This window comes from Micromonospora sp. LOL_023 (assembly GCF_048060115.1).
Lineage (GTDB): Bacteria > Actinomycetota > Actinomycetes > Mycobacteriales > Micromonosporaceae > Micromonospora_E.
This window is the reverse complement of sequence record NZ_JBHMIM010000057.1, coordinates 1-44,207: the sequence shown is the minus strand read 5'-3', so window position 1 is coordinate 44,207 and position 44,207 is coordinate 1. Positions and strand designations below refer to the sequence as shown.

General features: G+C 70.0%; 35 protein-coding genes and 1 pseudogene. 12 read left to right on the top strand and 24 right to left on the bottom strand.

Annotation, left to right across the window (positions count from 1 at the left end; translation table 11 throughout):
* The 4 genes and pseudogenes from ACFHVL_RS25395 to ACFHVL_RS25380 all read left to right on the top strand — a co-directional run.
* Window positions 1-1,023 (top strand): annotated as a pseudogene (locus tag ACFHVL_RS25395) (hypothetical protein); the annotation flags it as partial.
* 53 nt (window positions 1,024-1,076) lie between these two features.
* Window positions 1,077-2,537 (top strand): hypothetical protein, encoded by a 1,461-nt coding sequence (locus tag ACFHVL_RS25390; RefSeq protein WP_416630948.1) that lies wholly within the window; start codon window positions 1,077-1,079, stop codon window positions 2,535-2,537.
* Entirely contained in the window at window positions 2,534-3,316 is a 783-nt protein-coding gene (locus tag ACFHVL_RS25385; RefSeq protein WP_416630947.1) for a 3-ketoacyl-ACP reductase, read from the top strand. Before ACFHVL_RS25390 ends, ACFHVL_RS25385 begins: the two co-directional genes overlap by 4 nt.
* A 159-nt stretch (window positions 3,317-3,475) precedes the next feature.
* Complete coding sequence (locus ACFHVL_RS25380; RefSeq protein WP_416630946.1) at window positions 3,476-4,072, top strand: hypothetical protein; 597 nt, start codon at window positions 3,476-3,478, stop codon at window positions 4,070-4,072.
* 102 nt (window positions 4,073-4,174) lie between these two features.
* On the opposite strand, the gene ACFHVL_RS25375 is transcribed toward ACFHVL_RS25380, so the two are convergent.
* Window positions 4,175-4,402, bottom strand: a complete 228-nt coding sequence (locus ACFHVL_RS25375; RefSeq protein ID WP_416630945.1) for a DUF397 domain-containing protein — start codon at window positions 4,400-4,402, stop codon at window positions 4,175-4,177.
* Window positions 4,372-5,247 carry a helix-turn-helix domain-containing protein gene (locus tag ACFHVL_RS25370; protein WP_416630944.1) on the bottom strand — a complete coding sequence of 292 codons (876 nt, stop codon included), beginning with the start codon at window positions 5,245-5,247 and terminating at the stop codon, window positions 4,372-4,374. Before ACFHVL_RS25370 ends, ACFHVL_RS25375 begins: the two co-directional genes overlap by 31 nt.
* Before the next feature lie 437 nt (window positions 5,248-5,684).
* Between ACFHVL_RS25370 and ACFHVL_RS25365 the strand changes: the two genes are divergently transcribed.
* On the top strand, window positions 5,685-5,972 hold the full coding sequence (locus ACFHVL_RS25365; protein WP_416630943.1) for a hypothetical protein: 288 nt from the start codon (window positions 5,685-5,687) through the stop codon (window positions 5,970-5,972).
* Between the two features lie 11 nt (window positions 5,973-5,983).
* Here the strand turns inward: ACFHVL_RS25365 and ACFHVL_RS25360 are convergent, their stop codons facing one another.
* Window positions 5,984-6,868 (bottom strand): PASTA domain-containing protein, encoded by an 885-nt coding sequence (locus tag ACFHVL_RS25360; RefSeq protein WP_416630942.1) that lies wholly within the window; start codon window positions 6,866-6,868, stop codon window positions 5,984-5,986.
* A gap of 126 nt (window positions 6,869-6,994) precedes the next feature.
* Here ACFHVL_RS25360 and ACFHVL_RS25355 point away from each other — a divergent pair, with 126 nt between their 5' ends.
* Window positions 6,995-8,128 carry a hypothetical protein gene (locus ACFHVL_RS25355; protein ID WP_416630941.1) on the top strand — a complete coding sequence of 378 codons (1,134 nt, stop codon included), beginning with the start codon at window positions 6,995-6,997 and terminating at the stop codon, window positions 8,126-8,128.
* 46 nt (window positions 8,129-8,174) lie between these two features.
* Here the strand turns inward: ACFHVL_RS25355 and ACFHVL_RS25350 are convergent, their stop codons facing one another.
* Entirely contained in the window at window positions 8,175-9,656 is a 1,482-nt protein-coding gene (locus ACFHVL_RS25350) for a glutamate--cysteine ligase (RefSeq protein WP_416630940.1), read from the bottom strand.
* A gap of 277 nt (window positions 9,657-9,933) precedes the next feature.
* The gene (locus ACFHVL_RS25345; RefSeq protein ID WP_416630939.1) at window positions 9,934-10,509 is read right to left on the bottom strand and encodes a YceI family protein; all 576 of its coding nucleotides are present in this window, start codon (window positions 10,507-10,509) and stop codon (window positions 9,934-9,936) included.
* Between the two features lie 100 nt (window positions 10,510-10,609).
* Here ACFHVL_RS25345 and ACFHVL_RS25340 point away from each other — a divergent pair, with 100 nt between their 5' ends.
* Entirely contained in the window at window positions 10,610-11,101 is a 492-nt protein-coding gene (locus ACFHVL_RS25340; protein ID WP_416630938.1) for a MarR family winged helix-turn-helix transcriptional regulator, read from the top strand.
* Window positions 11,102-11,339: 238 nt separating this feature from the next.
* On the opposite strand, the gene ACFHVL_RS25335 is transcribed toward ACFHVL_RS25340, so the two are convergent.
* The 7 genes from ACFHVL_RS25335 to ACFHVL_RS25305 form a co-directional block, all read right to left on the bottom strand.
* Window positions 11,340-14,036 carry an ATP-binding protein gene (locus ACFHVL_RS25335; protein ID WP_416630937.1) on the bottom strand — a complete coding sequence of 899 codons (2,697 nt, stop codon included), beginning with the start codon at window positions 14,034-14,036 and terminating at the stop codon, window positions 11,340-11,342.
* A 123-nt stretch (window positions 14,037-14,159) separates the two neighbouring features.
* Window positions 14,160-15,320, bottom strand: a complete 1,161-nt coding sequence (locus ACFHVL_RS25330; protein ID WP_416630936.1) for an acyl-CoA dehydrogenase family protein — start codon at window positions 15,318-15,320, stop codon at window positions 14,160-14,162.
* Between the two features lie 46 nt (window positions 15,321-15,366).
* Complete coding sequence (locus tag ACFHVL_RS25325; RefSeq protein ID WP_416630935.1) at window positions 15,367-16,899, bottom strand: acyl-CoA carboxylase subunit beta; 1,533 nt, start codon at window positions 16,897-16,899, stop codon at window positions 15,367-15,369.
* A gap of 162 nt (window positions 16,900-17,061) precedes the next feature.
* On the bottom strand, window positions 17,062-17,967 hold the full coding sequence (locus ACFHVL_RS25320; RefSeq protein WP_416630951.1) for a hydroxymethylglutaryl-CoA lyase: 906 nt from the start codon (window positions 17,965-17,967) through the stop codon (window positions 17,062-17,064).
* A gap of 92 nt (window positions 17,968-18,059) precedes the next feature.
* Window positions 18,060-19,409 (bottom strand): acetyl-CoA carboxylase biotin carboxylase subunit, encoded by a 1,350-nt coding sequence (locus ACFHVL_RS25315; protein WP_416630934.1) that lies wholly within the window; start codon window positions 19,407-19,409, stop codon window positions 18,060-18,062.
* Between the two features lie 67 nt (window positions 19,410-19,476).
* The gene (locus ACFHVL_RS25310) at window positions 19,477-20,052 is read right to left on the bottom strand and encodes a TetR/AcrR family transcriptional regulator (protein WP_416630950.1); all 576 of its coding nucleotides are present in this window, start codon (window positions 20,050-20,052) and stop codon (window positions 19,477-19,479) included.
* Between the two features lie 228 nt (window positions 20,053-20,280).
* Complete coding sequence (locus ACFHVL_RS25305) at window positions 20,281-20,832, bottom strand: YbaK/EbsC family protein (RefSeq protein WP_416630949.1); 552 nt, start codon at window positions 20,830-20,832, stop codon at window positions 20,281-20,283.
* Window positions 20,833-20,978: 146 nt separating this feature from the next.
* On the opposite strand from ACFHVL_RS25305, the gene ACFHVL_RS25300 reads away from it, so the two are divergent.
* On the top strand, window positions 20,979-22,562 hold the full coding sequence (locus tag ACFHVL_RS25300; protein WP_416630933.1) for a glycosyltransferase family 2 protein: 1,584 nt from the start codon (window positions 20,979-20,981) through the stop codon (window positions 22,560-22,562).
* 21 nt (window positions 22,563-22,583) lie between these two features.
* On the opposite strand, the gene ACFHVL_RS25295 is transcribed toward ACFHVL_RS25300, so the two are convergent.
* Together ACFHVL_RS25295 and ACFHVL_RS25290 are read right to left on the bottom strand one after the other, a co-directional pair.
* Complete coding sequence (locus ACFHVL_RS25295) at window positions 22,584-23,297, bottom strand: hypothetical protein (RefSeq protein WP_416630932.1); 714 nt, start codon at window positions 23,295-23,297, stop codon at window positions 22,584-22,586.
* A complete protein-coding gene (locus ACFHVL_RS25290) occupies window positions 23,294-23,899 on the bottom strand; it encodes a SigE family RNA polymerase sigma factor (RefSeq protein ID WP_416630931.1) in 606 nt (201 codons plus the stop codon). Before ACFHVL_RS25290 ends, ACFHVL_RS25295 begins: the two co-directional genes overlap by 4 nt.
* Window positions 23,900-24,137: 238 nt before the next feature.
* Here ACFHVL_RS25290 and ACFHVL_RS25285 point away from each other — a divergent pair, with 238 nt between their 5' ends.
* Window positions 24,138-25,247, top strand: a complete 1,110-nt coding sequence (locus ACFHVL_RS25285; protein WP_416630930.1) for a glycosyltransferase family 2 protein — start codon at window positions 24,138-24,140, stop codon at window positions 25,245-25,247.
* On the top strand, window positions 25,244-27,289 hold the full coding sequence (locus tag ACFHVL_RS25280) for a hypothetical protein (protein WP_416630929.1): 2,046 nt from the start codon (window positions 25,244-25,246) through the stop codon (window positions 27,287-27,289). Before ACFHVL_RS25285 ends, ACFHVL_RS25280 begins: the two co-directional genes overlap by 4 nt.
* Here the strand turns inward: ACFHVL_RS25280 and ACFHVL_RS25275 are convergent.
* From ACFHVL_RS25275 to ACFHVL_RS25260, 4 genes are all read right to left on the bottom strand, one after another.
* Window positions 27,213-27,929, bottom strand: coding sequence for a DUF5825 family protein (locus ACFHVL_RS25275; protein WP_416630928.1), 717 nt, complete (start codon window positions 27,927-27,929; stop codon window positions 27,213-27,215). The genes ACFHVL_RS25280 and ACFHVL_RS25275 overlap by 77 nt on opposite strands.
* 13 nt (window positions 27,930-27,942) lie before the next feature.
* Entirely contained in the window at window positions 27,943-29,916 is a 1,974-nt protein-coding gene (locus tag ACFHVL_RS25270) for a RiPP maturation radical SAM C-methyltransferase (protein ID WP_416630927.1), read from the bottom strand.
* 257 nt (window positions 29,917-30,173) lie between these two features.
* A complete protein-coding gene (locus ACFHVL_RS25265; protein ID WP_416630926.1) occupies window positions 30,174-32,054 on the bottom strand; it encodes an alpha/beta hydrolase family protein in 1,881 nt (626 codons plus the stop codon).
* Entirely contained in the window at window positions 32,051-33,361 is a 1,311-nt protein-coding gene (locus ACFHVL_RS25260) for an MFS transporter (protein WP_416630925.1), read from the bottom strand. Before ACFHVL_RS25260 ends, ACFHVL_RS25265 begins: the two co-directional genes overlap by 4 nt.
* Before the next feature lie 279 nt (window positions 33,362-33,640).
* Between ACFHVL_RS25260 and ACFHVL_RS25255 the strand changes: the two genes are divergently transcribed.
* The gene (locus ACFHVL_RS25255) at window positions 33,641-34,549 is read left to right on the top strand and encodes a GNAT family N-acetyltransferase (RefSeq protein ID WP_416630924.1); all 909 of its coding nucleotides are present in this window, start codon (window positions 33,641-33,643) and stop codon (window positions 34,547-34,549) included.
* A 331-nt stretch (window positions 34,550-34,880) separates the two neighbouring features.
* Here ACFHVL_RS25255 and ACFHVL_RS25250 read toward each other — a convergent pair whose 3' ends face one another.
* Window positions 34,881-35,039, bottom strand: a complete 159-nt coding sequence (locus ACFHVL_RS25250; protein WP_416630923.1) for a hypothetical protein — start codon at window positions 35,037-35,039, stop codon at window positions 34,881-34,883.
* A gap of 261 nt (window positions 35,040-35,300) precedes the next feature.
* Here ACFHVL_RS25250 and ACFHVL_RS25245 point away from each other — a divergent pair, with 261 nt between their 5' ends.
* Entirely contained in the window at window positions 35,301-35,645 is a 345-nt protein-coding gene (locus tag ACFHVL_RS25245; protein WP_416630922.1) for a hypothetical protein, read from the top strand.
* Between the two features lie 147 nt (window positions 35,646-35,792).
* On the opposite strand, the gene ACFHVL_RS25240 is transcribed toward ACFHVL_RS25245, so the two are convergent.
* The 5 genes from ACFHVL_RS25240 to ACFHVL_RS25220 form a co-directional block, all read right to left on the bottom strand.
* Entirely contained in the window at window positions 35,793-37,049 is a 1,257-nt protein-coding gene (locus tag ACFHVL_RS25240; RefSeq protein ID WP_416630921.1) for a Wadjet anti-phage system protein JetD domain-containing protein, read from the bottom strand.
* Window positions 37,046-40,417, bottom strand: a complete 3,372-nt coding sequence (locus tag ACFHVL_RS25235) for an ATP-binding protein (protein ID WP_416630920.1) — start codon at window positions 40,415-40,417, stop codon at window positions 37,046-37,048. The genes ACFHVL_RS25240 and ACFHVL_RS25235 overlap by 4 nt, the downstream gene beginning before the upstream one ends.
* Window positions 40,414-41,073 (bottom strand): DUF4194 domain-containing protein, encoded by a 660-nt coding sequence (locus ACFHVL_RS25230; protein ID WP_416630919.1) that lies wholly within the window; start codon window positions 41,071-41,073, stop codon window positions 40,414-40,416. The genes ACFHVL_RS25235 and ACFHVL_RS25230 overlap by 4 nt, the downstream gene beginning before the upstream one ends.
* Window positions 41,070-42,554 carry a DUF3375 domain-containing protein gene (locus ACFHVL_RS25225; protein WP_416630918.1) on the bottom strand — a complete coding sequence of 495 codons (1,485 nt, stop codon included), beginning with the start codon at window positions 42,552-42,554 and terminating at the stop codon, window positions 41,070-41,072. The genes ACFHVL_RS25230 and ACFHVL_RS25225 overlap by 4 nt, the downstream gene beginning before the upstream one ends.
* 172 nt (window positions 42,555-42,726) lie before the next feature.
* Window positions 42,727-43,740, bottom strand: coding sequence for a trypsin-like serine peptidase (locus tag ACFHVL_RS25220; RefSeq protein WP_416630917.1), 1,014 nt, complete (start codon window positions 43,738-43,740; stop codon window positions 42,727-42,729).
* Window positions 43,741-44,207 lie beyond the last annotated feature (467 nt).

Sequence of the window (44,207 nt, the reverse complement as noted above, 5' to 3'; positions counted from 1 at the left end):
CACCCCGGCGGCCACGACCTCGACCAGCTCGAACGCCGAATGCTCAGTGATGCCGACCAGCACGGCGGCGCACAGGCGATCTGGCGCAACCGGCACTGGTGGCACACCAGCCTGCGACCCGCCGAAACCGCCGGCCGATTCGTGCGCGGCGGGGAACCGCCGACCCCGAAGTACTGGGCCGAGGCGATCCCCACCCACCCGTGCACCCGATGCACCGAGACGGTCGACCCGCCGTACTGCACCGACTGCTACGGCACCCGCCGGGTCCGGCGTGGCGCGGTCGTCACCGTCACCGACCTGCGCGGCCGGACCGTGCACCGCAACTGGCGACCCGACGACGCCCCGCCGACTCTTGTTCACACCGACCGACAGTCCGGCACCACCGTCTGGCAACTGCCCGAGCACTACCAGATCGGCGCGTTCGCGGCGCAGTTCGGCGTACCGCCGATCGACCTGACCGACCTCGACGGCGAGCATGTCATCGACCAGCACCTGCGCCTCGGTGTCAGCCAGATCGCGCCCGGCGGCGGTGATCCGGTGGCCGCGTACCTCGCTGAAATCGCCGCCACCCACGACGGCGCCCGCATCCTGGCCCGCGCCACCGACTGGCCCGGCCCTACCCTCGACGAGGTTGCCCGCCTCGTCACCGGCCTCGGGCTCGCCCTGGACGTCACCGTCGTCGACCACCGCGACAGCGTCGGCCGGCCGGAGCTGCTGCAGGGCCACAGCTGGTCGGTCCAGGTCGCCGAGCCGGCCAGCCCGCCACCCGTCGACCCGTTCCCGACCTGCGCTGCCCTGCCCGAAGCCATCGCGCTCTGCCTCCGCTACCTCTACGGCGCACTTCGCGCCACCATCCCCACCGACCCCGAACGGCCGATGTCCGTCCCACAACGGCCCGCGTCCGCCGGTCCAGCACCCGACACCGCAGCATTCATCACCGAGGTACGCCGCCTCGCCGCCACCCGCCCCGGTCACGCCGCCACCATCCGTATCCAAACCGACGACACCCACACCACCACGTAGTGGAGCGGTCGGGGGACTTCCGCCTAGGCAAGCGCTTTCCTATGCTGGTGCGCATGATGAGGATCGACGACTCGCTGACCGCGGCCAGCCTGCAACCCAAGATCGACCGACTCTGGGAGGCGTCCGCCCAGAAGATCGACTCGATCGAGAAGACCTGCCCGCCCGGCTCGCCGTCGCCGGTCTTCACCGTCGCCGGCCGCTACGCCGCGCGCGGCTGGACCGAGTGGACCCAGGGCTTCCAGTACGGCTCGGCCCTGTTGCAGTTCGACGCCACCGACGAGCAGCGCTACCTGGACACCGCCCGGGAGCTGACCGTCGCCGTCATGGCCAGCCACATCAGCCACATCGGGGTGCACGACCACGGGTTCAACAACGTCAGCACGTACGGCAACCTGTGGCGGCTGATGGCCGAAGGTCGGATCCCACACAACCGGGCGGAACGCGACTTCTACGAGCTGGCTCTCAAGCTCAGCGGCGCGGTGCAGGCCGCCCGCTGGCGGGACACCGCCGACGGCACCGGCTACATCTACTCCTTCAACGGCCCGCAGTCGCTGTTCGTCGACACCATCCGCTCCTGCCGGGCGCTGGCCGTGTCACATCTGCTCGGCCACGTCCTGATGGGGGAACAGGACGAGCGGATCTCGCTGCTCGGCCGGCTCGTCGAGCACGTCACCAACACCGCCCGGTACAACGTCTTCTACGGCGAGGGACGCGACAGCTACGACCTCCGCGGCCGCACCGCCCACGAGTCGATCTTCAACGTGAACGACGGCCGGTTCCGGTGCCCGAGCACCCAACAGGGCTACTCCCCGTTCACCACCTGGACCCGTGGACTGGCCTGGGCCATGGTCGGCTTCCCGGAGCAGTTGGAGTTCCTCACCGTGGTGCCGGACGCCGAGCTGGAGCCGTACGGCGGGCGGGCCGAGGTGACCGCGGCGATGCTCAAGGCCGCGACCGCCACCTGCGACTTCTACCTGGAGCACACCCCGATCGACGGAATCCCGTACTGGGACACCGGAGCACCCGGGCTGGCCGCACTCGGCGACTACCTGGACCGGCCGGCGGATCCGTACAACGATCATGAGCCGGTCGATTCGTCAGCGGCCGGCATCGGCGCCCAGGGGCTGCTGCGGCTCGGCCGCTACCTAACCGGCATCGGCCAGGACGAGGCAGGACGGCGCTACTGGCAGGCCGGGCTGACCGTCGCTGGGACGCTCTTCGACGAGCCGTACCTCAGCACCGACCCCGACCACCAGGGATTGATCCTGCACTCGATCTATCACCGACCCAACGGCTGGGACCACGTGCCGGCCGGCAGTTCGGTGCCACACGGCGAGTCCAGCATGTGGGGCGACTACCACGCCCGGGAACTGGCGCTCTATCTGCAGCGGGTGGCGCGAAACGAGCCGTACTACACGTTCTACGGCCCGTTGGGCACCGCGAGCGGTGCCGCCACTGGTGCGGGCAGCGGCGCGGCAACTGGCGGCGGCGCGGCCAACGGCGGCGGACGATGAGCGCCCCGGCGCCGGTAGCCATCGTCACCGGTGGCTCCCGGGGCATCGGCCGAGGCATCGTGCTGGCTCTCGCCGCCGCCGGACACGACGTCGTCGTCAACTATGCCCGCAACGCCGACGCCGCCAGGCAGGTCGGCCAGGAAGTCGAGTCGCTCGGCCGGCGGGCGCTGCTGGTCGGTGCGGACGTCTCGATCGCTGAGGATCGCCAGAGCCTGGTGGACCGGACCGTCTCGGCGTTCGGCCGGATCGATCTGCTGGTCAGCAACGCCGGGGTGGCCCCGGACGTACGGGCGAATCTGCTCGATGCCAGCGAGGAGTCCTTCGATCGGCTGATCGACATCAATCTGAAGGGACCGTATTTTCTGACTCAACTGGTCAGCCGGACCATGATCGATCTGCTGGCGCAGGGAGTACTCGACGCGCCCAAGATCGTCATCGTCTCGTCGATCAGCGCGTACACCGCGAGTGTCAATCGGGGTGACTACTGCGTGGCCAAGGCGGGCCTCGCGATGACCGCGCAGCTGTACGCCGCCCGACTGGCCGAACACGGAATCAACGTGTACGAGATCCGGCCCGGCATCGTGGCGACCGACATGACCGGGCCGGTCCAGGCCAAGTACGACGACTTGATCTTCAATCAGGGACTCACCCCGATCCGCCGCTGGGGTCGACCCGAGGACGTCGGTCGCGCCGTGGTGGCGGTCGCGACCGACCTGCTGCCGTTCAGCACCGGCCAGGTGCTCGATGTGGACGGCGGGTTCCACCTGCGGACCCTGTGACACCCGCGGCTGCGGCCGCCGTGGCGAACCCGGTGACGCCCACAACTGCGTGCCGCCGCGGGGTCGGCCGTGGTCGGCCCCCTTACGGGTACGACGTGGGGGACGTGCCGGGGACGGGCCCGGATGCCTCTGCGCCTACCGCACCGTCAGGATCGACGGATGGACCTCGACCTGCTCGGCTGGCTGGCGCTGGGTGCCGGTTGGCTGATCGCCGCGGTGATCGCTGACGCCTTGCCGGCCACGGACGACCCGGCTCGACTTCGCCGCCGGGTCACCGGGCTGCTGACCCTGGTCGTGGTCGGGCTGGTCGGCACCACTGCCATGATCGGCTGGGGCATCGCCGACGTCGCCGACGCGGTGGCGGCGCGTGCCGTCGCCGTACTGGCCGTCGGCCCGGCGTTGGCCGTCGCCGTGCTGGCCGTACCGAGGCTGCGCCGGTTGCGCGCCGGTTCGGCCGCCTTCCGCACCGCGCCCGCCGCGCCGACTCCGCCCAGCCTTCGTGCCGACGCGGCGCATCCACTGCTGGCACTGCCGATGCAGGTGGCAGCGGCGGCCCTGCTGCCGGTCGGGATGCAGACCGCCGGTGGCGATGCGGTGCTGGGCGCCGAGACCGCCGGGCTGGTGTCGACGGCGGCGGTGCTACTGCTCGTCGCGACGGGTGTACGTCATGCGCTGCGCCACAGCCGGCTGGCCGAGCGGGCAGTCACGGGACGGGTCCGCTGGTCTCCGATCCGCGCCGGCTCGTATCCGCGTTGATCGACGATGCCTGCGATGCGTCGACGGGGGCAGGTATCCGTTGCCGACGGACAGGACCGGCCGAACCGCCGGTCCTGTTCGTCGGGTCAGGTCGACCGGAGCTCAGGCCAGGTCGAACTCGCCGTCGCGCGCGCCGCCGAGAAACGCATCCCACTCGTCGGCGGTGAAGACCAGGGCCGGCCCGGCCGGGTTCTTCGAGTCCCGCACCGCGATGGCCTGGTCGACGAAGGCGACCTCCACGCAGTTGTCGCAGTTCGGCCCGCTGCGCGAGCTCTTTCGCCAGGCCGCCCGGGTGAGGTCTACCCGGAGTCCCTTAACCTCGATGTCCACAGTGGCTCCTTAGCACGTTTGGCGATCATGGCGACGGACTCCTCTGGCGGGAGCGCCGCCGCCCGTATGTGATCGAAGATGAAGATGTATTTGCGTAGCTCTTCGGATTTCTCGAGGAAGAGCCCACCGGTGGCGTTCTCCGCGTAGACCACATCCGCGTCGCTCGGCTCCGGGAAGTCGAGGATCGTGAACGTTCCGTCCATGCCTGCGTGCGATCCCACCTCGAACGGCAGGACCTGCAGCGTGACGTTCGGCATGTCCGCCGCTTCGACCAGACGCAGGAGCTGCGCGCGCATGACCGCGTCGCCGCCGACCGGTCGACTCAGCACCGCTTCATCGAGCACCGCCCATACGTCGATCGGATCTTCCTGAGTCAGTAACGACTGACGCCTCAGTCGGACGTGGACACGGTGGTCGACTTCTTCGTCGGTGATGTCGGGACGGGCCGCCCGGATCATCGCCTGGGCATAGTCGGCCGTCTGCAGCAGCCCCGGCACGACCTGCTGCTCGTACGCTCGGACCGACCGGGCAGCCGCCTCGAAACCGACATAGGCACCGGTGAGCACCGTCGAGTACGGATGCCACCAGCCCTTCTGCCGCGCCTCCCGGGCAATCTGCACCAGCTCGTCGGCCTCGACGCCGGTCACACCGTAGATCTCCAGCATGTCCCGTACATCGCGGGGAGTCGCGCTGGTGTGCCCGGTCTCGATCCGGGAAACCTTCGAAGCGGAGCACTCCAGACGCTCCGCTACCACATCGATCGTGACTCCTGCGGCGTCCCGCCGCCGGCGCAACTCGGCGCCGAGACGGCGGCGCCGGACAGTCGGACTTCGGCGCTCGGTCACCGGTCACCTCCGGACAGGGGTGTAGGGGGCTGTCGGCGGACCCCGCTCGCACAGTCGAGAGGCGACGATCAATCGTCGCGAGCGGTCGTACGCGGCGGGAAGGCAGCCGACGCTGAAAGGAAGCTCGTTCAGTCTGCCGCGCGTACACGAAGGACTTCAAGCAGCAATCTCACGAGTGATTCTCACACAAAGCCGATCCCACTCTGCAACTTGCATTGATCGCAACTGTGGTGCACCCTTTCCGTAGGCCCTACGTCACTCAGCGTCTACACAAGATCGTACCGTCGCGGTTGCGCCGTGCTGTGACGGTGCACCCTGCCAGCACATCTGCGCCGGGCCTCGGTCCGACCGGGTTCCCCCAGACCGGACGCGACTCCCGCGCCGGATCACCGTGCCTGGCGTCAACCCGACAACGGCAGCCCGGAAAGGGAGTCGCGGTGCTACTACCCCGATCAGGAGACGTCCTCCACGTGACCCGTGCGGCAAGTGTGCAGTTCCTCGAGCCGCTTCTCTTCCGAGTGATCCGCGTCCACGACTGGCAGACATACCAGGGCTGGGTCTGGCTCGATGGCTACGAGCTGAACGCCGTCGGCGAGGCCGTCGACCGTCGATCGATCTTCGTTCAGATCAACGGCCTGCGCCGACTACGGGTGGTGGCCGACCTACCGGGTCGGTCGACCACCCAACGTCCCCGGGTACAGGTGATGTCAGCACGGGCGAGCTGACCGCCACCGCGTCAGTCGTCGTCCTCGTCCGTCGGCTCACCGGTCGGTTCCGGCGACTCCGTCGGTTCCGGCTGCTGCCCGCTGCCCGCGTCGGCGACGACCAGCAGGATCTCGGTACCGGGCTGGACCTGCGTGCCCGCCGACGGGACAGTCTCGATGACGGTGCCGGGCGGCTGATCCGATCGCCGCAGCTCAAGCCGGTAGACCAGGTCGAGGTCGTCGAGTGCGGCCCGCGCCTGGGCCTCCGACAGACCCACGATCTGCGGTACGGGGACCGTCGTCGCCTCGGTGGGCTGTTCCTCGGTTGGTTCCGGGGCCGGCGGCTCGCCGGTCTCCGGTTGGTCGGTCTGCGGTTGCGTCGGCGCCGCGCTGGCAGTCGGGACCGGGTCCCGGTCGGGTGCGTCGGGGTTCTGCTGGTCGCCCAACGTACTGGCCCACCAGATCAACACGCCGACGAGCGCGACCAGCAGCAGCACCAGCACCCCGATCAGGATCGGCAGCCACCACGGCCGGCCGGTCTGGCCGGGTTGGCCCGGCCTGCCCCAACCTTCGGCCCCGGGCTGACCCGACCATCCGCCCGAGCCGCCGCCATCGCTCGGGCGTACCGGCACACCGGCCCGCCCTGACCAGGCCGGCTCCCGGGACCCGCCGGTCTCGTTCGTCGGATACTGCGACGTCGCGCCACCGGCGGGCGGAACCGGAGCGGTCGGCCGAGCCGGCGACGCATCAACCGGCGGCTGAGTCGACGTCGGATTAAGTGGCGGCTGCTCCGGACCGGTCGGCTGACCGGCGTGGGTGCCCCACGGATCGACCGGTCGGGGCAGCTGACTCGTGTAGTCCCCGACCTCGCGCCTCGCTGAGCCGTCGTCCAACGGATCTTTCGGTCTGTCGGCCATGGCCCGTCCTCTCCGTAACAACCGGCGTGACATTCGGTAGGGGCTCAAGATATCCAGCCGGGAGTATCCGGCGTCGCCGACGCCCGCGAGTCGCCCCGCGCCGCCCCGACCGCTACAGTGCCCGGCATGGCCGTACAAGGCTGGGGAAGATCGGTTGCGACGGCGACCGGCATAGCTGCCGGCGTCGGCGCGGCGCAGCTCGGCCTGGGCTATGGCCTGGGCATAGTCGCGTGGCTACCCTCCGTGGACAGCGGAGGTGAGGCCGCCTGGGTAGCCAGCCTCGCCTGGGCAACCTGGATCGCGGCGACGTCGGTGGTCCTCGGGGCGGTCGTCGCCGACCGACTCACGCCGACGAGTTCCGGGACCGACGCGATCACCACGAGTGACTCCAGTTGGCAACCGAAGAGCCTGCTCACCGCCAGCCTGTGGCGGATCGCCCTCGCTGCGGCGGCGGCGATCGGCGGAATGCTCACGGTCGCGTTGATCGCTGTCCCGGCCCGTGGCGCGGCCCGGGCCGACACCTTCTCGCCCCAGACCATCGCCGCCGGGTACGCGATGGTGGGTGCCGTCGTCGGGCTGTTCATGGCGATCTGGGCGGTCGCCTCCCGGGCAGCGGCGACCAACGCGATCGCGACCGTCGGCTGGCTCTGGCTGCTCGCCGTGATAGCCGTGATCGACTCGGTCATCTCCGGTCCCGGCCTGACCAGCGCCCAACTGGGGGTCTGGCAGATCACCGCGGACAGCGAGCGCTACTGGTTCCGCAACATCTACTGGCCTGGTGCGACCCTGTCCCTCGGGTCAGCGTTCATCATCGGCGCGTTCTCTGCCTGGCCGGCGGCTCGTGACGCCCGCCGCCGGGTCGGCGCGGCGATCTCCGGCGGGGTCGGACCGGTGCTGATCGCCACCGCGTACTTCCTGGCCGCGCCCCGGCTGGTCGGGCCGCGCGCGGAGCAACTGTCGGCGCATCTTCTCGCGCCGTACGCGGTGATCGCCGGCTTGGCCGGGTCGGTTCTGGTGACCGCGATCGCGCAGCGGCTGGAGGTCTCCCATCGGCAGCGCGATCAGATCTCGAACGACGACACCGGGGACGGCCGTCCGGCGGCGGATCCTGTTGGCGGGACCGCCGCCAGCGGCAACGACGCGGCCGTGCCGAGCCAGCCGACCGCCGGCTCCGGCGCGGACGCATCGGCCCGTGGCACGGCTGCGGTCGCCCGCCGCCGGGCCAAGCAGCCGAAGTCCGGCGGCACTCCCGGCGCCTGACAACAGCGGCCCAGCTGTAGCCGGCGGCCCGACGTCACCGGCACGCTCAGCCGACCGGCCAGGTGTGCACCGGCTCGTTGCTGCGTTGCAGTTCGGCGTAGCGCTGCAGCATGTGATGGAGCGCGTCAGGTCGGGCCATCCCGAGTTCCCGCTCGGCATGCCAGACCGACTCGGTCTGCCAGACGGCCCCGTTGCGACCGGTGCGGCAGCGTTGTTCGATGATGCCGAGCAGCCGGTCGCGTTGGGCGGGGGCGACCCCGAAGCGGTCGAGACCGGCGTACGCCTTGGGCAGCAGAACGTCCAAGACGAGCTCGGTGACCGCGATCTCGCCGAACTGCGGCCAGTGGATCTGCGCGGCGATGCCGCGTCGCGCCGCCTGATGGAAGTTCTCCTCGGCGGCACCGAAGGTCAGTTGGCTCCAGACCGGCCGGTCCGCCTCGGCGAGTTCCCGGGCCAGCCCGAAGTAGAACGCGGCATTGGCGAGCATGTCGACGACGGTCGGGCCGGCGGGCAGCACCCGGTTCTCCACCCGTAGGTGCGGTCGGCCGTGCATGATGTCGTACACCGGGCGGTTCCACCGGTAGACCGTGCCGTTGTGCAGCCGTAGCTCGCTGAGTTCGGGCACCCCGCCGCTTTGCAGCACCTCCACCGGGTCCTCGTCGGCGCAGATCGGCAGCAGCGGCGGAAAGTAGCGGACGTTCTCCTCGAACAGGTCGAAGATCGAGGTGATCCAGCGCTCACCGAACCACACCCTCGGCCGTACGCCCTGCGCCTTCAGCTCGTCCGGGCGGGTGTCGGTGGCCTGTTCGAACAGCACGATCCGAGTCTCGGCCCAGAGTTGCTTGCTGTAGAAGAACGGCGCGTTGGCACCGAGAGCCACCTGGACTGCGGCGATGGCCTGCGACGCGTTCCAGTAGTTGGCGAAGTTGTCCGGGGAGACCTGCAGGTGGAACTGGACGCTGGTGCAGCCGGCCTCGGGCGCGATCGAGTCGGTGTACGTCTGGAGCCGCTCGACGCCTCGAATGTCCAGCCGGATGTCCTCACCCCGGGCGGCAACGATCTGCTCGTTGAGTACCCGGTAGCGCCCGGTGGTGGAGATGTTGTTCAGCACCAGGTGTTGCGCGGTCAGTGTGGGCAGGATGCCGATCAGGATGATCGCGGCGTCCGCCTTGGCCGCCCGGTCACCGGCCCGGGCGAGACTCGCCTGCAGATCGGCCTCGTAGTCGGCGAAGCCGTCCGCCTCGATCAGTCGGGGCCGAGCGTTGAGCTCAAGGTTGAATTGTCCGAGTTCAGTCTGGAACATAGGATCTGCCAGATTAGCGAGAATTTCTGCGTTGCGCATGGCGGGCTCCGCGTACGGGTCCACCAGGTTCAACTCGACCTCGAGCCCGGTCGTCGGCCGGTCGGCGTCGAACTTGAAGTCGTCGAGCATCAGCGCGAAGACGTCGAGGCAGCGGCGGACCTTCTGCCGGTACCGGATGCGATCTTCGCGGGTGAACGACGCGCGCGATGCGACATCCCTGCCCATATTGCCCTCCCCGGCGCATCGGAACCACACACCGCCCGCTCGCTGGCCGAGCGGCGCGGCGAAGCCGTTCCGACTGTGTGTGCTGCAACCCTGCTCGACCGCGACTGCCGTCGGCTCCCCCGGCCGGGACAGGCGTTGATCGCCCCAAAGTGAGCGGATCGAAGCGCTCGGTTTCACCTTTTCACATCCGACGGGCGTCTTCTACTGGGCTTATCACAGACAGCGGCACCCCGGTCACCAGAAAGGTAGCCGGGGTGCCGCTGAAGGTTCCCTGGGGTCAAGCCTGACGGATGGCCTCGCCCTCGATCTCGATCTTGATCTTCTTGCCGACGAGCACGCCGCCAGTCTCCAGCGCTACGTTCCAGGTCAGGCCGAACTCCTCGCGGTCGATCTCGGTCGTGGCGGTGAAGCCAAAAATGTCCTGCCCGAACGGGCTACGCCCGGCACCCTCGAACTCCACGGTCAGCTCGATCGACCTGGTGACGTCCTTGACGGTCAACTCGCCAGCCAGGACGAACTCGTTGCCGTTGACCGAGGTGATCCCGGTGCTGCGGAACTCCACGGTGGTGAACTTCTCGACGTCGAGGAAATCCCCGCTGCGCAGGTGGGCATCGCGGTCGGCCTGCCCGGTCGCGATGCTGGCGGTCTGCAGGACCGCGGTGACCGAGGACTGCAGCGGGTCCTCGGCGACGGTGATGGTCGCGGTCGCTTCGGCGAACTCACCGCGCACCTTGCTGACCATCATGTGCCGGGCGACAAAGCCGACCCGCTTGTGCGCCTGGTCGAGCTCGTAGGTGCCGGCGGTGGGGATGACGATGCCGTTCCACTCACGGGTGTTCTGGTCGGTGCTCATGGCTGCCGCCTCTCGGACACGAGGTTGAAGGGTGAACATGTGCTTCAGCAATAGTAGACTAAGCAATATTCCTCACGTCAAGCACTGGTAGGATGACCTGGTGACCGAGAACCTCGCCGACGATCCGCGGATCACCGCGATCGGGCTCCTCTTCGAAGTACACGCCGGCCTGTCGGCCCGCTTCGCGACCCAACTCGAGGAGCAGGGCCTGTCGGCGGTCGAGTTCGAGGTGCTGATGCGCCTGCGTCGCTCCCCCAGCCATCAACTCCGGATGACCGATCTCGCCGCTCAGGCAGCCCTGTCCACCAGCGGCGCCACCCGGGTGGTCGACCGGATGGTGCGCGACGGGCTGCTGTACCGCCGAGCCTGCCCGACCGACCGGCGTAGCTCCTACGCGGTCCTGACCCAGGTCGGCCAGCAGCGGCTCGACGAGACACTGCCCAGACACCTACGGCTGATCGAGCACTGGTTCACCGGTCAGCTCGATCCAGCGGAACTCACCGCGTTTCTCGACACCCTCCGACGGCTACGTGACGCGGTGCATCCGGGGGCGACCGCCGGAAGTGACGATACGGTCACTCAAGGCAGCTGAAGTCGCCGAGTACCGGCAGAACAACCGGCAGGAATCAGCGCCGATCAGGGAGATAAGCCGACACAAGCCACAATCAGCTCGGATACTCCGGCTAGCGTACTGACCGCCGGGACTTAGCGGGGGGTGCGGCGCGAACGTCCGGAGAGCCGAACCAGGCGCCAGTGGCGGCTCCGCGCCAGCCCGGGGGGCGTGTCGACGTCCGGCGGGTGATCTCCGCGATCCCCGCCGGGCGTCCGCGTCACGACTGCCGCCCCGGCCACTCGACAGCCCGCCGTTCCTCGGGCAGCAGGCTGATCCCGGTGTCCCGGCAGGCAACCACCAGTCGGTCGAGTGCCACCGCCCGCGCCACCGCCGTCTCCGTGTTGAGTACGAGTCCCAGCAGCGCCTCCACCGCGTCGCGCGGTTCCGAGCCGCCGCCCAGTGAACGGGCTGCCACCCCGAACCACTCCACCGCCAACTCCCGGTCACCCCGCCGGGCCGCCATGGTGGCCTCGATCAACGCACACCGGGGATCCTCGTCCTGATCCGCCTGATCGACCTGACGGACCGGCCGGTCCAGCACCTCCACCGGCGCCGCCTGGGCGCGCAACTCCGCCAGGGCCTCGGCCGCGTCGGCGACTCGGCCGTCCTGCGCCAACGCCAGCCCGATGGTGCCCAGCGCCCGACGGCGGTGGCTCGGATCGCCAAGCGCCGTCAACGCGATCAACACCCGCCGGCCCAGGTCCACCGCCCGGCCGTACCGACCCTCCAGCCTGGCCACCTCGGCAAGGTTCGCCCTCGCCAGCACCCGCAGTCGGTCCTCGCCGCAGCGGGCGGCAAGCCGGTCCACCGCGGCCAGTCGGCGCCGGGCCGCGCGGAGATCGGCCGCTCGGACCTCATGCCAGGCCAGCTCGTGCTGGGCGAGCGTCATGTCCCGTACCCGACCGGTTCGCCCGGCAAGGACGAGCACCGCCTGGGCATGCCGACGTGCCGAATCGAACTGGCCGGCGGCCAGGCACGCGGTGCTGAGCACGGTACGGGCGGCGAGTTCGCCGGAGGTGTCGCCGAGCTCGGTGAAGGTGCCCAGCGCGGCCCGCGCCGCCACGAGCTCCTGCGGCCCCGCGTCGTGCTCCACTGCCAACTGCGCCACCCCGACCTGTGCCCATGCCCGCACCGCCGGGTCCGCGTCGACCAGGCGTGGATCGTCGAGCAGCCGACGCAGCCAGCGCCGGCCCGCCACGTCCCGGCCCCGGAAGCGCCACCATCTGGGCACGCTTGCTGCCAGCCGCAGCGCGGTGTGTGGATCGTCGTTGGCCGAGTGAGCCAGTGCCGCCCACAGGTCGCTGGCCACCTCGTCCAGCCGGTTGACCGTCGCGACCAGTTTCGGCCCGGCCAGTTCGGCGGCGGACCGCTCGGCGAGTCGCGCGAACAGCACCGCGTGGCGGCGCCGGATCGCGGAAAGCTCGCCGTGTGCCGCCGCTCGCTCCACGGCCAGGTCCCGGACCACGTCTATCAGCCGGAACCGGTACGGCCCGGCTCCGCGGGCGCCGAGCAGCCCGAGCGACATGAGACGGTCGAGAAACGGCACCGGATCGACCGGTACGTCGGCCGCACTGCCCGCCGTACCGGCACCGGCACCGGCACCGGCACCGGCACCGGCGGCATCGTTGCCCGGGCCTTCGGCGAGCATTCCCTCGGCCAGGTCCACCGACCACCGGTTCCGGAACACCGACAACCGACGTACACCGCGACGCTCGGCGGGAGTCAACAGCGCGTAGCTTGCCGCCACCGCGTCGCGCAGGGTCACCGCCACCGCCTGCCCGGTCGGCGGGCCGGACAGGTCGAGCAGCCGGTCGCCGTACCGGTTGAATATCTCGTTGAGATCGAGCGCCCGACCCCTGGCCGCGGCCAGTTCGATGGCGAGCGGCAGGCCGCCCAGCCGGCGGACCAGGCCGACGAGCGCGCCTACCTCACCGGAATGGATCCGCTCCCGGCGTACCTGCCGCAGGCGGGCGAGAAACAGCCGTACCGCCGGATAGCCGGCGACGGCGGCGAGTTCGGCTTCGGTGTCCGCCGGAGGCACCTCCAGCGGGGCGACCGGCCAGACACGCTCCCCCGGTAGCCCGACCGGGTGCCGGCCGGTGGCCACCACTCGCAGCGCCGGTGCCGCCTGGATCAGCCAGTGCAGCGCGTCGGCGGTCGACGCCGGGGCCCGCTCGACGGCGTCGACCAGTAGCAGAGCCGGGGCACCGGCCAGCCGGGGCGCCAGATCCTGGGTGCGGCCGACGGCGAACGCGGTCGCGGTCGCGGTGAGTACGTCGCTGACGGTGAAGCCTTCGGTGATGACGATGCCGCCGGTACCTCCCGGGTGCTGCCCGATCACCTCGGCGGCGACCGCGAGCGCCAGGCTGGTCTTGCCGACCCCGGCCAGACCGACCAGGCTGATCAGCCCAGCGCCGTCGGCGGCGGTCAGCAGGCCGACGAGTTCGGCGACGTCGCAGTCGCGGCCGATCAGCTCGCTCGGCGGTGGCAGCCCGCGACTGCGGCCGGCGGCGGACAGGACGAGTTCGTCCCCGTCACCGGGCACGCCGCCTCCGTCGTTGGCGATCGCCGGACCGGCGACCGCCGCTGGGGCGACCACCGCCGGACTGACCGCGGCGAACGTGGGGGGACGCTGGCGCGGAATCGCGGGCTGGGCGACCCCGAACGGACCCCGCGCGGCCGACTCGAACTCGGCGCGCTCGGCACCGGCCAGACCTAGCGCGGTGACAAGCAGATCGACGGTGGTCCGCTGCGGTCGGGAGGAGCGCCCTCGTTCCAGGTCCCGGACCGTACGTATACCCACCCCCGCCCGCGCGGCGAGGTCCGCCTGGGTCAGCCCGGCGGCGAGCCGGCGGCTGCGCAGTAGGGCGTCGAACCCGACCCTGCTCTGGTCAGGAGCCTGATCCGGACTCATGGCAGGGAAGGGTACGCATCCAGGTGTCGCCGAGTCAGCAATCCGTCAAGGTGACGACCCGAATGGAACGGATTTCCGACACAACCGAGGAGACCGCCACTGGCCGACTGTTGGCGCCGAAGATCATCTACCGTCGATCAGCCCGAGATCACGAGCGATGATCGTGCGTTGTATCTCGGAGGTCCCTTCCCCGATCTCCAAGATCTTCGCATCCCGCCAAAACCGACCTACCGGGAACTCGTTCATGAAGCCGTAGCCGCCATGAATCTGGGTGGCCTCCCGGGCGTTCTGCACGGCGCACTCGCTGGCATGCAACTTGGCCACCGCCGCCTGCCGTTTGAACTGCTCACCCGCGAGCATGCGGGCAGCCGCGTCGTAGTAGGCCAACCGGGCGGTGTGTGCCCGTACCTCCATGTCCGCGATCTTGAATTGGATGGCCTGGAACCCGCCGATCGACTGGCCGAACGCGCGGCGCTGCCCGGCGTAGCGGATGGACTCGTCGACGCAGCCCTGGGCGAGCCCGACCGCGAGCGCGGCGATCGCGATCCGACCCTCGTCGAGGATCCGAAGGAACTGCGCGAAGCCCCGGCCCCGCTCGCCGAGCAGATTCTCCGCCGGCACCCGGCAATCGTCGAACGTCAACTCGTGGGTGTCCGACGCGCACCAGCCGACCTTCGAGTAGCCCGGAGCCACGGTGAAACCCGGGGTGCCGGTCGGCACGATGATCGTCGACAACTCCTTCGAGCCGTCCGGCCGGGTACCGGTCACCGCCATCACTGTCACCAACGCGGTGATGTCAGTGCCGGAGTTGGTGATGAACGCCTTCGACCCGTTGATCACCCAGTGGTCGCCGTCGAGCACGGCACGGGTGGCGGTGCCTGCGGCATCGGAGCCGAAGCCCGGCTCGGTCAGCCCGAACGCGGCCAGAGACTCGCCGCTGACCAGTCGCGGCAGCCACCGCTCACGTTGGGCGGCGGAGCCGAACCGGTAGATCGGCATCGCACCGAGCGAGACCGCCGCTTCCAGGGTGATGGCCACACTGGAGTCGATCCGGGCCAGCTCCTCCAGCACCAGGCAGAGCGCGAAGTAGTCACCGCCCATCCCGCCGTGCTCCTCCGGGAACGGGAGGCCGAACAGCCCCATCTTGCCCATCTGCCGGACGATGTCGTATGGAAAGACATGCCGCTCGTAGTAGTCCCCGATCACCGGCGCGACGACCTCATGGGCGAAGTCGCGGACGCTGTCCCGCAACGCCTCCTGCTCGTCAGTGAGTCTGAAGTCCATGGACGTCCCTTTCTCGACGAATCCCATGGGCGGCAAATGGTCACCGCTACACAGGAGTGACGCCGTGGCGGCGTCGGGAGAAATGCCGGTCCCGGCCGGCCGCCGCCGCGTAGCGGCGGATCAACTCGTGGCGCAGCTGCTCCGGACGGACAATGTCGTCGACCACCAGTTCACTGGCGAGACGGACCAGGTCGATGTCCTGCTCGTACTCGGCACGGCGGGCGGCGACGAATTCGGCCCGCTGCTGCGGATCGTCGATCGCCGCGATCTTGTTCGCATAGACCGCGTTGACCGCGGCCTCCGCGCCCATCACCGCGATCTTCGCGGCGGGCAGCGCGATGGTGGCGTCCGGCTCGAACCCGGGACCGGCCATTGCGTACAGCCCGGCGCCGTACGCCTTGCGGACCACCACGCAGATCTTCGGTACGGTCGCCTCGGAGATCGCGCTGATCATCTTCGCGCCGTGCCGGATGATGCCCTGCTTCTCCACCGCGGCACCGACCATGAACCCGGGCACGTCGGCCAGGAAGAGCAGCGGAACGTTGAACGCGTCGCACAACTGCACGAACCGGGCCGCCTTGTCGGCCGAGTCTACGAAGAGCACCCCGCCCTTGAACATCGAGTTGTTCGCGACCACCCCGACGACCTGGCCGCCCAACCGGCCGAAGCCGACGGTCAGCTCACGGGCCCACAGCGCCTGGAACTCCAGGAAACTACCCTCGTCGAGCAGCCCCTTCGCGAACCGTCGCATGTCGAACGCCTGCCGTTCGCTCGCCGGCACCAGGGCGGCCAGGTCGATCCCGGCCGGCGGGTCGGCCGGTTCGCGCACCGGCGGCGGCTGGGTCCAGTTCGCCGGCAGATAGGACAGGTAGCGGCGAACCACATCGAGCGCGTCGTGCTCCGTCTTGCACAGGAAGTGGCCGACACCGGACTCGGTACAGTGCACCCGGGCACCGCCCATCGCCTCCAGCGTGGTCTTCTCGCCGGTGACCATCTCGACCATCCGGTCCGAGCCGAGGTACATACTGGCGTTTCCGTCGACCATCGCCACCACGTCGCAGAACGCCGGGATGTAGGCACCGCCGGCGGCCGACGGGCCGAACAGGGCACAGACCTGCGGAATCGCACCGGAGGCCCGTACCTGGTTCCAGAAGATCTTGCCGGCGCCGCGCCGGCCCGGGAACAGGTCGACCTGGTCGGTGATCCGAGCGCCGGCGGAATCGACCAGGTAGACCATCGGCAGGCCCGCGTCGTAGGCCCGCTCGATGATCCGGATGATCTTCTCTACGGTACGGGCACCCCAGGACCCGGCCTTGACGGTCGAGTCGTTGGCCATCAGGTAGACCTGGCGGCCGTCGATCCTGGCGGTGCCGGTGATCACGCCGTCGGCGGGCAGCCCGTCGGCGAGGGCGTTGGCGTACCGACCGTCCTCCACGAAGGAGCCGGCGTCGACCAGGTGGTCGACGCGTTCGCGGGCGAACAGCTTGCCCCGACCGGCGTTGGCCGCGTGGTACTTCTCCGCGCCACCAGCCCGGATCCGCTTGTCGAGCCGATCCAGTGACTCACCGTCCAGCGTCACGCCGCCCCCTCGTCGCAGCCGTACTAAACGATCGTTAGGCTACCGCACCACGGTCGCACTCGCGACACCCTGAGCCAGCGACGCCATCCGGAGACGATCAACTGCGCTCCAGCCGACCGGCGGGCGACGTGTCGGGTCGACCAGGCGACATGATTCATGAGATCAGGACGGGGTGAGCCGGGTGCGCGGGCCGGCCCGCAGCACCCCGGACGGCAACCGCCGGCCGACCAGCTCCTCGGCCAGTTCGGCGGCCACCAGCAACGCGTCCAGATCGATGCCGGTCCGCACACCCATGTCGTGCAGCATGTGCACCACCTCCTCGGTCGCCACGTTTCCGCTGGCCCCCGGCGCGTACGGGCAGCCGCCCAGCCCGCCGACGCTGGCGTCGAACTCGGTCACCCCCAGCTCCAGCGCGGCCAGCAGATTCGCCAACGCCGTACCCCTGGTGTCGTGGAAGTGCAACAGCACCGGGATCGCCGCCTGCCGGTCGCGCACCGCAGTGACCAGCTCCCGGACCCGCCGCGGGGTGGCCATCCCGGTGGTGTCGCCGAACGCCACCCGGTCGGCGCCGTCAGCCACCACCCGGTCGACGATGTCGGCCACCCGGCGCGGGTCGACGTCCCCTTCGTACGGGCAGCCGAAGCTGGTCGCGACGATCACCTCGACGTGCGCCCGCGCGTCGTGCAGCAACGGAGTCAGCTCGGCGATGTCGTCCAGCGACTCGGCGGTGGACCGGTTGACGTTTCGCCGGTTGTGCGTGTCGCTGGCCGAGACCACCACCTCGATCTCGGTGAAACCGGCGTCGATGGCCCGGCGGGCCCCGCGCAGGTTGGGCACCAGCGCCGAGTAGCGCACCCCGGGCGCCCGCTCGGCCCGCCGCCACACCTCGTCGGCGTCGGCCATCTGCGGGATCGCCTTGGGGTGCACGAACGAGACTGCTTCGATCCGGCGTACGCCGGTCACCGAGAGCGCGTCCAGCAGGCGCACCTTGGCCTCGGTCGGGATGGGTTGCTCGTTCTGCAGGCCGTCACGCGGCCCGACCTCGCGGATCGACACTGACTCGGGAATGGGCGTCGCTGCCATCGGTCCAGCATCCCCCGGCCGTGCCGTCCACTCAATGGGATCCGGCGAAGGTCACCGATGGGATACCGGCGCGGCCACTACCGCATCCGGCCGACGATGCCGGTGTCGTAGTCGCCGGAAACGAACTCCGGGTTCTCCAGCAGCTCGGCGAAGAACGGCAGGTTGCACTTCGGCCCGGCCACCTCGAACGCGGCGACTGCGGCGCGGGCCCGGGCGATCGCCTCGGCCCGGTCCGCGCCGTAGACGATCAGCTTCGCCATCAGCGAGTCGTAGAACGGCGTGACGGTGGTGCCGGCGGCGTACCCGGAATCGACCCGGACGCCGTCGCCGGTCGGCTCCGCCCAGGTGGTGATCGCGCCTGGTCCGGGCAGGAACCGCTTCGGGTCCTCGGCGTTGATCCGCAGCTCGATCGCGTGCCCGCGCGGGGCGCGCGTGTCCGGGTCGAACGTCGGCTGCAGACCGGCGGCCACCCGCAACTGCTCCTCGACCAGGTCGAGTCCGTAGACCAGCTCGGTCACCGGGTGCTCGACCTGCAGTCGGGTGTTCATCTCCAGGAAGAAGAACTCGCCGGTGGTCGGGTCGAGCAGGCATTCCACCGTGCCCGCGTTGCGGTAGCCGACCGCCGCCCCGGCTCGGACGGCGGCGGCGAGCAGCCCGGCCCGGAGCTCGGCGCTCACCGCCGGCGACGGCGACTCCTCGGCCAGCTTCTGGTTTCGCCGCTGCACCGAACATTCGCGCTCGCCGAGGGCGACGACCCGGTCGGTTCCGTCCGGCGCCCGCCAACCGAGGATCTGCACCTCCACGTGGCGTACCCGGGGAAAGTAGCGCTCGATCAGCACCGACTCGTCGCCGAACATGCGCTGCGCGAACGCCCGGACCTTGTCGTACTCGGTCCGCAGCGCGGCCTCGTCGACGGCGACGCCCATGCCCATCCCGCCGCCACCGGCGGCGGCCTTGACCATCACCGGGTAGCCGATGGTGGCGGCGGCGTCCAGCGCGGCGTCGACGGACTCGGCGGGGTCGGTGGTGCCGGCGGCCACCGGGACCCCGGCTGCGGACATCAGGTTCCGGGCGTTGATCTTGTCGCCCATCGCCTCGATGGCGTCGCCGCCCGGCCCGACCCAGATCAGGCCTGCGGCCGCAACGGTCCGGGCGAAGTCGGCGTTCTCCGACAGGAATCCGTAGCCGGGGTGGATCGCCTGGGCTCCGCTGCTCTTGGCGGCGGCCAGGATCGCCTCGGCATTGCGGTAGCTCTGCGTCGGGTCGGCCGGTCCCACGCAGATCGCCTCGTCTGCCTCAGCGACGAAGGGCATCCCGGCGTCCGCCTCGGAGTGCACGGCGATGGTGCGCACCCCCAGCCGCCGTGCGGTGCGGAGGATCCGCCGGGCGATCTCGCCCCGGTTTGCCACCAGCAACGACTCGATCATGCCTCTCCTCGCGGTCGCGGTCGCGGCGCCCACCCTGGGGCGCGCATGGGGGAAGGCGGCACCCGGCTCAGCCGTGCAGCGCGGCGAGGGCGGCGGCGCGTAGCAGGGCTGCCCGCCGGTCCCGGTCGACCTCGCCGCCGAGGAACGGGGTGGAGTTCATCAGGCCGAAGGCTGCGTGCGCCAGCACGCGGGCCTCGGCCGCGTCGAGCTCGTGGCGCAGCCCGGTCAGCACCGCGACCCATTCCTCGACGTAGAGCCGCTGCAGCCAACGGATCCGGCGGCGCGGCTCCTCGGGAAGCCGGTCGAGCTCGTGCAGGTGCAGGGCGATGACCGCCGGATTGGCCAGGGCGAACTCGACGTGGAACTCGATCAGAGAGGCGAGCACGGTGGTCGCGTCGCCGGAGTGCTCGGCGACGCGGGCCCGGCCACCCTCGAGCAGCTCCTCGCTGACCGGGATGAGGGCCGCCGCGAGCATCGCCTCCTTGCCGGCGAAATGGTGGTAAAGGGCTGGGCCGGTGACGCCGGCGGCGGCGCCGATGTCGTCCATCGATACGCCGTGGTACCCACGGGCCGCGAATAGCCCGACCGCGATCTGGAGAATCTCGTCGCGTCGCGACCGCCGACGCGGCGCGACCGGGTCCAGTTTGTCGGTCCCGTCCGTCCCGCCTGCCGCTGCCGCCGCTGCCGCCTGCTGATCTACCGTCACCTGGCCAGCCTAACCGCTTGTCGATCCCGAGTTGAACGCTCGTTCAGTCAAAAGAGCGTCGTCGGCTGATCCGCCGATGCTGGTCGACGCTGACCCGGCGCTGGTTGCTCGACGAGCACCGTACCGCCACCCCGCAACGGAGTTCATCCCCGACGCTCGCCCCGGTCAACCGGCCGGCACCGCCAGGCCCTCGACGACCTGGGCATTGGGCAGCACCCCCAGCGCCGGCCCGGGGAGCACGATCTTGCTGGCCCGCACCCCGGAACCGATCACCACGTGCGGCGCCGCGACCACCCGCGCGTCGACCAGGATCGGCCACTGCGGTGGCAACCCGATCGGGGTGATCCCGCCGTACTCCATCCCGGTCGACGCCACCGCGTCCGCCATCGGCGCGAAACTCGCCTTGCGCGCGTCGAGTAGGCGCCGGACCGTGCCGTTGACGTCCGCCCGGGTGGTGGCCAGCACCATACAGGCGGCGTACCGGACCGTGCCGCCCCGCTTGCCGGCGATCACCACGCAGTTCGCCGACTCGCCGAGCCCCACCTCGTACGCGGCGCAGAACGCGGTCGTGTCGGCGAGTTCCGGATCGATCGCGGCCACCGCGATATCGTCGAGGTCGACAGGTACGACGGCCGACCACTGCCCGACAGCCGCCGCCACCGGTGCCGCGACCAGGTCCAGCCGGCTCAGGACCGGTTCGGTCTGCAGTTTCCCCAGCACATCCGCCATCATGCACCGGCACCAACGGACCCGCGCTGCCGGGTGCACCAGGCGTCGGCGACAACCGGGTAGATTGACCGCCGCCGCCGCGGTGGTCGACCCGGGCGGCACCGCGTCATCCGAACCACTGCCGAGAGGTGAGCGTGGCTACCCCGAGGGCGAGCGTCGTCGTTCCGGTATACAACACCGAGGCATGGCTCGGCGCGGCGCTGACCTCGATCGACCGGCAACCCGGACGATCGACCATCGAAGTGATCATCATCGACGACGGTTCCACCGACTCGTCGGGCGAGATCGCCCGGGACTACGCCCGGCGTTCGCCGCAGACCCGCTACGTCCGGCAGGACAACGCCGGGCTCGGTGCCGCCCGCAACCACGGGGTGCGCCTGGCTACCGGCGGCTACCTGGCGTTCCTCGACTCCGACGACCTTTATCCCGACGGCGGGTTGGAGCATCTGATCAGCATCGCCGCCCGGGCCGGTGCCGGCGTCGCCGTCGGCGACATGCACGGCTTCCCGGCGCGTCCCAGCCCGCCCTGGCGGGCGGAGATCGTCGGCCCGGCCCGCACCATCGCCTCGATCGGGCAGGCACCGCTGCTGGTGGGCAACCCGTCGGCCTGCAACAAGGTCTTCGCCCGGGACTTCGTCGCCGAGGTCGGGGCCGAGTTCACCGAGGGCAGTGCGTTCGAGGATGTGCTGTTCACGCTGCCGCTGCTGCTGCGTTCACCGCGCACCGTGCTCAGCCCGGAGCTGGTCTACCTCTACCGGCAGCGCGGCAACGGCTCGTCGATCATGGACAGCCGGTTCCAGCCCGCCAAGATCATGCAACACCTTACGATCATCGAACAGCTGGTCGCCGGCGCGACGGACGTCGACGAGGCCAGCATGGCGGCGCTGCACCGGTGGATCGCCTACATGCAGTTGCACTACGCCTGGCGGGCCGCCGGCACGATGGACGATGCGCAGCTCGCTGAGTTCACCCGGCGGATGGCTGTGCTGCTGGCTGACATCCCGGTGCAGGTCGCCGCCGAGTTCAGCCCCAATCCACACGCCGGGCTGCGGGCGGTGGCGCTCTACGAACAGGACCCGACCGGGGTACGGCGGCCCACCCACACCGGCGCGGCGCGCCTACGCGGCGGGCAGCTCTACCTCGACCACCCGAACCTGGAGCGGTACCGGGAGCTGCTGCGGGTACCGACGCCGACCGTCACGGTGACCCGGATCAGGCGAGGCGACCCGGCCGGTGGCGAAAGCGTCCGGCTCACCGGTCGGTGCGGACTGCCCGGCCCAGGTGGCAGGCCCGGTGCCGTCCGCGCCGACCTCATGCTGGAGGTCGGCGACAACCGGCTGCGCCTGCCCCTGGTGGTGGTGGCCGACGACCGCGCCGACGACCTGCGCTGGCAGGTCGACGTCCCGCTCGACGAGTTGCCCCGGGGCCGGTACGCGCTGCGGGTCGTCGCCCGCGACCAGGGTGCCGAGCTGGCGCTACCCCCGACATCAGGTGCCCCCGGCACCCGGGCGGCGCTGACCGTCCGGGGCCGGGCGGTGTGGGTCGCTCCCGGACGGCGCGGGCTACGACTGGTGGTGTCGGACCCGGTGGTCACCGCAGCGGCGGCTCCGGCCCGCTGGAGCCGGCTGGCCCGGCACCAGGCCGAACGGGCGGCCCGACGAGGTGTGCGAGCCGCCCGACAGGGACGGCAGCGGCTGCGTCGGCTGACCGGGCGCTGACGATGGCCGGTCGGGTGCTGGTCAGCGGGTGCGGCTGAGGGCTTCGGCCATCTGGTGCAGTGTCTGCTGCGCCGCAGTCGACGAACCCGGATCCGGCAGGCTCAACGTGGCGACGGTCTCGCCGCGGCGGACCGACAGAAAATAGGAGACCGTCGTCGACTGCGGGTATTCGATCCGACCCCGTACCAGCAACCGGTCCGGATGGTCCGCGCGCTCCGGGCCGGGGTCGAGGAGTTCGAAGGAGATGCTCGCGGTGCCGAACCGGTAGGTCGGACAGGTCTGCACCACTTTCCGGACATCCACCATCGCACGCTGTGCCCAGGTCGGCTCGTACACCTCGACGACGCCCAGGGCCAGATCGGCTGACGAAGGGTGATGGTAGCGTCGCTGCTCGGCACCGAGCCGGTGGTGGTGCGCCGGATAGTCGACATCCCGATAGGCCGGACAGTCGTCCTGCACCCACGGCCAGCGGGGCACCCCCAGCCGCTCGGGTCGGTACGACCAGCCGGGTCCCAGCGCCTCGGCTGCGACGAACAAGCCGTCGTCGACCGGGCCGTCATCGACCGGGCCGTCATCGACCGGGCCGTCATCGACCGGGGCGTCGTCGACCGGGGCGGACTGGGTGACGGTCACCGGCGAGACGTCGGTGCCCGGCTGCGTCGCGCACCCGGTCAACAACAGGCCGACCACCATCGCCGGGGCCGCCACGCGGACGATCCGGTCGGACAGCGTCACGACTCCTCCATCAACAGGTCGGCGCGACTGTCGCCGAGTACTTTCCGCAACCGGGCGAGCGAACGCCGGGTCTGGGTCTTCACCACCGACACCGAGACACCGAGTGTCTCCGCCACCGTCTCCACACTCTGGTCCTCCCAGTACCGCAACACCACGATCGCCCGGTCCCGAGGCGGCAGGCAGCCGAGCGCGTCGATCATGGTGACCCGCAGATCGGCCTGCCCCGGACGGGTCGGATCGCCATCACGCAGCGGGCCGGCCACCACGAGCTCCTTCGCGCTGAACCGACGCCGGTGGTCCAGAACCACCCGCAGCAGCACCTTGCGGCTGTACGCCTCGACGTTGTCGACCTGGGTGATCCGCTTCCAGGAGGTGTACATCCTCACCAGCGCCGTCTGAGTGAAGTCCTGCGCGAGATGCCAGTCCCGGCACATCAGGTAGGCGGTCCGGCGCAGCCGAGGCGCGGCGACGGCAGCGAATGCGACGAAATCCTCATCCAGCGAGCTGGACGAAGAGCAGCTACGGGAGACGGCCTGGTCAGCGGCCGACCGTGGTTTGCCCGCCAGCTGACCGGGCAGGATCACCTCAACTGTGCCGTACACACTGTACGCTCATGCCTGGGCACCCTCCCCGGTGTGGACCCTGATCCGTCCCGCCCCTGTACACATAGACGTCGCGTCGCCGGGGAAAGGTGACATGCCCAGGGTGCGCCTGACGTTCGCTCTCCGCTCATTGACTGTTAGCTTTTCGATAGGGCCCCCTTCCCCTGCCCGGCAGACACTGTCCGCCCGACCGACGGAACCACCGCCGGAGCCATGGACATGGAAGGCGAGCTCCCCGATGGCCATGCTGAGCCTGATCATCCCGGTCTTCCGGGTCGAGAAGTATCTCGCTGCCTGTCTGGACTCGATCCTGGCGCAGCACCGGGACGACGTGGAGATCGTCGCCGTCGACGACGCCTCGGACGACGGCTCCAGCGCCATCCTCGCCGAGTACGCGCAGCGTAACCCCCAGATCACCGTGGTGACGCTGGAGCGCAACGCCGGTCTGGGAGCCGCCCGCGACACCGGGATCGCCCACGCGAGTGGACGGTACGTATGGTGCGTCGACAGCGACGACTGGTTGCCTGACGGCGCGCTGGCGGCGGTCACCGATCGGCTCTGCCAGGTCGACCCGGACCTGCTGATCACCGGGTACTCCCGGGTCTACCAGGACGGCCGGATCGAGCACCACCCGGTCACCGACATCGCCCCGGGGCGACAACTGCCCGACGTGTTCGCCTTCGCCGACGAGCCGGGGCTACTCGACGTTCTGTGGATCGCCTGCAACAAGATCATCAAACGGGATCGGCTGATCGAGTCCGGGATCACCTTCCAGCCCGGCTGGTACGAGGACGTCTCCTTCGTCATCCCGCTGATGATCGCGGTCGATCGCATCGCCGTACTCGACCGGGACTGCTACGCCTACCGGCAGCACTACGACGGTGCCATCACCCGTACGGTCAGCGACCGCCACTTCGATGTCTTCGACCAGTGGCAGCGGGTATTCGCCTACCTCGACACGCACCCCGGCCGGGCCGCACCGATCCGGGCCACCATCTTCGGCCGGATGATCTGGCACTGCCTTCAGGTCCTCGGACACCCGCACCGGGTGCCCCGGTCCAGCCGCCGTCGTTACTTCCGCAGCACCAGCGAGCTGTACCACCGGCACCTGCCGTCCGGCGACTACCCGATCCCTGGTGGCGGCAACGAGGCGGTCAAGCAACGACTCGTCGCGGCCAACGCCTATTCTCTCTTCGAACTGATGATGGCCGGCTGGCTGGTACGCAAAAGACTGTTCGGCGGCCCGACCCGCCGGATGGGCGTCGTCGCCAAGCCACCGGCACCCGCGATGACCAGGGCAGGTCCCCGCGTCAGCAGCGGCGACACCGGGGAGGGGACGATCAGGTGAAGCAACACGCCGGAACGGACTCCCCCGCGCCGGTCCGCACCGCGGTCACCTGGCGGCTCACTGGGCTACCCGCGCCCCGCCCCGCAGAACGCCTCGCTCGTGCGGTCGGGCTACGCGTGCTGCGAATCCCCGGCGCCGGCCGGGCGCTCGTCCTCGCCGGCAGCGTGGACCGACTGCGCGACCTGACCTTCCGACCCACCGCCGCCGCGCCGGTGCGGACGGTCACTGTGGTCGTCGCCTGGTGGCGCCACCCGCGTCCCGGGTGGGCGGGGACGGTCGGCATCCTGCCCGGACTGCACCGGCACCGGGTCGCTCTTCCCCGGCTACGTCGGGGCGCGGCCACCGTCCGCATCGCACTGACCACACCGGTGCCGCTGCGCGATGCGGTACGGGCGGCGCTGCCCGCCCTGGACGGGTCCCGGCCGTTGCCGTCACCGGGCAGCCCGGACGTCACCGCCGCCCGGGCCGACCTGGCGTACCTGCCGGCGAACGCGACCATCGTCGACACCGCCGGCGGCGAACTTGCGGCCCGCGACGAGATCCGCGCCCACGATCTGGTGCTGACCGGACCGGACAGCGGCGACCCGGCGCGGAGCGCAGGTTCACCGGGGTTCGACCTCAGCCAGCCGGAGCAGGAGGCCGCGGGTCGGCCGGAGCAGGCTGATCGGCCGTACGGCGCTGTTCTGGTGGGCGCCGGGCACACCGTCGCCGGCCCCGACGGCAGGGACCTGGTGCTGATCGACGCTGGACGAATCAACCCACGCGGTCGGCTGATGGCCGCGTACCGGCCGCAGGCACCCGAGGTCACGCTGGAGTTCGCCCGCGACCGGTCGGGTGGCGATTTCCGCGGCGGACCGACCAGCGGGCTGACCCTGCGCGGGGCACTCGCCGGGCCGGGCCTGGACGCGGCGGCCCTGGCCGCGCTGCGACACGTCCGGGCCGTGCACTGCCGCCTGGTGCCCGGCGAGCATCCGACACAGACCGCCGGGCTGCTGGTACAGCTCGCCGCGACCGGGGTGGTGCTGCACGCCCCGCTCCTGCCGCCCGCCGTCGCCGATCTGCTCGATCCACAGCTGCGGGCGCTGGTCAGCGAGCCGCTGCCGGCAGCGGAGACCGCCGTGGCAGCGGACGATCCGGCCGGTGCCACGCTGGCCGGTGCCGGTGCCACGCTGGCGAGCGAGGCGCGCAGCGTTCGGCAACGCCGCGCCGCGCTGCGCGGACACGCCGCCGGGTTGCGGCTGACCGGCCTCGCCACCGGCGGGCTACCGCAGCTCGGCCAGCCCCCGTCGGTCAGCGCGATCCTGATCACCCGCCGGCCGGAGCTGGTCGTTCCGGCACTGGCCGCGATCACCGACCAGACCTACCCGGAGATGGAGATCATCCTGGGGCTGCACGGCATCGACCTGCCGGAGGCGGCCCGGGTGGCGCTCTCCGAATGCGGCCGGCCGTTCGAGGTGGTGCACCTGGCGGAGTCGGTCGACTTCGGCGCCGCCCTCGGCGCGGCCACCCGCCGGGCCCGGGGCACCCTGATCACGAAGTTCGACGACGACGACAGCTACGGCGTCGAGCACGTCTGGGATCTCGTCCTGGCCCGGCACTACTCGGGCGCGACCCTGGTCGGCAAAGGCGCCGAGCTGGTCTATCTGGAGAGTCAGGGCGTCCTGCTGCGCCGCCGGTCCGGCGTCTCCGAGGCGTACGGCGATGTGGTGGCCGGCGGCACGATGCTGCTCGCCAAGGGCGATCTGGAGGCGGTCGGCGGCTGGCGGCCGGTGCCCCGCTCGGTCGACCTCGGGCTGATCGAGCGGCTCCGGGCGGCCGGCGCGACCATCTACCGCACCCACTCGCTCGGCTACGTCTACCACCGGCGGCCGACCGGCCACACCTGGGATCCGGGCGAGGCGTACTTCGTGGACAGCTCCTACGCCCGGTGGCCCGGGGTCCCACCGGACGCGATGGCCGACGAGGTCAGACCACCATCGACGGCAGCGGCCAGCGACGCAGCCGGTGCGGCAGCCAGACCAGCCGGTCGCCCACCTTCGTGACCAGGCCCTCCTCGCCGAAATCGCGGGCGATGTCGAGATCCACGGCGGTGACCTCGGCCCCGTCGAGAAGTTGGGCGAGCACCGCCAGGTACGCCGGATCGTCGATGGTCAGCAGGTTCAGCTGGCCAGCGCGCCGGTCCCGGACCTGCACGAACCCGGGCCCCCGGCGGTACGTGCACTTGTCGAAGTAGAACGCCGACCGCCAAACGGATGCCACCGCTGCCGGATCCCGGGCACCGTCACCGGCCGCCGAATCTTCAGCACCGTCGCCGGCCGTTTCGACCCGCGTCGGTGGCCGCAGGTGGCTGTACACCCGCCACAGTTCGTCGTCGCCGCCGGGTAGCCGCAGCGACCAGTCCACCTCGATGGCGTAGCTGGTCAGCTCCCGGACCAGCACCAGTCGGCGGACCGCGTCGGCCGACTCGGCCGGACCGGCCACGGTGAGATCCACCACGCCGGGCAGCGCCACCTTGCGTACCCCGGCGTCGAGCCAGCCCGCGACGGTGTCGGTGACCGGACCGGTCATCTCGGCCGGACCCAGGTCGATGCCGGGGATGTCGGCGACCGCCGGATCGTGGTCGCGGTGCAGGTGTACGGCGACCGGCCGGGCGGTCGGCGCCTCAAGAAAGGTGCTGGTCAACGCGGAACTCCTGTCAGACGGCGGTGAGCGCGGGCTCGGGTGCGGCGACGCCGGTCACCGCGGCCGCCCGCCCGGCGCCCGCCGGCTGCGCGGCTTCGGACTCGGCGGCTTCGGACTCGGCGGCGGCCCGCTCCTGGTGCAGATGGTCGATGCGGATCAGTTCCTGATTCATCGCCCGGGGCGCGATCTGGATGAACTGGTCGGCGTCGCCGAAGACGATGCCGAGTTCGTGCCAGTGGGCCAGCAGCGCGGCTACCCGGTCCGACGGCTCGTCGAGCCGGCGGGCCAACGACGCGACGCTGTGCGGCTGGTCCAGTTGTCGAAAGGCGGCGAGCTCAACCGGGTCGGTCAACCGCAGGACGTGCCAGTCGTAGTGCCGCCGTTGGCTGACCAGCACGATCTCGTGGCCGAGGTCGTGGTGGGTGAGCCGGCTGCGGGCGTACTCGTGCTGCCATTGGGTGACGGCCCGGTCGAGTGCCTCGGCGGTCGGCTCGTCGATGCCCTGCGTCGGGGTGTCGAAGATGTACGCCAGGTCCATCAGCTCGGATTCGGGCAGGTCGTAGATGAGCCGGTACTGGGCGGCCGGGCGCAGGTCGGTGAAGCCGAGCGCCGGGTTGACGAAGTACGGGCTGAACCGTTCGATGGCGATCCGGGTGCTGCCGTCGGGCGGGCAGAGGTGGTGCAGGGCCGGCATCTGGTCCATGACCGACTGGTAGTCGGCGTCGGTCTCGCCGGGGAATCCGAACAGGTAGTTCCAGGCGATGGTGATGCCGCTGGTCTCCGCGTCGCGCAGCATGCGCACGTTGAGACAGCCGGTCACCCCCTTGTCCATGATCTTGAGCACCCGGCTGTTCAGATTCTCGATCCCGGGTTGCACGCTGACCAGGCCGGCGTCGGCGAGCGCCTGCACCTGCGGGCCGCGCATGTTCGACTTGATCTCGTACTGCAGCCGCAGGTCGTAGTCGGACTCGGCCAGCCGGGGCAGCAGCGAGGTCACGTAGCTCATGTCGAGGATGTTGTCGACGACGAACATGTCCAGCACCTGGTGGCGCTCGACCAGACCGACGATCTCGTCGAAGAACCGCCCCGGATGCTTGCTGCGGAACTGCATGAACGATCCGTTGAGCCCGCAGAAGGTGCAGTGGTGCTTCTCTCCCCACCAGCAGCCGCGGGCACCCTCCACCACCAGCCGGGGTTCGACCCAGTGGTTGGCCCGGGAGCTGGCGAGCCGTTCGAAGTAGCCGGTGTAGTCCGGGCTGACGATCTCGGCCGGCGGCAGTGGCGTGGTGCTCATCGGGTTGGCCACGTGCCGGCCGTCCGGGGTGGCCCAGCACAGGCCTTCGATGCCGGCCAGCTCGGGCTGGCCGCTGGCGTCGGTCAACGCGGTGAGCAGCTTCGGGAACGCGGCCTCGCCCTCGCCGCGTACCACGAAGTCGATGAAGGAGAAGTTGCGGTGCATGGCCGCGCCCTGCTCACCGTCGCAGTTGGCGCCACCGAGCACGGTGCGGATCCGGGGGTCGAGCTGCTTCACCGCTCGGGCGGTGGCCAGGGCGGCGGCGTTCTGCTGGAACGTCGAGGTGAAGCCGACGACGTCCGGTGCCCGCTCGACGATCCGGGCGGCGACCTCGGCGACGAAGTCGGGCGCCATGCGGTGCAGTTCCAGGTTGCGTTTCAGGTCCCGCTCGGACATCTGGCCCTGGACACGGCTGGTGAACTCGCTGACCCGCCATTCAGGATCGTCGTAGAGGGCGGAGGAGAAGACCCAGTCGCCGCAGCCGGAGAAGTAGGTGAACAGCGAATAGTAGTAGTAGTCGCTCAGGCCGAAGTCGGTGCGATCGACGACCCAGTCGACGAAGTCGAGGTTGGCGTGCATGGCCTCGACCTGTGCGTCCGGCACCTTCTGGCGGACGCTGTTGGTGAGGATGCCCAACGCCAGCGACGGGACATCGATCGATGACCACGGCATGTTGACCAGCAGAATCCGCATGTGCCCTTCCATTTCAGTAGGACTCGCCCTGGTGGGATGGAGGCGGTCGGCAGCGCCGACAGACAGCGGTGGTCCGCCCGCCTCCACCCCGTACGACCGATCAGAACTTGATCTTGACCGTGACCGTGACCTGTACGCCCGCGCTGCGAAGCTGGTCGCGGTTGCCGTTGATCGGGTCGTTCTCGACAACGTTCTTCCGCATGCCGTTCACCTCCTCTCCAATGGACGACCGACTTGCCAACGTGCGGTGGGTCGGGTCAGCCGACCGGCCTGGCCATCGCAAGCGCGACCGGGGTCCCCTCCTCCTGCACGCCGTCGAAGTGCCGCTGCATGAACAGCAGCACGGTCTGCATCAACGCGAGATGGCTGTGCGCGTCGAAGTCGTCGTGCCCGGCGCGCCGCCGGACCAGCTGATGCGGCACCCGCCGCGCCGCGAGCAGGCCCGCGTACCGTTCCACCGGCGCGGGCGGGCAGCGCACGTCGTCGCTGGAGACGGCGAGCAGCACCGGCGCCCGGACCTGGCCGACGTAGCTGGCCGGCGACGACCGGGTGTACGCCTGCGGCACCTGTTCGGGGGTGCCGCCGAAGAGCATCACGTCCAGCGCCTGAACCGCTGGCGAGGCGGCCTGGAAGGCGGCGGCGTAGTCGGCGATCGGGTTGATCGCCACCCCCAACCGCCACAGCTGCGGCTGAACCCCGAGGGCCAGCAGCGTCAGATAGCCGCCCCACGAGGTGCCCCACAGGGCGACCCGACCGGCCTCGATCGTGCCGGCGGCGACCAGGTGCTCGCGGACCGCCGCCAGATCCGCGACCTGGGTCAGGCCCACTCCGTCGCTGAAGTCGTTGCGCCAGGCCGAGCCGTAGCCGCTGGACCCCCGGTAGTTGACCCGCACCACCGCGCATCCGGTGCTGACCAGGACCTCCACCAGCGGGTCGTACGCGTCCCGCGCGTGCTGCGACGGTCCACCGTGGACCAGAAAGACGGCCGGATGGGTGGCCCGGTCATCGTTCGGGACGGTCAGCAGGACATGGATCCGCCCGCCCGGTCCCGGCACCCACAGCTCCCGCCGCTGGTAGTCGTCCACCGCCACCGCTGCCGGATCCGGCTCGGCACCACCGTCGGGCAGCCGCACCCCGCGCGCCGACCGCAGCTGCGGCGGGGTCAGCGAATCCGTCCAGATGTAGACGACATCGCCGTCCGGCCAGACCGCCGCGTCGAGCACACTGCCCGCCGGGGTCGGCCACACCACGCTGGTACGCGAGGTGAGGTCGGCTTCGTGCAGGATCGTACGCGCGTACTGGTCCTGCCGAATCAGGATCCGCCGGCCGTCCGGGTACCAGCTCGCGGTGATCTCGGTGTCGAACCAGCACCAGCCGTGCACCGTCAACCCGTCTTGCCTGGTCCAGGTGGCCGGGCAGTACCGGCCGTCGGACTCCACGACGAGCAGTAGCCGGGGTTCGCCGTCGCCTCCGTTGCCGCCTCGGTTACCGCCGGGCGCGAAGCCCAGCGCCCAGACCCGCCGGCCGGGGTGACCGGCTACCCGGCCGGCCGGCGTACCGTCGCGGTCCAGGACGGTGACCGCGTCGGCGGCTGCCGCGTCGGAGCCGACAACGGCGAGGTCACCTGTTGGGTCGAGGTCGACAAGGTACGCGTACCCGTCGATCCGGGTGACCTCGGTGATCCGGCCGTGCGGCTCCCGACGGTGCAGCGCCAGACCGTCGTCGTCGGCGAGCCCGACCAGGGCGGTGCCGTCGTCGGCCATCGCGATACCCGCGTGCCGGGCGGGTGCCACCCCGGGCAGCGCCGGAACGGACGTCGCCACCGCGCCCTGCGCCGGGCCAGCCCCGCTGGATGCCGGTGTCGTCGTGGTGGGGCGGTCGGGAAAGTCGGTGGTACGCCAGACACCGACCCCGGCCAGGTCGTCGTCGAACCACCACACGGTCTCACCGGCCGGATCGAGCGCCGCCCTGATCGTGCCGGTCGGCCGGTCGGTCAGCTGCGTCAGGGCACCGGCCCGGCGGTCCCAGGCGAAGATCTGGCACCGCCCGTCGGCGTCACCGACGTACACCACCCGGTGCGGTGCGTGCTCGGCGACGACCGGCAACGCCGGGTAGAACAGCCGGTACTCGCGACTCATCGACGTGCCTCCTCGACCTGTGACTCTGGCTCCGACTTGGACTCGGGGGCGGGCCCCGGCAGTGGCTCCGTCTCGGCCTCGGCCTCTTCCGCGCCGGCCCGCAGTTGCCGCAGGTTGACCGTGGTGTACGTGGCCAGCACGGCCAGCACCGCAGCGAAGATCAACGCGACGGCCGTCGGGCTGTACCAGGCGACCAGCAGCCCGGCCAGCAGCGGTGCCGGAGTCTGCAGCACCTCGCCGGCGGTTCCCATCACGGTGCCCACCCGGCCCTGCAGTTCGTCCGGGGTCAACGCGATGACCCGCGCCTGGAAGATCACCCCGAGCAGCGGGCTGAGCAGGAACACCAAGCCGAACAGCAGCCCGTACGTCCAGGTCTGCCGGGCCTGGGACAGCGCCACCACCAGCGCCACCATCGCCCAGGAGGCGACCACGACGACGGTCATGGGCCGGACCCGGCTGAACACCGCCGGCGCGGCCAACGCACCGGTCAGACCGCCGACACTGGCGACGGTGAGAATCAACCCGATCGACGCGGCCGGAGCGCCGTCCCGACCAGCGGTGAGGATCGCAAAATAGATCAGGGCACCGAAGGTGAAATTGATCCCGGCGGCCCAGATGGTCACGAATCTCAGGAACGGCTGGTTCCATACGAACCGCAGGCCGTCACGCAGATCGGCAAGAAATGACGTACGCCCGCTGCGGGCCGGCGTCAGGTCGGTACGGATCGCCGACACCAGCAGCGCCGACACCACGTACGAGACCGCGTCGACCAGGAATGGAACCCAGCGACCGAGTTGATAGAGCGCACCACCGAACACCGGACCGACGATCTGTACGGCGTGGTTGCGCGCCTCCAATCTTGAGAGCGCCCGTTTGTCGTCGGCGGGCAGCACCCGTCGGATGGCACCGGCACCGGCGGCCTCGTACCCGCTCTGCGCCAGCCCTTCGACGAAGGCCGCGCCGACGAGCACCGCGAGGGTGGCCGTTCCGGTGGCGACCCCGACGAACAGCCCGCCCATGACCACCCCTGCCACCAGCAGGGATGTAACCATCATCAGCTTGCGTGGCAGACGGTCGGCCAACACCCCGGCCGCCGGGGCGGCGACCAGCCGGCCGACCAGGGCCGCCGCGCCGACCAGGCCAGCGGCCGCCGGCGAACCGGTTGTCGCCAAGGTCACCAGTGGAAAGACGATGCCGGAGGTCTGCGACCCGAGCTGGTCGACGGCACCAGCGATCCAATAGAGTCGGAAATCCCGCTTCCTCATTGTCTCGGCCGACGATTCGTCCGCCATGGATGCGGCTGACATCAGCAACACCACGTGATTGACATGAACGTCCCAGCTTTGTAATCGAGACTTCCCAGCTTGCGTTAATCAGGTCAGCGAAACCGACTGGCCACCCCCGATCGGGGCCGTGGACAGAGGCTAACAGCGTCCGCAGCACGAAGCAAGGATGTAAATACGTTGAGCGATACAACCCCGGCTAATCCCCGGTCATTCAAACCGAACTTGGCAATATTCGTCACAAGAATTGCCGGTGTACCGCAGGAGGAAGTATTTAGCAGCAAACCCGGTATCAGCGTCGTTGTGCAGACACGGCCCGGGTTCGGCCGAAAGCCGGATTCCACCCGGCAGCACCGGGTACGTCAGCCCTGCACCGTCCTGGGCCCGGCCACGGGCGCGATGTCGGCCAGACACGGTCGGGTCGACCACGTCGTCCTGGCTCTGCAGCATGACCGCCCTGACGGCGGGTATTCGTCGGTCATGGTGGGCAGCGCGAATACCTTCTCGCGATCCCGCACCCTGGTGGCGGGGTCGGGTCGCAGCAGAGCCGTCGTCCGGCCGGCCGGGCACGCCGATCTGGCGACCACGGCCCGTACCCATGTGGAGTTCCTGCCGGTCGGGCTGTTTCCGTCGCTCGGGGCAGGCTTCGTCCGCCGCTGGCAGCGCACCTACCTCGACTCCCGGCACGGCGTCGGTTACGTGGTCACCGACCCGGCGACACCCGACGATGACGTTGTCGGATTCCTGCTGGGCACCACCGACCAGGCCGCCCACATGGCGGCACTGTTCGCCGATCGCCGGGCGCTGGCGTCCCTCGCGGCGGCCGGTGCTGGGGCGTTGGCCCGCCGCCCCGGGCTGGCCCGCCAGCTGTCCTCCCGGGCCGTTCCCTGGGCCCGCCAGATCGCGCAACGCCGCTCCGGCCAGCCGGCCCCGGCGAACGGGCCGGCCGACAATCCGCAGGTGGCGGTGATGGTCGCGGTGGCGGTGCAGCCGCAGTGGCGGGGCAGCGGAATCGGGGCGGAACTTGTCCGCCGGTTCGTCGAGGATGCGCGTCGCGCCGGGGCGGCGGAGGCCGAGTTGGTCACCCCGGTCGGGTCGGCCGGCGCGACGGGATTCTACGAACGGCTCGGCTGGGAGCTCGGACCGTGCTGGCACACCCGCGACGGCGACCAGCTTCAGGCGTACCGTCAGCGCCTCGTCTCCGCAGCCTGATCGGACCGCCGGCCACGCCCAGGGGGCGGGTCGAGTGGGCAACGGTACGGCGTGCCGGTGCGGCGACAGCACCGGCAGCTGCTTCAGCAGGAAGTACGCGAGTGACGTTCCGACGTGCTTCTGTCGAAGCACGTAGTCAACCACCATCGATGACAACGCCGCCTGGATCTCGCACGCCTGTGGCCCGACAGTGGATGCGGCCTTGATGGCGTGCCGCGCGGCGATGGCCTCCCAAACGTCGGGGCCGCCGGCCAGCGCCGCCCGCTGCCCGGCCGGCCCGTCGCGCAGCAGGATGCCGGGGTACGTCTCACCGTCGTACCAGCTCATGGGGCTACTCCTCCTCGTCGAAAGGAAGTGCGGGTCCGTCGTCGGTGACTCCGTCGGGGAGCCGGCCGGCGGCGGCGAGCCGCTCGTACGCCCAGCGCCAGTCGTCGCAGCGGCTCCGCAGGCAGGACACGCAGACCTTGAGCGTCGGCGAGTCGCTGCTCACCGCGCGCCCGCGTAGTAGTGGTGCTGGCCGTTGGGCCGCCGCGCCAGCGGCGCGGCAGGAACCGCATGGCGCGCACCGCCGGCCCGGTCAGCCGCGATCGCCGTACGCCGTCAGGACCGCTGTTGCTCCGGTGGTCGCCGCCGGTCACCGCCACCAACCGGTGCCGTACGGTCGCCGCGTTTCGCCTGAACATGCTGAGCCTCCTGTGGGGAGAGAATCGTGGAAAGGCGCCGGGGCGGGGCAGGATCACGCCAACCGAGTTTGCAGACCTGGGAGCCGCGTTGCCGGGCACCCGCCCCGGGCCGTGCCACCACGATGCCGGAGGTACGCGGCAGCTTCATCGGCCGACTCGAACACCCCGATCCGGTCTTCAAACGGAACGAGTACCTGGGAAAGCTCAACATGGCTACGGCCCTGTACCAGCAGGGCGACCATGCGGGATCCGGCGCGATCGCACTCAACGTTCTGCCTGCCGTCGCGTCGCTCAAGTCTCAACGCGCACGGAAGCGACTGGCGTCGCTGCGCACCGACCTCGGACGGGCGGCTCCACACGTGCCGGCGGCTCGTGACTTCATCGATGGGTACGACGCCGCCAAGGTCGCCTAACTTGCGGTCGACGGTCTCAAGCTCGACGTCTACGACGCCCGTAGCCCCGTCGAGGTGACGCCTACGCACCCTAAAACGGACGCGTGAGGTGTCTCAGCGTCACCTCGACGAAAGTGCGAACCGCGGATCGCTGAGACCGAGCACCGGTCAGCCAGGGCCACCATCGTCGTCGCCATTGAGGAGTACGTCGCCCGGCACAACAAACGGTCCGACCTGCTCGACCCGCAGTGCCTGCTCGACCCGGCTGAAGCGGATCCGTTCCTGCTCCAGGCGTACCGCCGGGCCGAAGGTGTCGGTGACCAGATCGGCGTACAGCGCCGACTCGTCCGGCGTCAACGCCGGCATTACGGTGTTGACCGGACTCGCCTCCCGGCCCCAGTGCGGCCGGTGGGCCAGCAGGGTCACCCGGTCCATCAGCATCGAGCGCACGTGCGGGAACACCGCCCGCAGCCGGTCCAGGATCGCGAAGCCGTGCGTGTCGATGTCACCCCAGTAGATCAGCTCACGGTCGGCCAACCAGGGCACCGCGTGCAGCGCACTGGCCGCGTACCCGCCGCCGAGGATGGCGAGAGCGCCGTCGACCTGCGGCAGCGCCAGGTAGGTGATCTCGTTCTCCACGACGAACACCCGGGTCGCGGCGATCGGGACGGCGGCCAGCTCCCCGGCCCGCACGGTCAGCTCCCGGTACGGTGCCAGCCCGGCCGGTGGGGTCGCGTCGAGCGAGCGGAGCCGCACGTACGCCGGTTTGCCGCGCAGCCGGTAGCGCTGCACGAACCGGCTCGGTGGATGCTCGGCCGCCACCCGCTCCGGTGGCAGCTGTCGGTCCAGCAACTCGGCCAGCACCCCGCGATGCTGTTCGATGAACTTGGTGTCCACCCCGGGCACGTCGACCTGCCGCAGATAGCGGTCCGGTCCGCCGTACCGCTCGATCCAGCGCACCGTGTCGACCAGCCGGTCCCATCGGTCAGCCTGCGCCAACGCCTTCATCGGATGGTCCGTGACCCAACCGGCGAGCGCCGGCGCGGCCCGGTGGGTCCGGTCGAGCAGCGTGGCGAAGCGCTCCACCTCGCCGGCCGCCCGCAGCAGCCGCCACAGCTGCTCCGGCCGCTCGATCCTCACCTTGGCGGGCACCGTGTTGGTGCCGACCAACCGCCCACCGACGGTCTTCCACTCCAACCGGACGAGCGTGTCGTCGACCTGCCGCCACCGGCCGAGCCAGTCCTGCGCGGCACCGAAGTCGGCCGCCAGCTCCGCCGAGGTCGGTGCCCGCAGCGGCAACTCCACCGGCTGCCACGGCTCGCCCCGGGCCAGCGCACGCAGGAACTCTCCCGCCGCCCAGCGCCGGCGCAGCTTTTCCCGGAGGTCGTCGAAGCTGGTCCAGGCCGGCTGGGGTCGCCGGCTCACCCGTCGGCCCGTTCGTAATCCTGCCGGCGGGCATGGTATTCGTCGATGGTCAGGCTCTGCAGCCGCGAGTAGCTGCCTTTCGGGTTGTCGACGAAACCGACCGCCGACACGTGCGGCTCGATGACGTGGATCTTCTGCAACGGAGTGACGATCAGCAGCTGCAACCCGATCCGGTCGAACAGCATCAGGGCGAACCGCGTGGACTCGTCGGAGCCGCGCCCGAACGCCTCGTCGATCACCACGAACCGGAAGGTGCCCGCGCCGGTCCCGCCCGCCGTGTCCAGTTTGAACTGGTACGCCAGGGACGCGGCGAGGATCGTGTACGCCAGTTTCTCCTTCTGTCCACCGGACTTGCCGCCCGAGTCGGTGTACGTCTCGTACTCGCTGTCGTCCTCGCGGTAGCGTTCGGTCGCCGAGAAGACGAACCAGTTGCGCACGTCGGTGACCCGCCGCGCCCACACCTTGTCGACCTCGGTCAGGCCCTCCCGCCCCTGGAACCGCTCGATGATCTGCTTGACCTGCAGGAACTTCTGCTCCGAGTACTGGTCGGAGTCGTCCGCGCCGAGCGAATTGTCGGTGCAGGCCCGCAGGTCGGTGCGGAACTGCCGGATCTCCACGTTCGGCGTCGGGTTGCCGTCCAACTCGATGTAGCGGCCGGCGTTGTAGTCGATGCCGACCAACGACTTGTTGATGGTGTCGATCCGCTCCTTGATCAGGTCAGCCTGCTTGCGTAGTTGCGAGTGGAAACTGGCGATGTCGCGGACGGTGTTGGTGTTCAGGTACGTCTTGAACTCGGCCTCGAAGCGCGGCAGGTCGTCCTGCACCAGCCGGTCCCGCATCGCCCGGTACTCGCCGGCCGACTCGATCGAGTTGTCCAGCTCCGCGGTGTCCAGCGGATACCTGCTGCGGAAGTCGGCCATCCGGCTGGCCGCCCGGGAGCTGGCCTGCTGCTGCCGACGGGCGGCGTCGTCTCTGCGGCCGGCCAGGTCGCGATCCAGCTCGGCGCCGAGCTTGTCGTAGTCCTCCGGACTGCCCGGCACCGACGATTCGACCAGGGCGGCCAGCGCGTCGAACATCGCCGTGGCGGCGGCGTAACCTGGCTCGGCCAGCAGTTCGGCGGCCCGCCGTCGCGCCGACTCGTCGCGCTCGATCTGCCCGCCGATCTTGCCGATCCGGCTGTTCAGCGTCTGGCGGTCGGATTCCAGGACCGTGATCCGGGCGTCGACCCGGTCCAGCTCGGCGGTCAGCCGGGCCAGCTCACCCGAGGCGGACTCCAGCCGCTGCTTTTCCCGGATCAGCTGCCCGATCCGGGTTGCCGACGACTGCCAGTCGATCTCGGTGGCGTCGACGAACTCGACCAGCTTGCTCAGCGTGTCGCGCCGGCGGGACAGTCTGTCGAGCTGGCCGCGCAACTGATCCCGCTCCGCTGCCGCCGCCCGGTGCTCCTGGGTGACCTGCAACGCCTTGGCCAGCAGCGCCTCGATCTTCTGCTGCACGCTCCAGCCGAGAACGTAGGTGCTGCGGTCGTCGATCCGGGACCGGTCGTCCTTTTCGTGCCGGCCACCGGCGTCCTTGGTCTGCCCCGCCCTGGTCACCGCTCGTTCGGCCCGGCGGAACTCGGTCACCGAGTCGACGCACTCGTAGCCGGCCCGTCGATGCAGTTCCCGGGTCAGCCAGCCGCGCAGCGGCGACTCCTTGACCTCCAGCTTCGCCGACAGCGGCCGGTCACCGTACGGCTGCTGCGGCTGGCGTGGCACGGACGCCGGCACCCGGTAGTAGACCAGCCGGCCGGACAGGTGATGGTTGTCCGCCCAGTCGGCGACCGCCGGATAGTGCGCGTCCGGCACCAGCAGCGACAACGCGAACCCGCGCAACACCCGCTCGGCGGCGCCCTCCCACCGGGTCTCCTCCGCCCGCACCTGGATCAGCTCGCCAGCGAACGGCAACTCCGACTCGGGCAGCCGCAGCGCCGTGCAGATCGCCGACCGCAGCTCCAGGTTGCGGCGCGGGATGTTGCTGCGCCGCTCGCGCAGGCTGCGCAGTTCGGCGTTGACCTCTTCGGCCTGCCCGCCCAGCTCCCGCACCCGCACCTCGGCGTCGGTGAACGCGTTCTGCGCATCGGCCTGTGCCCGATCACCGACGGTCGCCGCCTCGGCGACCTGATCGCGGCGGGCGGCGAACTGCTCGATCGCGCCGATCTCCGGCAGCCCGGCCTCGGTCAGCAGCAGGTTGTACCGGTCGGACCGCTTGCGGCGCTCGCCGCGTACCCGCTCCTGCTCGCCGATCTGGCGTTGCAGGTCGGCGATCCGGTCGCCGCCGTGCCCGGCCCGTTCGAGGTCGAGGCGGCGGTGCTCGGCGCGGCGTTCCGCCAACTCGTCGATCACCCCGGTCAATGCCGCCTGCTGCTCGTCGCGCTCCTTGCCGTGGGTGGCGATCCGGGTGTCGAGCAGCTCGACCTTGCCGCGGGCGCAGAAGTACGGCAGGGCCGCCCGCTGCGCCGCCAGCTCGTCGACCTGCCGGCCGTGCGAGTCGTACTGGTCGCAGGCGTCCAGCAGCGGACGCAGGTCGGCCAACTGCTCACGGGCCCTGACCACGGCCGAGTGTGCCCTGGTCAGATCCTCGAAGTGGGCGACCAGCCGCCGGATCCAGCCGCCGGCGTCGAACGGCTCCAGCATGTGGTTGCGGACGAAGTCGTTGAGGTCACCGACCGCCTTCATCGACACCGTCTGGTGGAACAGGTCCATCGCCTGGTCGGAGGCGATGCCGAGGCGGCGGCGGAAGTCCTTGCCGTACTCGGGGAAGTGGTCGTAGAGCTTGGCCCCGGCGGCGCGCAGCCGCTTGCGCAGCGCGGTGATCTCCGGGCCGAAGTTGACGAAATGCTCCGCGATGGTGAGATCGACGTTGGCGACGAGGAAGAACCGGTCCGGCTGGCCGGCGTTGCCCTCCCGCATCCAGAACACCTGGGCCAGTGTCACCGTCGCCCCGGTGCTCTGATCGGCGAAGACCCCCAGCAGCACCGAATAGCTGTCGGTGCCGCGCAGCCCGACCGGCCGGGACGCCCCGGTGGCCTCGTCACGCTCCGACTTGTAGTAGCCGAGCATGTACGAACGCAGCGACCGTTCCCGCGTCTCCGCCCCGGCCGCCTTGTTGTACGAGATCTTGTGCGCCGGCAACAGCAAGGTGGTGATCGCGTCCACGATGGTCGACTTGCCGGAGCCGATGTCGCCGGTGAGCAGCGCGTTCGCGCCGCCGGGCCGCAACGTCCAGACCCGGCCGTCAAAGGTGCCCCAGTTGCGGACCTCCAGCCGCTGCAGCCGGAACCCGACCAGTTGCCGCGCCGCAGCGTTGTCGCTTGCGGTGTCGGTCATGTCTCGTCCTCCGCACCAGGGCCGGCACCAGGCGCGTCGCCGCCCGGCGCGTCAGGCCGAGCGCCGGTGAGTTCGGCGGCGTACTCGGCCAGCCGGGCGTCGAAGTCGGCCAGCCACTGCCCGTCGACGTACGCTTTCAGGATGCGCCGCACCTCGTAGCTGGCGTCGCCGTCCTTGACCTTGCGTAGGAAGCCCAGATCGACCACCTTGCCCAGATGGGCATCGATCTGATCGACCAGCCGGGCCTCGCCCAACGACGTCGGCAGGAACGTCGCGAGCATGTCGATGATCTGCTGACGGGTCAGCACCAGGCGGCTGTCGGCGTTGTCGGCGTCGAACTCGGCGAGCTTCTTGCGCAGCAGCGCCAGCAGCAGGCTGACGTGGAACGACAGCGACCGCCGGGGGACCAGCCGGGGGATCGCCGACGCCTGGGCGTCGTCCGGGTCGTCGTCGCGGGAGCGCAGGTACGCGTACCCCTCGGCCTCGTCGACGACGACGGTCAGGCCCATCACCGCGACGTAGTCACGCACCTGGGCCTGCAGTTGGGTCAGGTGCTGCCAGGGCACCGGGTGTGCCTCACGGTAGAGCACCCCTTTCATCAGATGGGTCACGGCCAGCGACAGGTTCGGCTCGGCCGCTCTGGTGGCGACGGTCAACGTCCGATCTCCTCTCCGGCGCTGGCAGCCACACCAGCTCGGACAAAGGACACCGCCGGAAGTACGGCGGACCGCAGCCGGCCGTCGTCGTCACGCCAGCGCACCTGCTCATCCTGCTGTTCGTCGAAGAGCACGTCGAACTCGGGATCCCGCAACGACAGGTAGGTGACCAGCTCGGCCAGGCCCTGCTCCAGCGGGTGCCGGGCCAGTAGCTCGGGCAGCGAGACCTGGGCCTCCCCGGCCAGTTCCCCGCGCACCGTGCCGCGCAGCCGGGTCGGGTCGACGTACACCTGGTCGAACAGCGCCGAGACGTCGATGGTGACCGGGCCGGTGTCGCCGTCCGGGTCGCTCTGCAGCGCCTGCTTGACCCGGGGCCGGTAGAGCGGGCGTTCCATCGGCAGGGTGACCTGCGGCGCGTTGGCGTCGATGTCGTGGCGCAACCCACCGAGCGGCTGGTCGCGCAGCTCGATCGCGTGCGACTCGATGCTGCGCAGGATGTCCATCACCCGGCGGTTCTCCAACCAGACCTGGTCGTCGAGGAACCGACGCAGCTGCTCGGAGAGCATTCGTACGGTGGCCTGGGTACGTTCGGCCGCGTCCAGCCAGTCGTAGTGGATGCGCCGCATCCGGGGTTCCGGATCACCGATTGCGTCGAGCTGCTGCACCTTGGCCAGCAGGTCGCTGAACTCCTCCTGCCGCTGCGGGGAGAGCAGAAAGTCGTAGAAGGCGTGGAAGGTACGGCCCTGGTCGGATTCAGCGATGCTGTGCCGGCTGCCGACCACCTCGTCCAGCAGGTCCCCCTTCGACCCGCTCCAGGTCGCGATCTGCTCGCGCAACGACCGGTCCAGTGCCCGGAAGTTCGCCTCGACTTCCCGAAAGTCACCGAGCAGGCCGCGCGCCGTCGTGACGAACTGCTGGTAGCGGTCACGCTGGGCGGCTGGCTCCAGCAGCTCGACTTCGCCGGCGTTGACCCGCTCGATCTCGGCGTCGATCTCAGCACGCCGGGCGTACAACTCGGTCAGCCGTACGTCCGGGTCGGTCTCGGCGCCGAAGACCATCTGACGCAGCAACTCCAGCACGATGTTGAGGCGCGACTCGGTGCCGACGAAGGTACGCCCACGCAGCGACTGCACCCAGGCCAGCGCCCTTTCCACTGCCGGGGTGGCGTCGAAGTACGCCTCGTCGGAGCCGGGTGGGTAGTACTTGCGCAGCCAGCCGACCTCCGGCTGGGCCCACTCGTCCAGGTACGCCTTCGCGCTGCGGGGAAAGCTGCCCTCGCCGAGCCGCGCGTTGAGCGTGTGCAACTCGTCGGTGAGCTGGCCGGCCAGCTCGGCGGCGGAGATCGACCGGATGTTTTCTTCAACGAACACCCGACCGAGGAACGTCAGGACCAGCGCGGCGTGATCGGCGCGGAGCAACCGCCAGCCCGGGTCGTTGCGCCGCAACCACTCCAGGTCGTCGAACTCCACGGGCTTCCTCACGCTCGATCAGTTCAGTCAGCCATCCATGTTACGGATCTTTGGTCGAACCGACAATCTTCAACGCTACCCACGATCGTTGCAACCGTTGTCAGTCGCCGAATTGTCGACGAAAGGAGCCCTGGCCAGGTCGGCCAGGGCTCCCGTGGACGGTTTCAGGACGGTGGTGTCGGCGTCACGCCGGAGAGATACCTTCGGCGAAGTCGTAGAGGCTCTTGATGTCGTTGTCGAAGTACGGGCCATCGAATTGGCCGTTGCCCGGGTTGTCACCGTGGCTCACGACGCTGTTGATGTATCCGTACCCAATCGAGTCGTCGTAATCCTGCAGCCAGGGTCCGCCGCTGGAACCGTAGGTCATGTTGCAGTACATCCGGATCTGCTGGCCGCCGGCGTTCCACGTGGTGCCCTGGCAGTAGTACTGGCTCTCGCCGCCGCCCAGGTTCGACGGATAGCCGAGAGCGGTGACATAGACGCTGTAGCTGTAGTTCCAGCGCAGCCCGTGGCCACCGACGGTGTCGACGACCTTGGCGCCGTAGATGCCGCCGTTGTTCATGACGGCGATGCCCATGTCCTCGGCGTAGCTGCCGCTGGTGATCCACGCCGTGCGGGTGTTCAGGCTGGACGCCACGAAAGTGCCGTACGGCCGGACACCGTTACGGTAGCGCGGAACGAACTGCCAGTTGCCGTACCACTGCCCGCCGGGACCCTGATGTACGCAGTGACCTGCGGTCATCACCAGCCGCCGCTTGCCGCTGGCCACGGTGCTAGCCGAGCAGGAGGCGGTGCCGCCGGTCGGGGTGGTGAAGTAGACCTTGCCCACGGCCTGTGACTCGTTGAGCATCAGGTGAGCGTCGTCGCTGCCTTTGATACTCGGTGCCAACGGGGCGACCGAACCGACCGGCCCGTTGGGCTTCGCGTCCTGGATCGTCGATCCGGCCGGTGTCGCCGATCCGGCGAAGGTCAGGTCGACTGCCGAGGCCATGCGCTCTTCGGTCCAGAACTCGGTGACTTCCTTGGCGATCTTCGCGTTGGTGATCGCGCGACCGTCGCTGGTGCGGGCGACGGCGGTGGTGTTGCCGTTCCGATCGCTCGTCTCCGCTGACGGAGTTGCATTGGCGGCCGGCGCACCGGTCACGATCAGCGCGAGCGAGAGGCTGGCCATTGCGGTCCAGCGCAGGGTGGATTTCAAGAGGACCTCCCATGTCTCTTGGCGCCCCAGGCGGGCCACTGCAGCCTATTTACAGTTATCCATTGATCACAATGCCAAAAGAAGACGGATCATCGACAGTGGCACGTAAGCGCTTTCAGCAGGGCTGACGCAATATCCACTTTCCGCGTCGCCATAAATTTCGAAGCTTTGCCCTGAAGGCGTCAGAACCGCGCCAGAGCCCCGACATAATCGAGGCCAATTTCCGCCGCACCTAATCCATCCCGGATCAGCGTGAATGGTTCCGATACTGCGTCGTCCAACTATTTCGTGTCTGTTACGGCTACTCCTGCTGTAAGCTCCACTACCTGCTCAAAGCTGGCAAAGCCTCGGCACCCACCCAATTGCCGGCGTCGGCGCCGGCCCGACCGGGGCGCGACCTAGTACGGCAGCCGCCATTTGTTAGTTGACCAGGGCGTATTCGCGGTTGAGGCGGGTGCGTTGGTGGT

Excerpts from the sequence above, each read along its gene's own strand:
- ACFHVL_RS25360 (WP_416630942.1), bottom strand. The coding sequence starts at position 6,868 with ATGGCCGACAGACCGAAAGATCCGTTGGACGACGGCTCAGCGAGGCGC.
- ACFHVL_RS25285 (WP_416630930.1), top strand. The coding sequence starts at position 24,138 with ATGGCCATGCTGAGCCTGATCATCCCGGTCTTCCGGGTCGAGAAGTAT.
- ACFHVL_RS25345 (WP_416630939.1), bottom strand. The coding sequence starts at position 10,509 with ATGAGCACCGACCAGAACACCCGTGAGTGGAACGGCATCGTCATCCCC.
- ACFHVL_RS25270 (WP_416630927.1), bottom strand. The coding sequence starts at position 29,916 with ATGCGGATTCTGCTGGTCAACATGCCGTGGTCATCGATCGATGTCCCG.
- ACFHVL_RS25315 (WP_416630934.1), bottom strand. The coding sequence starts at position 19,409 with ATGATCGAGTCGTTGCTGGTGGCAAACCGGGGCGAGATCGCCCGGCGG.
- ACFHVL_RS25350 (WP_416630940.1), bottom strand. The coding sequence starts at position 9,656 with ATGGGCAGGGATGTCGCATCGCGCGCGTCGTTCACCCGCGAAGATCGC.
- ACFHVL_RS25380 (WP_416630946.1), top strand. The coding sequence starts at position 3,476 with ATGGACCTCGACCTGCTCGGCTGGCTGGCGCTGGGTGCCGGTTGGCTG.
- ACFHVL_RS25355 (WP_416630941.1), top strand. The coding sequence starts at position 6,995 with ATGGCCGTACAAGGCTGGGGAAGATCGGTTGCGACGGCGACCGGCATA.
- ACFHVL_RS25335 (WP_416630937.1), bottom strand. The coding sequence starts at position 14,036 with ATGAGTCCGGATCAGGCTCCTGACCAGAGCAGGGTCGGGTTCGACGCC.
- ACFHVL_RS25260 (WP_416630925.1), bottom strand. The coding sequence starts at position 33,361 with ATGTCAGCCGCATCCATGGCGGACGAATCGTCGGCCGAGACAATGAGG.
- ACFHVL_RS25265 (WP_416630926.1), bottom strand. The coding sequence starts at position 32,054 with ATGAGTCGCGAGTACCGGCTGTTCTACCCGGCGTTGCCGGTCGTCGCC.
- ACFHVL_RS25385 (WP_416630947.1), top strand. The coding sequence starts at position 2,534 with ATGAGCGCCCCGGCGCCGGTAGCCATCGTCACCGGTGGCTCCCGGGGC.
- ACFHVL_RS25390 (WP_416630948.1), top strand. The coding sequence starts at position 1,077 with ATGATGAGGATCGACGACTCGCTGACCGCGGCCAGCCTGCAACCCAAG.
- ACFHVL_RS25330 (WP_416630936.1), bottom strand. The coding sequence starts at position 15,320 with ATGGACTTCAGACTCACTGACGAGCAGGAGGCGTTGCGGGACAGCGTC.
- ACFHVL_RS25235 (WP_416630920.1), bottom strand. The coding sequence starts at position 40,417 with ATGACCGACACCGCAAGCGACAACGCTGCGGCGCGGCAACTGGTCGGG.